Here is a 53,769-nt window from a genome sequence, read left to right as displayed (position 1 = left end):
GCATGGATGCCGCGTAAGAGCCTACATGGATGTACTTGCGGCGTGTCCCGCGATGGTGGGCGGGCAAGGGCCCTGCAGCCAGGCCAAAGATCATCGGCTCTACAAGCGATCTATCTGCATCGTCCAACTACTCAAAGCCAACCAATCTTTCGAGTCGGTGCATCGTCATAGATGCAGTCAAATGCTTACGTCAAGAGCCTGGTTAGTCGAGAGCGCGGTGTCCTCACCGCCCGCGGGACACGCCGTGAATCCGTCCATGGAGGCTCGGTGGCGGCATCCATGCCGCCACACGGTCCCGCAATCGGTGAGGACACCGCACCAGAAAGTTTGCCGGCTGTTTTATTGAAAACCATGCACACCGACATTCTCGACTGGTCCTTGCCCGCCTACCGTCGCGGGACCTTACGCGGCATGGATGCCGCGTAAGAGCCTACATGGATGTACTTGCGGCGTGTCCCGCGATGGTGGGCGGGCAAGGGCCCTGCAGCCAGGCCAAAGATCATCGGCTCTACAAGCGATCTATCTGCATCGTCCAAACGCTCCTAACTTTCCGTGTGTCCCACGATGCTGGGCGGGCAAGGGCCTTGCAGCCAAGCCGAAGATCATCCGCTCTGCAAGTGATCTATCCGCACTCCTTCACCGCTTCAACCGAGATCTCACAGCCCTGCCGCCACAGAGCGGACGGTCACGCCTGTAACTTTTCCCAGGCCGGTTGGTCCGCGCAAACTGCTGCTGCAATCTGCCAGAATCGGCCGTCTTGTCTTGTCTGGATGCCGATCAACAATGACCGCTGCCGCGCCGCTTGCTTCGCCCATCAATTCGCCTGCGCGCGTGCTGTTCGCCAGTTTGATCGGCACCACCATCGAGTTTTTCGATTTCTATATTTACGCCACTGCCGCAGTGCTGGTGTTCCCGACCTTGTTCTTTCCGGCCGGCGATGGCAGCGCCGCGATGCTGCAGTCGCTGGCGACATTTGCCGTCGCATTTGTCGCGCGGCCGGTGGGCTCGGCCGTGTTCGGCCACTTCGGCGATCGGGTCGGGCGCAAGGCCACGTTGGTGGCGGCGCTGCTGACGATGGGCTTGTCCACGGTGGCGATCGGCTTGCTGCCCAGCTACGCGCAGATCGGCGTGTTTGCGCCTGCATTGTTGGCGTTGTGTCGCTTCGGCCAGGGGCTGGGCCTGGGCGGCGAATGGGGCGGGGCGGTCTTGCTTGCCACCGAAAACGCGCCGCCGGGCAAACGCGTGTGGTACGGCATGTTTCCGCAGCTGGGCGCGCCGCTGGGCTTTCTATTGTCCACTGGCACCTTCCTGGGCATGGGCGCAGTGCTCGACGATGCACAGTTCATGCAATGGGGCTGGCGTGTGCCCTTTCTGGCCAGTGCATTACTGGTGCTGACCGGCTTGTGGGTGCGCCTGAGCATCACCGAGACACCCGATTTCCAGAAGACCCTGGACCACAAAACACGCGTACGCCTGCCATTGGGCACGGTGATCACTCAGCACTGGCCGGCCTTGATCATCGGTACGCTGGGTGCGTTCGCCACCTTTGTGCTGTTCTATCTGATGACGGTGTTCGCGCTGGGTTACGGTACCAAGACGCTGGGCTACGACAAGGAGCAGTTTCTGCTGCTGCAGATGGCCGGTATCGTCTTTTTCGCGATCGGCATTCCGCTTTCGGCCAAGTTTGGTGATCGCCATGGTGCACCGCTGGCGATGATGCTGGCCAGCATCGCGATCATTGCGTTCGGGCTGGCATTTGCGCCGCTGTTTCAGGCCAATCATCCGTTGCAGGTGTTGATCTTCCTGGGGTTGGGCTTCTTTTTCATGGGATTGACCTACGGCCCCTGCGGCACGCTGCTGGCCGAGTTGTATCCCACCGAGGTGCGTTACACCGGCGCCTCATTGTCGTTCAATCTGGCCAGCATTCTGGGTGCGGCGCCGGCGCCGTATGTGGCCACGCAACTGGCCGCACGTTATGGCGTGCAGGCGGTCGGGCAGTATTTGGGGGGCGCTGCGGTGCTGAGTCTGTTGGCGTTGATCGCGGCGCGTGCGATGCGGCGCCGTTCCAGCGAAGCACATCCGTTCGTGTAGGAGCGCGCTGGCGCGCGATGAAGCGCTATCGATCATGCTTGATTGCATGCCGGCAGGCGCTTGCTGCGCGGCTCAGCCGGCCTCGATCAGACTGCCAGACGGACCTGATTGCGACCGCCGGCCTTGGCCAGATACAGGTGCTTGTCCGCCTCGTTCAACAGATGATGCAGCGACTGGTCGCCTTCGCTGGCGATGCACACGCCGATGCTGACCGTCATGCTCAGCGTTTCGTCGCCCACGCGCACGCGCAAGGCGCTGATGCGCTCACGCAAGGTTTCGAAATAGTCGCTGGCGTTGGCGACATCCAGCCCCGGCACCAGCAAGCAAAATTCTTCGCCGCCGAAGCGCGCCACCAGATCCTGCGGCCGCGCATGCCCGGAGACCGAGGCGGCCACCGCACGCAATGCCTGGTCGCCGGCTTCGTGGCCCCAGGTGTCGTTGATATGTTTGAAGTGGTCGATATCCACCATGGCCGCAGTCACCGTCTGGTCCTGCGACAGCAAGGCGGGGATTACCCGCTGGCTCTGTTCCAGAAAATAGCGCCGGTTGGGCAGGCCGGTGAGGAAGTCCCGGGTGGCCAGGTCCTGCAGCGTGCCGATCAGTTCCAGCTGGTCCACGTTCTGCGACACGCGGCAGAAGAATTCTTCGCGCGAGAAGGGTTTGCGCAAAAAATCGTTGGCGCCGTTCTTGAGAAAACGCGGGATCAGCGACGAATCGCTGTTGCCGGAAATGCCGATCACTGCAACCTTGTCGCGCGAGCGGATCGCACGCAGCCGGCGGGTGAATTCCACGCCTTCCATGCCGGGCATTTCCTGATCGACGATAGTCAGGCGAATGCCGGGGTCGCGCTCGATCGCCTGCAGGCCAGAGGCACCATCGGCAGCGAGCACCACGCGGTAGCCGTACATCGACAGCAATGCGCCGGCATAGGTACGCGCAGACAAGGAGTCGTCCACCACCAGCGCGGCGATACGCCGATTGCGCTCCAGGCGCTGCACCAGCCAGGCCAGATATTCGATCGCACCTGGCGCATTTTTGAGCACGTAATCGATGATCTGCTGCTGCAGCACGCGCTGGCGCAGATCCTCGTCGTAGACGCCGCTGACCACCACGGTGGGCAGTTTGCGCGAAAGGAAAAATTCCACGACCTTGTCGCGGTCGCCATCCACCAGCACCAGCCCGGTCAGGACCAGGAACCAACCATCTTCTTCGTCGAGTACGCGTGCTGCTTCGGCCAGGGTCGAGACAACCGTCACGGGCAGTTCCACGCGTTGCTCGATGGCTTCGCGCAGCATGCTGGTGAACGTGCGCGAGTTTTCCACCAGCAACACGCGTTGCGGCAAGACTGCGCTTTCACTATTGCGATGTAAGGTGCCTGGGGACATCGGTTAGCCGTGCGGATCGAACCGTCATACCAGCTAACGGCTCTGCTCGCCAAAACTTGAGCGCTTCGTCTCAAAGTGGCGAAGACTAAGAGTGGCTAACAAGACCTAGCGAGCGAGCGCCTGTCAGTGAGTGCAGTGGTTTTGTCGGCCGCATCTTGGCGGATGCAGTCAGAGGTCCAGATCAAACGCTGCGTGGGTCGAGGGCGCGGTGCCCTCACCGCTCGCGGGACACGCCGCAAGTACGTCCATGTAGGCTCGGTGGCGGCATCCATGCCGCCACACGGTCCCGCAATCGGTGAGGACACCGCACCAGAGAGTTTGTCGGTTGCTTTCTTAAAGCTTGTCCATCGCTCGGCTTACATTGAGAAGATGAATCAGGCGTGCCGTTATCTAAGCAACCCACGTAAGGCATTGCTTGCACCATGCACACCGACCATCTTGACTGGTCCTTGCCCGCCCACCGTCGCGGGACCTTACGCGGCATGGATGCCGCGTAAGAGCTTACAAGGACGTACTTGCAGCGTGTCCTGCGATGGGGGGCGGGCAAGGACCCTGCAGCCAAGTCGCAGCTCAGCAGCTCAGCAGCTCTGCAATCGAACAACGTGAAGTAGTTTGGTCAGCCGCTCTTGGGCCCAGATCACCACAGCGCATCGCGTAGCCGGTACCAGCTCATCGCCGCCACCAGCAAGGGAGTACGCATGAGCCGTCCGCCAGGGAAGGGCAGATGCGGGATGCGCTCGAACACGTCCAGACGTTGGCTCTGACCGGTGATGGCCTCGGCGATGACATGACCGGCAAGGCCGGTGGCTGCCACGCCATGGCCGGAGAAACCCTGCGCGAAATACACATTGGCCGCCAGCCGGCCCCAGTGCGGGGCGCGGTTGCGCGAGATGTCCACGTAGCCGCCCCACAGCGTTTCCAGCGGCACGCCGCGCAGCTGCGGGAACACCGTGTGCATGCGCTGCGTCATCAAGCGGTTCAAGCCGGGCGGCGGGCGCGAGGAATAACTGGCGCGGCCGCCGAACAGCAGCCGGTGGTCGGCGCTGAGCCGGTAATAGTCCAGCGCCCAATTGGTATCGGCCACGGCCATGTCGTTGGCGATCAAGGCGCGTGCGCGAGCCTCGCCCAGCGGCGGGGTTGCGCCTACATAGGTGCCCACCGGCATGATGTGGCGCTCCAACGATGCAGAAATGCCGTGTAGCAGGGCGTTTCCGGCAATCACGCCGAAGTCGGCGCTGACGCTGCCCTGGGCGGTGTGCATCACCACGCGGTCGCCGTACTCCTGCCGGGTCACCGCCGAGCCTTCGTAGATGCGCACGCCGGCCGCCAGCGCCGCGCGGGCCAGACCGAGCGCGTAGGCCAGTGGGTGCAGATGGCCGCTGGCCGGGTCGAACATCGCGCCCAGATACAGCGGGCTGTCCAGTACCTGCCGGGTGCGGGCGCGGTCCCACCATTCCAGCGGGTAGTCGTAGCGCTCGGCCATGCGCACGATGCCGTGCTGCAGGGCATGCACCTGGCGCGGTTTCAGAGGCACGTGGGCGTGGCCGTCGCGCCAGTCGCAGGCGATGGCATGACGCTCGATGCGCGCGCGCAGCAGGCGCATGCCGTCGCGTGAGAAGTCGAACAACAGCCGCGCGTCGGCATCGCCGACCAGCGCTTCCAGGGTTTCCTGCTCGCAGCCGTAGCCCACGATGGCCTGGCCGCCGTTGCGCCCGGACGCGCCCCAGCCGATGCGCCTGGCTTCCAGCACGATGACCTTGTAGCCGGCCTCGGCCAGGGCCAGGGCCGCAGTGAGGCCGGTGTAGCCGGCGCCGAGAATGCAGACATCGGCGCGTTCAACGCCTTGCAGGCGCGGCTGCTCCGGCAAGGCGGGCGTGCTGCGCGCGTACCAACTGTCAGGGTAGCCGTTGCCCGGCGTGTCGGTGTCTTGCAGTGATGTGGCCGGGGTGCCCATCACACGGTCCGCAGATACCGGGCGTAATCCAGATCCGGCACCAGCGCCTGGTAGTCGAGCAATTCGCGTTGTTTCTGCTGGCCGAACACATGCTGGAACTGGCTGCCGAACTGCTCGCCGATGAAAGGGCTGGCGCCAAATGCATCGACTGCGCCTTGCCAGGTGCGTGGCTGGAACACCGACTGCGCATAGGCATTGCCGGTGACTGGCGCAGTCGGCTCGGCGGGGTGTTGCAGGCCATCCAGCATGGCGGCGAGCACCGCGGCGGCGGCCAGATACGGATTGGCGTCCGCGCCGGCGATGCGGTGTTCGATCCGGGTATTGCGTGCGTCGCTATGCGGGATGCGCAGCGCCACGGTGCGATTGTTGAAGCCCCAGCTCGCATCCAAGGGCACGAAGGCATTGCTGACGAAGCGTCGATAACTATTGGCGTGCGGTGCGAACACCAGCAGCGAGGCATCCGCATGCCGCTGCAGCCCGGCGATGGCGTGGCGCAGGCTATCTGCCGGCGCATCGGCATGACTGGCAAACACGTTGCGACCGTCGGCATCGAGCACGCTCACGTGCAGATGCAGCCCGTTGCCGGCCTGGCCGGGGAAGGGCTTGGCCATGAAGCTGGCGAGCTTGCTCTGCTGCTGCGCGATCGCCTTGATGGTGCGTTTGAGCAGCAGTGCCTCGTCGCAGGCGGTCACCGCGTCGGCGCGATGTTGCAGGTTGATTTCGAACTGGCCGGGTGCGTATTCGGCCACTGCGGTGTCGGCGGGGATGCCTTGTTGCCGGCAGGCGGCGGTGACCGCGTCGGTGAAGCCGCGCTGGTCGTCCAGGTCCTGCAGCGAATACACCTGGGTGCTGTCGCTGCGCTCACCGGTGACCGGATCGCGCGGGGTCTGCGGACGCCCCTGCGCATCGGCCACCGCGTCGAACAGATAGAACTCCAGTTCCACCGCGATCACCGGGGTCAGGCCGAGCGCGGCAAAGCCACGCAACACACGCTGCAGTACCGCGCGTGGTGCGACCTCGAACACGCTGCCGTCGGGGTTGTGCATCGCCAGCAGCAGCTGCGCCATCGGCTGCGGTGCCCACGGCACCGGGCGCAGCGAGCCTTCGATCGGCCGGCAGATGCGGTCGGCATCGCCGATGGCGTAGCCCAGCCCGGTTTCTTCCACGGTATTGCCGGTGATGTCGGTGGCGATCAGCGACATCGGCAGGCACACGCCATCGCGATAGATCTTGCCCAGCGCCTCGCCTGTCACACGTTTGCCACGCAGTACGCCGTTGGTGTCGGGCAGCAGCAGGTCGACCGATTCGCAGCCATCGATGCGCGCCAGCGTGGCGGCATCGGCAGCAGGCAAGGACGCGGCGAAGTTTTCGGAAGCCATGGGCACCACCTGCGAAGTCGCCGCCCAGCCTAGCAAAGCCTGCGTGAGCAGTCGCAACCGCAGTCGCGTTGCGCTTGGCAATGCGTGCGGCGGCGCGGTAAGTTCGGCTGCATCGCAAGTGCATTGCACCTGACGTTCAACGCTCTACACCGGGATGTCTGCATGGCTGTCGTTCCACTGGTCGGGTTGCCGACCGATCGCATCCAGCAAGGGCCGCATCCGTTTCTGGCCGCTGGCGAAAAATACATTCGCGCGGTGGTGGAGGCGGCGGGCGCGATGCCGGTGTTGCTGCCGAGCCTGCAGCCCACGCTGGAGGCAGGCCTGTGGCTGGACCGGTTGGATGGCCTGTTACTGACCGGTGCGGTGAGCAATGTCGAACCGCATCACTACAGCGACGAGCCCAGTTGGGAAGGCAACCTGCATGATCCCGCACGCGATGCCACCATCCTTGGCCTGATCCCGCAGGCGCTTGCACGTGGCCTGCCGGTGCTGGCGATCTGCCGCGGCCTGCAGGAGGTCAACGTGGCGCTGGGCGGGCGCTTGCATCAACGCGTGCAGGAGGTGCCCGGCCTGGCCGATCATCGCGAAGACCGCAGCGCACCGCTGGACACGCAATACGGCCCGGCGCATCTGGTGCAGCTGCAAGCCGGCGGCTGGTTGGCCGGCATGAGCGAGACCGCGCAGGTGTGGGTGAATTCGTTGCACGGGCAGGGGATTGCGAAGCTCAGCGATGGGCTGGTGGTCGAAGCCACTGCACCGGATGGCCTGATCGAAGCCTTTAGCGGCGCCGGGCCGGGCTTTTTGCTCGCGGTGCAATGGCATCCGGAGTGGCGTGTCACACAGCATCCGTTCTACCGTGCCATCTTTCAGGCCTTCGGCGAGGCCTGTCGTCAATACGCCGCTCAACGCGGTCAGTGAGGTTGCATGTCCATCCGCACACGTTCGCGCACATCCACGCCCAAGCAGCCGGAGAGCGCGCTGCGCCGCTGGCTCAAGGAGCGCAACATCACCGAGGTGGAGTGCCTGGTGCCGGACATCACCGGCAACGCACGCGGCAAGATCATCCCCGCCGACAAGTTCTCGCACGACTACGGCACCCGTCTGCCGGAAGGCATCTTCGCCACCACCGTCACCGGCGATTTCCCGGACGATTATTACGAGCTGACCTCGCCATCGGATTCGGACATGCACCTGCGCCCGGACGCCTCCACCGTGCGCATGGTGCCGTGGGCCGCCGACCCCACCGCGCAGGTCATCCACGACTGCTACACCAAGGATGGGCAGCCGCACGAGCTTGCGCCGCGCAACGTGTTGCGCCGCGTGCTGGACGCCTATGCCGAGGTGAAGCTGCAACCAATGGTGGCGCCGGAGCTGGAATTCTTTCTGGTGCAGAAGAACACCGACCCGGATTTCCCGTTGCTGCCGCCGGCGGGGCGCTCCGGTCGCCCGGAAACCGCGCGGCAGTCGTATTCGATCGATGCGGTCAACGAGTTCGACCCGATCCTGGATCTGATGTACGACTACTGCGATGCGATGGAACTGGACGTGGATACCTTGATCCACGAATCCGGCGCGGCGCAGCTGGAGGTCAACTTCACCCATGCCGACGCGCTGTCGCGTGCCGATCAGGTCTTCATGTTCAAGCGCACCATGCGCGAGGCCGCGTTGCGGCATGGCGTGTACGCCACGTTTCTGGCCAAACCCATGGAGACTGAGCCGGGCAGTGCGATGCATATCCACCAGAGCCTGTTGCATACCGGCACTGGCAAGAATGTGTTCAGCGGCAAGCGCGAAGGCGGTTTCAGCGACACCTTTGCGCATTATCTCGGTGGTCTGCAGAAATACATTCCGATGGCGATGGGGTTGCTGGCGCCCAACGTCAATTCCTACCGGCGATTGATGTTCGGCGAGGTGTCGCCAAGCAATGTGCTGTGGGGGTTCGACAATCGCACCTGCGGGCTACGCGTGCCGATCGACACCCCGCACAACATGCGTGTGGAAAGCCGCTTTGCCGGCTCAGATGCCAATCCGTATCTGGCGATGGCAGCGACCTTGGCGTGCGGGTTATTGGGCATCCGCGAAAAGCTGGAACCTACTGCGCCGATCAGCAGCAACGGCAAGGAGCAGGGATACGATCTGCCGCGCTCGCTGGGTGAGGCCCTGGATGGGTTGGAGGGCTGTGAGGCATTGCAGGAGATGCTGGGTCGGCGGTTCGTGCGCGCCTATATCTCGGTGAAGCGGAAGGAATACGAGACGTTCTTTCGTGTCATCAGTTCGTGGGAGCGGGAGTTTTTGCTGTTGAATGTCTGAGGCGTTCGAGTCGCCTGGTGTGGCGCGCACGATTCCCTTCTCCCATCGGGAGAAGGTGCCCGAAGGGCGGATGAGGGTACGGCGTATAAGGATGCCTGATGCCTCGCGCATTGGACATTGCGCACCGCGCCCCGACCGCGCGTTTTCACTCCCTGTTCGGCATGCGCCACTGAAAGCATCTTGTGCCCGGCCGATCGACCGTAGACTGCACATACCCCGCAGCCGGAGTGCCCATGGATCCGCAAGCACTGAAAACCTTGCAGCAACTCGATGCCGCCCATCACCTGCATCCGTTCAATGACAATGCGGCATTGGCCGACAAGGGCACGCGCATCCTGACGCGCGGGCAGGGCGTGTATGTGTGGGATGCGGACGGCAACAAGTTGCTGGATGCGTTCGGCGGATTGTGGTGCGTGAATGTGGGCTACGGGCGCAAGGAGCTGGCGCAGGCAGCGGCGCGGCAGATGGAGCAGTTGGCGTACTACAACAGCTTCTTTCAGTGCACCACCGAGCCCACCATCCATCTGGCCGCCAAGCTGGCGGAGCTGACGCCGGGCGATTTGAACCATGCGTTCTTCGCCAACTCCGGCTCGGAGTCCAACGACACCATCCTGCGGCTGGTGCGGCACTTCTGGGCGGTTCAGGGGCAGCCGGAAAAACGCATCTTCATCGGCCGCCACGACGGCTACCACGGCACCACCATGGCCGGTGCCAGCCTGGGTGGCATGGAAGGCATGCACAAGCAGGGCGGCTTGCCGATTCCCGATATCCACCACATCGCCCCGCCGTATCACTTCGGCGATGGCGGTGAGATGGATCCCGAAGAATACGGGCTGCTGGCAGCGCGCCGCTTGGAAGAAAAGATTCTGCAGCTCGGCCCCGAGAACGTGGCAGCCTTCATCGGCGAGCCGATCATGGGTGCGATCGGGGTCTACATCCCGCCGCGCAGTTACTGGCCGGAAATCGAGCGCATCTGCCGGCGCTACGACGTGCTGCTGGTCGCCGACGAAGTGATCTGCGGCTTCGGCCGTACCGGTGCCTGGTTCGGTGCGGATTACTTCGGCTTCCAGCCCGATGTGATGACGCTCGCAAAGGGCATCACCTCCGGCTATATCCCGTTGGCGGCAGCAATGTTCAACGATCGCGTGGCCGGTGTGCTCAAGACGCACGGCGGCGAGCTGGCGCATGGCGGCACCTATTCCGGGCATCCGGTGTGTGCGGCGGTGGCGTTGGAGAATGTGCGGCTGTTGCAGGACGAGGGCATTGTGGAGACTGCGCGCACCCGGATTGCGCCGTATCTGGCGCAGCGCTGGGCCGAGCTGGGCGAACATCGCCTGGTGGGCGAGGCACGCATCGCCGGGCTGGTCGGCGCACTGGAACTGGTGCCAGACAAGCGCCAGCGCGGCATGTATTTCCCCGAGCGCGGGCGGGTGGGGGCGCTGTGCCGCGACTTCGCGCTGCGGCGCGGGCTGATCCTGCGCGCCACCTATGACGCCATGCTGCTGTCGCCGCCATTGATCATCACCTGCGAGCAGGTCGATGAGCTGTTCGACAAGGCCTGGGCGGCGCTGGAAGACACCGCGCAGGCGCTGGGCAGATAAGTGGCCCGCATCGCGCGCGCGTCAGCCGGGTGCGGACAACGTGCAGAAGGCGCTATGGTCGAATGCTGCATGCCACCCCGTTCAATGGCCGCGCCCGCCAGGTGCAGCGCGCGGTCGTTTTCGATAGCCGCAGCAAGCCAGGGAAATAAGCTGGGCAAACAGAAACCCGATGCGTAGGCTGGAACCTCGGCCGGCCACATCGCTGGCCTGCCATCACCGCACTGCTTTGGAGATCCACATGACGTTGCGACTGCTCGCCCTGACGCTGTCCACCACCTTGTTGGCTGCCTGCGGCGGCGGCACTGCGCCAGGTAACGCCGACGCACGAGCCAAAGTGCTCAACGTCTACAACTATTCGGACTACATCGCCGAAGACACCATTCCCGCGTTCGAAAAGAGCAGCGGCATCAAGGTCACCTACGACGTGTTCGACAGCGACGAGATGGTGGAAGCCAAACTGCTCGCCGGCGGCAGCGATTACGACGTGGTGGTGCCCACGCTGAGCTTCTTCGGCCGGCAGATCCAGGCCGGGGTGTTCCTGCCGCTGGACAAGAGCAAGATCCCCAACCTGGTCAATCTGGATCCGGACATCATGCGCCGCATCGCCGCGCAGGATCCGGGCAATGCCTTTGGCGTGCCGTACATGATCGGCACCACCGGCATCGGCTACAACGTGGACAAGCTCAAGGCCATCTTCGGCAGCACCGAGGTCGCCAACAGCTGGGATCTGGTATTCAAGCCGGAAAATCTGTCGAAGTTGAAGGACTGCGGCGTCACCATTCTCGACACGCCCTCGGACATGATTCCGATCGCGCTCAATTATCTGGGTCTGGATCCGCACAGCACGGTGCCGGCGGAGATCGAAAAAGCCGCCGCGCTGATCAAGACGATTCGCCCGTATGTGCAGAACTTCCACTCCAGCCAGTACGTGACCTCGCTGGCCAACGGCAACACCTGTCTTGCAGTGGGCTGGTCGGGCGACATCATCCAGGCGCGCGACCGCGCGGTAGAGGCCGGCAACACCGTCAAGGTGGCCTATTCGATCCCGAAGGAAGGCGCGCCGCAGTGGTTCGACATGCTGGCCATTCCCAAGGACGCCAAGCACCCCGACAACGCCTATGCCTTCATCAATTATCTGTTGAAGCCGGAGGTGGCTGCAGCCAACAGCAACTTCATCCACTACGCCAATCCGGTGCGCACTGCCACGCCGCTGGTGGATGCGGCGATCCGCAACGACTCCACCATCTACCCGCCGCCGGAGGTGACCTCCAAGATGTTCACCTATGCGATCAATCCGCCGGAAGTGGACCGGCTGTACACACGGCTGTGGACCGAGATCAAGACTGGTCGATGAGGCGGCGGCGGGGTGAAGGCGCGGCCGCGTAGCCAGGTCTTGATAAAGAACCAATCAGTCCAAGCGGCAGCTGACCAGGCTCGTCACGCAATCTGTACCGGGCGGTTCAAATAATTGTATGGTTGCGCCGCCTTCGCCGGAACCGCTGCTGCGGCACGTCGTTGCGCGCGCCTCGCCCACGACACAGGACGCCTGACTTTGAGCAACCACGATCACCAGTCCAACGACGGCCAGGCTTCGGCCCAGGATGCCCAAGGCAATGCTGCACACAATGAGCAGGAGCCGCCCAAGCCCTCGCCGTTGAAGAACCCCAAGGTGAAGTGGACGCTGATCGTGGTCGGCCTGCTGGTGGTGGTGTTGCTGGCGCTGTGGCTGGCCTACTACCTGATCAAGGGCCGCTACATGCAGAGCACCAATAACGCCTATCTACAGGCCGATTCGGTGGCGGTTGCGCCGCGCGTCAGCGGCTATGTGACCAAGGTGATGGTGGGCGACAACCAGATCGTGGAAGCCGGCCAGCCGCTGCTGCAGATCGACGACCGCACCTACCAGGCCACCCTGCAGCAGGCCGAGGCCGCAATCGCCGCGCGCCAGGCCGATATCGCCGCGGCAACTGCCAACGTGTCCGGCCAGGAGTCGTCGCTGGTGCAGGCGCGTAGCCAGGTGACCTCGGCAGCAGCAAGCCTGAAATTCGCCCAGGCCGAAGTGAAGCGCTTCGCCCCGTTGGCCGCCTCGGGTGCAGATACTCACGAACATCAGGAAAGCCTGCAGCACGAACTGGCCCGCGCACGTGCCCAATACGACGCCGCGCAGGCCCAGGCCAAGGGCGCGCAGAGCCAGATCCTGGCCAGCAACGCACAGCTGGAACAGGCGCAGGCCGGCGTGAAGCAGGCCACCGCCGATGCGGACCAGGCCCGCGTAGCGGTGGAAGACACCCTCCTCACCAGCCGCATCCGTGGCCGGGTCGGCGACAAGACCGTGCAGGTGGGCCAGTTCCTCGGCGCCGGCACCCGCACCATGACCATCGTGCCGCAGCAATCGCTGTACCTGGTCGCCAATTTCAAGGAAACCCAGGTCGGCCTGATGCGTCCGGGCCAGCCGGCCGAGATCGAGGTCGATGCGCTGTCGGGCGTGAAGCTGCACGGCAAGATCGAAAGCCTCTCGCCGGGCACCGGTTCGCAATTCGCATTGCTGCCGCCGGAGAACGCCACCGGCAACTTCACTAAAGTCGTCCAGCGCATTCCGGTACGGATCCGCGTGCTGGCCGGTGACGAGGCGCGCAAGGTGCTGGTGCCCGGCATGTCGGTCGAAGTGACGGTGGATACGCGCTCGGCCAAGGACGCCAAGCAACGGGCCGAGGAGGAATCCGATCGCGTGCAGGCGCAGGAGCGCGCGCGATGAGCGCAGCCGCAGCCACCGGCCCGCGTGCCGGCGGCAGCGCCCAACGCGAGAAGGCCGAACCGGGCGCCTGGCTGGCGGTACTGGCCGGCACCATCGGCTCGTTCATGGCGACGCTGGATATCTCCATCGTCAACGCGGCGCTGCCCACCATCCAGGGCGAGGTCGGCGCCAGCGGTACCGAAGGCACCTGGATTTCCACCGCCTACCTGGTCGCCGAGATCATCATGATCCCGCTCACAGGCTGGTTCGTGCGCACGCTGGGCCTGCGCAACTTCCTGCTGATCTGCGCGGTGATGTTCACCGCGTTCTCGGTGGTATGCGGCTTGTCGACCTCGTTGACGATGATGATCATTGGCCGCGTCGGGCAGGGCCTGGCCGGCGGTGCGTTGATTCCCACCGCGCTGACCATCGTCGCCACGCGCCTGCCGCCCAGTCAGCAGACCATGGGCACCGCCTTGTTCGGCATGACCGTGATCATGGGCCCGGTGATCGGCCCGCTGCTGGGCGGCTGGCTCACCGAAAACGTCAGCTGGCACTACGCGTTCTTCATCAACGTGCCGATCTGCGTTGGTCTGGTGGCCTTGTTGCTGCTCGGGTTGAAGCATGAAAAAGGCGATTGGGCCGGCCTGCTCGATGCCGACTGGTTGGGCATCTACGGCCTCACCGCCGGCCTGGGCGGGCTCACCGTGGTGCTGGAAGAAGGCCAGCGCGAGCGCTGGTTCGAATCCAGCGAGATCAACATGCTGAGCCTGATCTCCCTGAGCGGATTCATCGCCCTGGTGATTACCCAATTTCGCCGACGGCCGCCGGTGATCCACTTGTCGTTGTTGCTGCATCGCAGCTTCGGCGCGGTGTTCGTCATGATCATGGCGGTGGGCATGATCCTGTTCGGGGTCATGTACATGATTCCGCAGTTTCTGGCGGTGATCTCCGGCTACAACACCGAGCAGGCCGGCTACGTGTTGCTGTTGTCGGGCCTGCCGACCGTGCTGCTGATGCCGATGATGCCCAAGCTGCTGGAAGTGGTGGATGTGCGCATTCTGGTGATCGCCGGGCTGATCTGTTTTGCCGCGGCCTGTTTCGTCAATCTGTCGCTGACTGCCGACACCGTAGGCATGCATTTTGTCGCCGGCCAGTTGCTGCAGGGCTGCGGATTGGCGCTGGCGATGATGTCGTTGAATCAGGCCGCGATTTCGTCGGTGCCGCCCGAGCTGGCCGGCGATGCATCGGGCTTGTTCAACGCCGGCCGCAACCTGGGCGGCTCGGTGGGCCTGGCGCTGATCTCCACGTTTCAGGAGCGCCGCATGACCTTCCATACCGAAACCATCGGCAGCGCGATCACTGCCAATGCCTCACGTGCGCAGGATTTTCTCTCTGGCCTGACCGCGCAGATGCAGGGCAGTGCCGGTGCGGAGGGCGCGATCCGCTCGATCGCGCAGCTGGCGCGCCTGGTGCAACAGCAGGCGCTGGTGATGACCTATAGCGATCTGTTCTGGATCTTCGGCGTGATCGTGGTCTGCACGATTCCGTTGGCCTTTTTGCTCAAGCCGTTACCCAAGGGGGCGCACCTTGCAATGCACTGATTCCATGCGCCTGATCCGCATGCCGCTGGCAGCCGCGCTGAGCGCGGTGCTGCTCGGCGGCTGCATGCTCGGCCCCAACTACACCAAGGCGCCGGTCGTGGCCGATGCGGCCATGCAGGCGCCGGCATTGCATCGCGCCAGTGGCGCCGAGGTGGTCGCCGCTGCGCCGTTGAATCACTGGTGGGAGGAGCTGCACGATCCGATGCTCACCCAACTGGTCACCCAGGCGTTGGCCGACAGCCCCAATCTGCGTGTCGCGCAGGCTCGGTTGTTGGCTAACCGCGCACTGGCACGCCAGCGTCGCGCCGAGCGTCTGCCCAAGCTCAATGCCAGCGCGTTGTACGCGTATGCCGAGCCGCCGCAGACCATCGTCGATACGCTCGGCAACTTGCAGAATGGCCAGAACAGCCAGCCGCCGGCCGCAGGCAGCGAAGAGGCGAGCCTGGACAAGACCCAGATCTACAGCGTCGGGTTCGATGCCAGCTGGGAGCTGGATTTGTTCGGCCGCCGCCGTCGCGCCGCCGAAGGTGCGCTGGCACAGGCACAGGCCTCCGAAGCCGAGCTGGCCGATGCGCAGGTGCAGCTGGCTGCCGAAGTCGGGCAGGTCTATCTCAACTACCGCGGGCTGCAGGCGCGCTTGGCCATTGCCGACGCCAACCTCGACAAGATCGGGCAGACGTTGCGGCTGACCCAGCAGCGCCGCGAACAAGGCGCTGCTTCGGATCTGCAGGTCGAGCAGATCGCCACGCAAGTGCAGCAGCAACAGGCGCAACGCCTGCCGCTGGACATGCAATCGCAGGAGGCATTGGACCAGCTGGCGTTGATGGTCGGGCGCGAGCCCGGTGCACTGGATACGCAATTGAGCACAGCGCAGCCCTTGCCGATGTTGCCCACCCAGGTGCGAGTGGACGATGCCGGTGCGTTGATCCGTCGCCGCCCCGACGTGCGCAAGGCCGAACGCGAGCTGGCTGCCTCCAGCGCGCAGATCGGCGAGGCATTGAACGGCTACTTCCCGCAGGTGACCTTGCTGGGCGGGCTGAGCTGGGTGGCCGGCTCGCCCAGCGATTTCAATTCCGACGCCTTGACCACGCTGGCGGTGCCGATGTTGCGCTGGTCGATCTTCGATTTCGGCCGCACCAAGGCCCAGGTGGAGCAGGCGCGTGCCGGCAATGCCGGCCGCGAGGCCGCGTACGAGGGTGCCGTGCTGGGTGCGTTGCAGGACGCCAATTCCGCGTTGGCGCGCTTCGGCTCGGCGCGCAAGCAACTGGTGGTGGCGCGGCAGGCCGAAGCCTCGGCCACGCGCTCGGCCGGGCTGATGCAGCAGCGGCGCGATGCCGGTGCCACCTCGTCGATCGACCTGCTCGACGTGCAACGCCAGCAACTATCCGCGCAGGACGCCGCCGCGCAGGCGCAGGTGCAGTTGCTGGTGAACTACGTGGCCTTGCAGAAAAGCCTGGGCCTGGGATGGAGCGAATCGGCGCAGGAGGCGCGCTGAGCGATTCCTGATGCGGCGGGCGCAAGCGCTGCAGCCGCGTGCGGGTTTTGCCATGATGCGGTGAGTGGTCGCCAGTGCGGTCCTCGCGCCTTCGCAATCGAGAGGTTTCATGGCAGTTCCCGAGCAACTCTCCACCAGCGACACCGCCTATCTGAGTATCAGCGAGGTCCGCAAGGAGTTCGACGGCTTCGTCGCGGTCGACGATGTCAGTCTGCAGATCCGCAAGGGCGAGATCTTTGCGCTGCTGGGCGGCTCGGGCAGCGGCAAGTCCACGTTGCTGCGCTGCCTGGCCGGTTTTGAACGGCCGACCAAGGGGCGCATCGTGCTCGATGGCCAACCCATCGACGCGCTGCCGCCGTACGAGCGCCCGATCAACATGATGTTTCAGTCGTATGCGCTGTTTCCGCACATGAGCGTGGAGCAGAACATCGCATTCGGATTGAAGCAGGAAGCCTTGTCCAGATCCGCCATCGCCGCACGTGTCGGCGAGATGCTGGAGCTGGTGCAGCTCGGCACCCTGGCCAAGCGCAAGCCGCATCAATTATCCGGCGGCCAGCAGCAACGCGTGGCGTTGGCACGCTCGCTGGCCAAGCGGCCCAAGCTGCTGTTGCTGGACGAACCGATGGGCGCGCTGGACAAGAAACTGCGTTCGCAGATGCAGCTGGAACTGGTCAACATCATCGAAACCTCCGGCGTCACCTGCGTCATGGTCACCCACGATCAGGAAGAGGCCATGACCATGGCCACCCGCATCGCGCTGATGGACAAGGGCTGGATCCAGCAGGTCGGCACCCCCGACGAGATCTACGAACAACCGGCCAACCGCTTCGCTGCCGAATTCATCGGCTCGGTCAATCTGATCGACGCGGTCATCGTCGAAGATGAGCCGGATTACGTCGGTTTGAAAACCTCCGCGTTCGACGCCTGCATCCGCATCGGGCATGGCATCACCGGATTTGCGGGGCAGGCGGTGGCGTTTGCGCTGCGTCCCGAAAAACTCGCCATCGGCAAGGACGAACCCGCGCAGACCTGCAACAAGGCGCACGGGGTGATCGAAGACATCGCCTATTTCGGCAGCCATTCGGTCTATCACGTGCGTTTGCCGAGCGGCTTCAAACTGATGGCCCACTTCGCCAACCGCCAGCGTTGGGCCAGCGAAGCGCTGACCTGGGGCGATGCGGTGTGGGTGGGCTGGGGCAATGACGATGGCGTGGTGCTCACCGCATGAGAGCGGCCAGCAAAACTACTGCGCAGCCGCCAGGGGCGCGCGGCCGGTGCTCGGAATCCTCATGTACCACTCGTACACTGCTGTTCCTGCGCGCCGTCCGCGCCCCCCTGGCGACTGCTCGCTACGTTTTGCTAGCCACTCTTAGCCGCGTACTGCCGGGGGCGCGCTGGAGCGTGATTGCCGCACCGTATCTGTGGCTGCTGCTGTTCTTTGCGATTCCGTTCCTGATCGTGCTGAAGATCTCCTTCGCCGAGCACGCCACCGCAATGCCGCCGTACACGCCGCTGTTCGCCGTGGCTGCCGATGGCGCGGTGAGCATCAAGCTGCATCTGGGCAACTATCTGGTCTTGTTGCGCGACAGCCAATACGCGGCGGCGTATGCGAGTTCGATCAAGATCGCAGCGATCTCCACTGCGCTTGCGTTGCTGATCGGCTACCCGATGGCCTACGTGATCGCGCGCCTGCCGCTGGCCACGCGCAACGTGGCGATGATGCTGGTGGTGCTGCCGTCGTGGACCTCGTTCCTGATCCGCGTGTACGCCTGGATCGGCATCCTCGACAGCAACGGATTGCTCAATCAGGCGCTGCTGGCACTGGGCGTGATCCGGCAGCCGTTGCACCTGCTGTACACCCCGATCGCCACCTACATCGGCATCGTCTACTGCTATCTGCCCTTCATGCTGTTGCCGCTGTACGCCAATCTGGTCAAGCACGATCAACGCTTGCTGGAAGCGGCCTACGATCTGGGCGCGCGGCCGTGGCAGGCGTTTGTGCGCATCACCTGGCCGCTGTCGCGCAATGGCATTGTGGCCGGCTGCATGCTGGTGATGATTCCGGCGGTGGGCGAATTCGTGATTCCGGAAATGCTGGGCGGCCCCAACACCTTGATGATCGGCCGCGTGCTGTGGGGCGAGTTCTTCAACAATCGCGACTGGCCGGTGGCCGCTGCGGTGGCCACGGTGATGTTGTTGCTGCTGCTGGTGCCGATCGTGATTTTCCACCGTTATCAACAGCGCGAGCTGGAAGGGCGGCTGACATGATGCGCGCCTCTCGCAGCGCACGCGTGCTGGGCGGCAGCGTGCTCGCGCTGGGTTTCGGCTTTTTGTATCTGCCGATCCTGTTGCTGATGGTTTACTCGTTCAACGCCTCGCGCCTGGCCACCGTGTGGGGTGGTTTTTCCACGCGCTGGTATGGCGAATTGCTGCGCGACCGGCAGTTGCTGGACGCGGCCTGGGTCAGCCTGGAAGTGGCATTCTGGACCGCATGTGCATCGACGGTGCTGGGCACCATGGCCGCGATGGCGATGGTGCGCATGCGGCGCTTTCCCGGCAAAACCTTGTTCGGTGCCTTGATTACCGCGCCCTTGGTGATGCCGGAAGTGATCATCGGCTTGTCGATCCTGCTGTTGCTGGTGTCGATGGGCGGGATGCTCGGTATCGCACCGCGCGGGGCGGTCGCGATCTGGGTGGCGCACGTCACCTTCACCGTCTCGTTCGTCACGGTGGTGATTTCCTCGCGGCTGCAGGAGCTGGACCGTTCGCTGGAAGAAGCCGCGATGGATCTAGGGGCCACGCCGCTGAAAGTGTTCTTCCTGATCACCTTGCCGATCATCGCGCCCGCATTGGCCTCGGGCTGGCTGCTCGCCTTCACGCTATCGCTGGACGATGTGGTGATCGCCAGTTTTCTGGCCGGGCCCAATTCCACCACGCTTCCGATCAAGGTATTCGCCTCGGTGCGGCTGGGCATCAGCCCCAAGATCAATGCGCTCGCGACGGTGATGGTGCTGGCGGTGTCGATCGCCGCGGTGATCGGTTGGTGGCTGTTGGCACGCAGCGAAAAACGCCGACAGCGCGATGCACAGTTGGCTTTGCAATCCGCGCTCTGAGCGCGTGCCGGTAGTGGAGCGGTAGTAGGCAGCGCTTACATCGACGTGGACTGCACCGCTCGAAACTGCGGTGCACGCAGGGTACATGTGGGTGACGGGCGCCTGCCTTGCTGCTGCGCTGTTGTTTCGTTGGCCGCGCTTACTTGGCCGGAGGCGTATAACCGCTATCCCATGGCTGCGGTTTGGTCAAAAAGCACTGGTACTCGGCGCTGATCTCGTAACCCTGCTGCTCGGTTCTGGGCTGTTCGGCGGGCCGATCATCGCGGTTGCTTTTGCCATCGCGCTTATTGTCTTTGCGTTCCTGCTTGCTCGGATAGATCGTGACCATGTTCGGCGAGGAACTGGCGGTCACGAACTGGCGGACGGCAGTGTCCGAGCAGGCCCGCAGTGCCTCCTCCTCGCATGGCTGGGCAGGGTTGGGCAGGTTGTTGGTGCAAGTCACGGTCACGAACCCGTTCGCGCTGGGGCGTGGCCCGCGCATCACGTCCTGGATGAACGCGCAACCAGGCAAGGATGCGCTTACGACGATCGCCAACGCAGTGCAAAAGAACAAACGCATCGAGGTTCTTCCGTGAGTGATCGATTCTGATCAGAGCCGGAATGCTAGAGCATTTCTGGCCCTGTCATGCTATTGCGCAAAGTAAAGTTGGGCCACTGGCGACAGTCTGTTTCGGGCAGGCGCTTCCGGGCGGTCATGTCGGTCGTCGCAAGCGCCATGTGATCGCGCTGCGGCATTCCGTCGGGGTGCCGGCAAACACAGCGTTGCAGCGATTTCAGATGGTTGTGACGCGGCTGCAACTTCCCGGAGACTAGCATGACCGCCCTGCTACAGGAGACCGTCATGTCCTACGACACCGTCAACCCGGCCAATGGCCAGGTCGAGCACACTCAGCAAACCCTGGATGCCGCCGCCATCGAGGCGCGTCTGGCCGCTGCTGCCAAGGCGTTTCCCACCTGGGCGGCGCTGCCGCTGGCCGAGCGGGGCGCCTTGCTGCGCCGCGTCGGTGAAGAGCTGAGCAAACGGCGCGACGATCTGCAGCGCATCATGACTGCCGAGATGGGCAAGCTGCGCCATGAAGCGCTGGCCGAGGTCGACAAGTGCGCGCAGGGTTGCGCGTACTACGCAGATCACGCGGCCGAGTATCTGGCACCGCGTGACATCCCGACCGAAGCGCAATCCAGCTACGTACGTTACGAGCCGTTGGGCTGCGTCTTTGCGGTGATGCCATGGAATTTCCCGTTGTGGCAGGCGTTTCGCTTTCTCGCACCGGGCCTGATGGCCGGCAACGTCGCGTTGCTCAAGCACGCCAGCAATGTGCCGCGTTGCGCCGATGCGATGAAAGAAGTGCTCGATGCTGCCGGCATTCCGCCCGGCGTGTTCGATGTGCTGCATATCGACAACGACCAGGCGGCTGACGTGTTGCGTGACGATCGCATCGCCGCAGTGACGCTCACCGGCAGCGAGCGTGCGGGCCGGTCGCTGGCCGCAAACGCGGGCGACCAGTTGAAGAAGTGCGTGATGGAACTCGGCGGCAGCGATGCCTTCGTGGTGCTGGAAGACGCCGATCTGGGGCACACCGTCACGTCTGCCGTGCAGTCGCGTTTCGACAACAGCGGGCAGACCTGCATCGCCGCCAAGCGCTTCATCGTGGTGGACGCGATCGCCGATCAGTTCATCGAACGCTTTGTCGCTGCCGCGTCCAAGCGTGTGCTCGGCGACCCGCAGCAGGAAACTACCACGCTCGCGCCGATGGCACGCGCCGACCTGCGCGACGAGTTGCACAAGCAGGTGCAGGCCAGCGTGGAGAAGGGCGCAAAGGTGCTGCTCGGTGGCGAGCCTGTGGCTGGCTCGCATGCAGGCTATCCCGCCACCATTCTCGACCGTGTTGCCCCGGGCATGCCGGCTTACGAGGAAGAGTTGTTCGGCCCGGTCGCTTCGGTGATCCGCGTGGCCGACGAAGCAGAAGCGGTGCGTGTGGCCAACGACACCACCTTCGGTCTGGGCGGCAGCGTGTGGACGGCAGATGCCAAACGCGGCGAGCGCGTGGCGCAGCAGTTGCAATGCGGTGCGGCGTTCGTCAATTCGGTGGTCAAGAGTGATGTGCGTTTGCCATTCGGTGGGATCAAGCGCTCCGGTTTCGGGCGCGAGCTGGCCGAGCATGGCATTCATGAGTTCATGAACATCAAGACGATTTATGTAGCTTGATTGCTGGGATTGGTGAGTCGGGGTTGGGGATTCGCACAATCAGGATTTGTACAAGCGATGCACTTCCCTTCTCCCGTCGGGAGAAGGTGCCCGAAGGGCGGATGAGGGTACGGGTTGCACGCGATAGTTGATGCTTGCTCAACGAAGCAAACGGGGAAGCAGGGGCTTGAGGCAAAGCCAAGGCCAAAGCTTCCGCGCCTTGCGGCGCGGGTTACTTTTGTTTCGGCAAAAGTAACCAAAACCATGTCGCCCGACGCGATCCGGTGCGATGGAGCCGCACCGGTGCCCTGCGCTCCTCGCCACGCGCGGCACGGCGCCCAAACTCGCTACGCTCAGACAGGGCGCCTCTTCGGCCACGCGTGGCTGCGGTGCTCGGCTCGCTCTAGGGCGAGGGGAAGCCAACAGCCAACAGCCAACAGCTAGAAGCCGACAGCTGGAAGCGAAAGAGCAAATACTTAGACGCTATGGCGCAAGGCATAAAACACCAGCTAAAAACCAGCGGTCAACGATGCGACTCTAACCAATCCCGAATCCCAACTCCCCAATCCCGGCCGCAAAGCGGCCTCACAGCCACCGCGCGCGCTTGAACAGGCGATACAGCACCAGACACGAGCCCACTACACCGGCCACCAGCAGCGGATACGCGTAGCGTTGGTCCAACTCGGGCATGTGAGTGAAATTCATGCCGTACCAACTGGTGATCAGGGTAGGGGCGGCCAGCAATGCGGCCCATGCGCCTAAGCGTTTGACGGTCTCGCCCTGGGCCAGGGTCACCATCGACAGGTTCACACTCAGCGCGGTACCCAGCATTTCGCGCAAGGTGTCGATGGCGTCGTTGATGCGCACGGCGTGGTCGAGCACGTCGCGCAGGTAGATGCCGACTTCTTCGTGGATCAGCGAGCCGGGGTTGCGCTTCAGGTGCGAGAGCACGTCCTGCAGCGGCGCCACCACCAGCCGCATCTTGTTGAGTTCGCGCTTGAGTTCGTACAGGCGCACCACGGTTTCGCGCTTGTAGTTATCGGCAAAGATGTCTTTTTCCAGGCCTTCCAGCGTGTCGCGGAACTCATCCATGATCGGCAGATAGTTGTCGACCACAAAGTCGAGCACGCCGTACAGACAGAACGAGGCGCCCATGCGCAGCATCGCCGGTTCGCGTTCGACCCGGTGCCGCACCGGCGTATACGACAGCGAGGCACCATGCCGAACGGTCAACAAGAAGCGTGTGCCGAGAAACGCGTGCGTCTCGCCATAGCGGATGCGCTCGTTGACCAACTGGGCAGTATTGACCACCACGAACAACGAGTTGCCGTAGCTCTCGGCCTTGGGCCGTTGGTGCGCCTTGAGCGCATCTTCGATGGCCAGATCGTGCAGGCCGAACTCGTCCTGCAGCTTGTGCAGCACCGATTCCTGCGGCTCGTACAGACCGACCCAGACAAAGCCATCCGGGCGCTGCAGCACGTCGCTGATCTGCTCCAGGCTGATGTCGTGGCGTTCGGCATCGCCGTCGTAATAGGCGCAGGTGATGACGCAGGACGGGTTGTCCGGATGGCGGCCGTGATGGTTCATGGGCGCATCCTGGATCAGCGCGTGCGGATGGACAAGTCACGCCGCCGCAAGGCGATCGCGAGCGCTGCGTGGATCGGCAACAGCAGCAGTACCCATTGCAGGTTGTCCTGCGCCTGGAACGACAACCAATGAATCAGCAGGGCCACCAATGCGGCGGCGGCAACCACCCAGCGCAGCACGTCGAACCAGCGTCCGGGCCGGCGCCCGCGCAGCACTGCGATGCCGCCGATCAGCAACAGCGCGCACAGCGGGTTGACCAGCAACAGGTTGCGGTTGGCCCAGGCCGATTGATGCGCGGTGAAGCCCCAGAGATACACCAGCAGCCCGCCGCCGATCGCGCACAGCAGCCAGTACGGCAGCGCAAGTGCGGCCAACAGCCGCTGCCTGCGACCGAGTGCCAGTACGCCGGCAGCGACGATCAGACCCGTCAGCAGCCACGGCCACCAGTGTCGTTGCTGTTCGTCCGGCTCCGGTGCAATGCGATGCGGCAGCAACACCTGGGTCGATTGAACCAAGGGCCGCCCCGCGCTGTTGTGCACTTGGGTCAGGCTATCGGCCAGGCGCATCGGTACGAAGGCTTCTTCCCAGCGCGACAACGGGCGATCTGCGTACGGCCCCAGGCCCAGGTCGAAGCCCAGCCACATCCACGGGGCAGGGGAGGCTAGGCGCACCGCTTCGCTGCGGAAGGTGTTGCCGCGCGAACGACCGGCCAGCTGCGATTTCAGCGCACCGCCCATTGCACGGTCCAGCGTGTCGCGAACCATCGTGGCGCAGTTGGCCACGAAATAATCGTAGTGATAGCGCGCGTTCTCGGGCTGGCTGCGCACGGCCAGCCCGTCGGCCAGTGCGCGCGCCTGTTCGGGCGGCAGATCCAGCCACTGGATGCTGACCCCGCGGCCGACGTTACGGTACTGCGACAGGTCTTCCTCCAGCGGCAACGCCACCAGGTAATACATCATCTCGCCGCGGGTAAAACGCGGAATAAAGTCCGGCTCGCTCGGGTCGAAAAAGCCGAAGTTGTACGAGGTGGCCTGCTGTGTGACCGGGTCGACCACCACGATGGCATCGTGACCGAACCGCTCGAAGAACACTTCGCCGGGCTGCATGGTGACCACGCCAACGCGCGGTGCCGGCGCGGTCGTTTCGACGGGCGCCTGAGCGACTGCCACCGGTGCGACCAGCAACGCCAACAACGCCAGGATGCAGAACGCAGCCCATCGCCGAACGCTGCCGCGGCTCAACGCTGCAGCGGGAATGCCATGCGAGGGGTTCAAGCGTCGTCCTGCGGGTCGGGCGGCAATATGGTGACGTGGAAGGCGTGCACGCGCCGCGCATCGGCCTTGGCCACGCGGAACGCAAAGCGCCCCAGGGTCAGCTCTTCACCGGTTTCCGGAAGATGGCCGATCGCATCGGTGACCAGGCCACCGACGGTGTCGTACTCGTCATCGGGGAAGTCGGCACCAAAGCGTTCGTTGAAATCTTCGATCGGCGTCAGTGCATCGACCACGTAGCGGCCGTCGGCCTGGATCGCGATCAGCGAATTCTCTTCTTCGGCATCGTCGTGCTCGTCGTCGATCTGGCCGACGATTTGCTCCAGCACGTCTTCGATGGTGACCAGCCCGGCGACGCCGCCGTACTCGTCCACCACGATCGCCATGTGGTTGCGCGACAGGCGGAATTCCTTGAGCAGCACGTTGAGCTTCTTCGACTCCGGGATCAGCACCGCCGGGCGCAGCAGCTCGCGCACGTTGCCAGGGCCGTTGTCGGCGACCACGCCGCGCAGCAGGTCCTTGGCGAGCAGGATGCCGAGCACTTCGTCCTTGTTCTCGCCGTGCACCGGGAAGCGCGAATGGCCGGATTCGACCACCTGCTGCATCAGGTCCAGAAAGCGCGCCTCTACGGGGAGCGAGACCATTTGCGAGCGCGAAATCATCACGTCGCCCACGGTGAGCTCGGACACGGAGATCGCGCCTTCCATCATGCGTAAGGTGTCTGCGGCGATGAGACCGTCTTGCTCGGCGGTCCGCAGCAGCGCGACCAGTTCGTCGCGGGTGTGGGGTTCGCCAGAGAAGGCAGCGCTCAGGCGCTCGAGCCAGCTACGGCGTTTTTCGGGTGTTTCTTGGGATTGGCTACTGTCGTCTTCGGACATCGTGACGGGGGACGGCACCCGGCAAACCAGGCGATAGCGGTCAGTCTAACAGGAAGCCGCTAAGGCGCTGTGGACAGGGCGCAGGGGTGCCCGCTGTCAGGGCAGATCCAGGCTGTAACCGCAGCCGACCACGGTCTTGCCGGGGTGCGATTTCACGTTGGAGACGCTGAGCACCACCGATTCGATCATCGCCTCGCCGGTCTTGGGATTGGTGGTGTCTTCGCTGACCAGCTCGCGGCCGTACATGATCTTGTCGGCGTTATCCACACCCAGTTCCAGGTTCAACTGCTTGGCCAGAGGGCGCGGGTCGGGCAGGTCCAGCAACGCCATGATGCTGGCGCCGGAAAACGCGATGTGGGTGGTGCTGTGGCCGAACACGGTGATCGGCGTGTTGAGCGTGTATTCGGTCATGAACAGGTTGGCCTGCTCCAGCGGCGTCCAGCCCAGCGCGACCGCCTTGAGCGGGTCGGCCAGTACCGGCGCCAACGCGTTGAAGTCGCCGATACGTTGGCGGCATTCGATCAAGGCCGGCAGATCGGGCCGCACCGGCGCGGCCTGGGCCCAGGCGGTGGAGGAGGTCAGCAACAGCAAAGCAGCTGCGACGCCGGCACGCATCAAAGTTCCCCCGCGTACGGGTCGTCGATGCCGAGATCAGCCAGGATCTCGCGTTCGAGTTGTTCCATCGCATCGGCTTCCTTGTCGTCTTCGTGGTCCCAGCCGAGCAGGTGCAAGGTGCCATGCACGGTCAGATGCGCGTAATGCGAGGCCAGCGATTTGCCTTGTTCGGCCGCCTCGCGCGCCACTACCGGCGCGCAGATCACCAGATCGCCCAGCAGCGGCATCTTGACGCCCTTGGGCAGGCCTTCGGGCAACTCGGCCGGGAAGCTCAGCACATTGGTGGCGTAATCCTTGCCGCGGTAATGATGGTTGAGCGAGCAGCCTTCCTTTTCATCGACAATGCGCACCGCCAGATCGGCCTCGCGGATGCGTCCCTTCAGCGCGGCAGCCACCCACTTGCGAAAACTCACCGCCGAGGGCAAACCTGCGCGCGGCAGCGCGTAACTGACAGCGACGTCGAGACGGACAGGTCCAAGGGTCATGGCGAGAGTTTCCTGGGCAAGAGGGATTCAGCGGGAGCAGGTGATCGGCGACTTCATTGCGAGCCCACCGGCAATGCCGTCACTCGCATGAGCGAGCGGGCCACGGCTGCAGCCACGATTGTAATCCCGGACATTCACGGTTGAAACGACGCCGGATTGTCGCGGTCTGCGGCCCCCGCGAACGACCTGCCTGCCGGCACAGGGCCGGCACGGTGCTGCATCACTCCGTCTGGGTCTGGCCTTTGGCAGCGTCCTGCTGATCGCGGCGTTCATAGGCAGTGACAATGCGCTGCACCAGCGGGTGGCGCACCACGTCGCGTGCTTCGAAAAAGGTGAAGCTGGCGCCGTCCACATCGCGCAGCACTTCCACTGCATCGCGCAGGCCGGATTTGACGTGTTTGGGCAGGTCGACCTGGGTCAGGTCGCCGGTGATCACTGCGGTGGAGCCGAAGCCCAGGCGGGTCAGGAACATCTTCATCTGCTCGATGGTGGTGTTCTGCGCTTCGTCGAGAATCACGTAGGCATCGTTGAGCGTGCGGCCGCGCATATAGGCCAGCGGCGCGATCTCGATGACGTTGCGCTCCAGCAGCTTGACCACTTTTTCCACGCCCAGCATTTCATACAGCGCGTCGTATAGCGGGCGCAGATACGGGTCTACCTTCTGGCTCAGATCGCCGGGCAGAAAGCCCAGTTTTTCGCCGGCTTCCACTGCCGGGCGCACCAGGATCAAGCGCTGCACGCGCGATTCGTTCAAGGCTTCCACGGCGCAGGCGACCGCCAGGAAGGTCTTACCGGTACCGGCCGGGCCGATGCCGAAGTTGATGTCGTGGGTGGCGATCGCATGCAGATACTTGGCCTGATTGGCGCCGCGTCCACGCACGGTGCCGCGCTTGACCTTGATCGCCACGTCCTGGGCTTCGTTGGAACGCTCGACCACGTGTTCGACGTTGGCATCGTTCAGGCGCAAATGGATCGCGTGGTTGTCGAAAAGGGTGGAGGCGGCCTCGTCGTACAACGCGATCAGCAGCGTCTGCGCGGCGGTGATGGCCGGCTCCGGGCCGGTGACACGGAAGATGTTGCCGCGGTTGGCAATCTCCACGCCGAGCTTGAGTTCGATCTGGCGCAAGTGCGCGTCGAACGGGCCGGCCAGATTGGCCAGGCGCTCGGTGTCGTCGGGTTCCAGGGTGAAGTCGCGGTGTGCAGGTGAATTCATGGTCGGCTCGGACAGCGCATGCATGCGGCGTCGGTAGGGCGGGACGAAAAGGGTAGCGCGCAGCGTGTGATCCCACCAACACGCCCGGCGGCACGGCGGCGTGACCATGCGCGTGCCCGCCTGCGCGTTCGAGTTCTCCACAAGCGCTGTGGAGTCACGCATCCACAACCTGTGGATAGAATTGGTGACGCTTACTGGCGTAAGGCCCGGCAGGGTGGTGGTGAAAAAATCGCCAGTGCGCACGCGCTTGTCCACAACCGATGTGGATCGAATTCGCTAAAGCCTGTGGGTAAGTGTGGCTAGGCCTTGCGTAGCAAGGCGTTGTGGATGGGTGGCGAATTTTTCGCCACCAGTACGCGCAGCGAGCGATGCGACGGATCATGTCGATGCTTGTCGTTGTCTGCGACTGCAAAGAGACAGCTCAGGTGAGCCGCATGAGCGTGGCTGGCGCAGGTTGTATGGATCGCCGGCAGCGCGTGCTGCACACAATGCCTTCAACATGGCGCCGAGCAATCCGGCGCCTGCGCTGTATCAGCGTGCGCTTTCATCCAGATGGATGCGACCACGCAGCGAATTGCTCATCGCCTCGGTGATCAGCACATCGACGAATTGCCCGATCAGGCGCGCATTGCCGGGGAAATTCACCGGGCGCATGTTCTCGCTCTTGCCGGTCAATTCGTTGGGATCGCGCCGCGAGGGGCCTTCCACCAGCACGCGCTGCACGCTGCCCACCATGGATTGCGAAATATTGGTGGCATGCGCATTGATCTGCGCCTGCAAGCGTGCCAGGCGCGCCTGTTTGACGGCGTCGGGCGTGTCGTCCTGCAGATCCGAGGCAGGCGTTCCAGGACGACGCGAATAGATGAAGGAAAAGCTCTGGTCGAAGCCGACGTCCTCGATCAACTTCATGGTCTTTTCGAAGTCCGCTTCGGTTTCGCCGGGAAAGCCGACGATGAAATCCGAGCTGATCGAAATATCCGGGCGCATCGCGCGCAACTTGCGGATCTTGGATTTGAATTCCAGCGCGGTGTAGCCGCGCTTCATCGCCGACAGAATCCGGTCGCTGCCGGCCTGCACCGGCAAGTGCAGATAGTTGGCCAGCTGCGGCACGTCGCGATACGCATCCACCAGCGAATCGGAAAATTCCAAGGGATGCGAGGTGGTGAAACGGATGCGACCGATGCCGTCGATCTGCGCGATGGTGCGAATCAGCAAGCCCAGATCCGCGTACTGCGCAGCGTCTCCCGCATCGGCGCCATACGCACCGCGATACGCGTTGACGTTCTGGCCGAGCAGATTGATCTCGCGCACGCCTTGCGCGGCCAGTTGCGCCACTTCCACCAGCACGTCTTCAAACGGCCGGCTGACTTCTTCGCCGCGGGTATAGGGCACCACGCAGAACGAGCAGTATTTGGAGCAGCCTTCCATGATCGACACGAAGGCTGAAGGGCCATCGGCACGCGGCTCGGGAAGGCGATCGAACTTCTCGATTTCCGGGAAGCTGATGTCCACCTGCGACTTGCCCGATTCGCGCCGCGCGCGGATCAGCTCGGGCAGGCGGTGCAGCGTCTGCGGGCCGAACACCAGATCCACATACGGCGCGCGCTTGACGATGGCTTCGCCTTCCTGCGAGGCCACGCAGCCGCCAACACCGATGATCACCGGGGTGCCGCCGGCCTTGTGCCTGCTCTCCTTGAGCAGGCGCCAGCGGCCCAGCTGGCTGAACACCTTTTCCTGCGCCTTCTCGCGGATGGAGCACGTATTGACCAGCACCACGTCGGCGTCTTCGGGATTGTCGGTCAGCTCCAGGCCTTCGGAGGCGGCGAGTACGTCGGCCATCTTGGCCGAGTCGTACTCGTTCATCTGGCACCCGTGGGTCTTGATGTACAGCTTGCCGCGCACCACGGCGGGCGCTGCCGGGCGGGCCACGGGCAGCGGCAACAGGGCGGGTGCGTCCACGGCGGTGGCCGCAGAAAGATCGGAAACGGATGTCCCGGGCATGGCGCTTATTCCAGGCGGGTAGAAGATAGCCGCGTAGTTTACCCGCTTGCGCCGGCTGCGTCCGGATGCTCAGGGCCTGGCGTTGATCGCCTCGGCGCGGCCGAATGCCGGCCGGTCGGCCATGCGCGCGATGTAAGCGCGGGTGGGTGCGGGCGGGTCGACCAGGCCGAAATCGACCATCCAGCCAAGTGCGCCGCCCCACAGCACATCGGCCGCGCTGCAACGATCGCCCAGGAGATAGTCGCCCTTGGCCAGCTGCGCATCGACCACCTGCAGCACCGTGTCGCAGTCGGCGTACGGCGAGATCGCGCGCGGCGGGGCGTCGCGTTTCATCGCGCGGTCGATGATCGCCGGCTCGAACGCCGAACCGTAGAAGGCCAGCCAGCGCAGATAGGCGCCGCGATCGGCATCGCCCGGCGCCGGCGACAGGCCGGCTTCCGGATACAGCTCGGCCAGGTACTGATAGATCGCGCCCTGTTCGGTGACCACGCTGTCGCCGTGCCGGATCGCCGGAATCTTGCCCATCGGGTTGATCGCCAGGTACTCGGGTGCGAGCTGCTCGCCTTTTTCCAGATCGACAATGTGCAGGCTGTAGCTGGCGCCGAGCTCTTCCAGCAGCACCAGCACGCCGCGCGAACGCGAGCGGGGATTATGGAACAGGGTGATATGGCGGTCGTCGGGCATCGCGGATTCCTTGTTTGAGAGATGGAGCGTCCAAGCCGCAGGCATTGATGCAGCAAGCGGCAGTGACGCAATCCTACGCAGCTATTGCGGACACTTTCTGTCCGCAATACGGTGGCGCCATGGCTTCTACCGCTGCCCGTCTGTTGCGTCTGCTTTCCTTGCTGCAAGGCGGTCGGAGTTGGTCCGGCGTTGCCCTGGCCGAGCGCTTGGAGATCCATCCGCGCAGCGTGCGGCGTGATATCGAACGCCTGCGCGAGCTCGGCTACCCGGTGCATGCCGCGCCTGGAGCCGGCGGCGGCTACCAGTTGGGGCAGGGCGCCGCCGCCTTGCCACTGTTGTTCGAAGAAGACGAAGCGCTGACGGTGGCGATCGCCTTGCGCGCGGCTGCCCCGACGATCCGCGACATGGATGCGGCAGCGGCACGGGTGCTAGCCAAGCTCGATCCGCTGCTGCCGCGACGCAGTGGCCAGCGCGCCAGCGCCGCGCATGCGGCCATGGCCAGTCTGCCGATCATGGACGCCAGCGCGTTGGTGGACGCGGCACTGCTGGCGCAACTGGCCAGTGCCTGCCGCGACCGCATCACCTTGCGGCTGGACTATCGCCGCCACTCTGGCGCGCCGATCACCCGCTGCGTCGAGCCGGCGTTGCTGGTGAATTACGGGCGGCGCTGGTACTTGCTGGTCTGGGACTGCGAGCGCCAGGACTGGCGCACCCTGCGTGCCGACCGTATCGATCAGGCCGTCGCGACCGGCGCGCAGTTCGCCGCCCGCGCGCTGCCGGAAGAACCGCTGCAGTTGTTGCGCAAGGCGATCGGCGAGTCGCCATTCCCATGCCGGGCGCGGGTACGCCTGCAAGGCACGCTGGACGCACTCGCCGCCTGCATTCCGCCCTGGCTGGGTGCGCTGGAAGCCGACGGGCCAGAACATTGCTGGCTTGGTTTGGGCGCCCCGAGCATGCCGGCCCTGGCGGCCAATCTGCTGCTGCTCGAACTGCCGTTCGAGGCGATCTCTCCTGCCGATGTGCGTGAACCGCTGACCCAGGCCCTGAACGCGTTGCGCGCGCAACTAGACCAGCCACCCCGGTAACGCCGGCCGACACTTGGCAAGCCCAGGGCAAGCTGGGACACTCCGCCACATGAAGGGGATGTCAAGAGTGCTGGGGCTGTTACTTGTCACGTTGTCGGCGGCGCCGGCCAGCGCCGGCACCTTGTACAAGTGCGTCAGCGGCGACGGCATCACCAGTTATTTGAGCAAGCGCCAGAGCGGCGCCGCCTGCAGCGTCATCAGCAGTTACACCCCGGATCGATCTACCCGCCGCACACCGCCGTCTTCGGTGCACGCGACGCCGGGCTCGATTGCCGCCCCTGCGCGCAGCATCGCCAATATCGACAGCGGCGCGCCGGCCACGATCATCAGCCAGCCGGTCAGCCAACCGCCGCGTCGTACTGCCGAGGTCGCTTCAGCGGTGGTGCCGCGCGCGCTGCCGGCGTCGGAGACGTCCATCGTGCAGACGCCTGCCGCCGCAACGGCGGTCAATCCGCGTCGGGTGGTCAGCGGGCAGGTCTATTCCTATATGAAGGATGGCGTGCGCCACTACACCAGCGCACGCCCGCGTCAGGTCGCCAGCATCGAAGGCCTGCGCACCATCCACTACAGCTTCATCGAGACCTGCTACGCCTGCGGCGCCAAGCCTGGCGTCAACTTCGGTGCGATCCGGCTCAACACCAATGCCTACCAGGAGGAAATCACCGCGGCGGCACGTGAGTTCGGGGTCGAAGAAGCGATCGTGCGCGCGATCATCCACGCCGAGTCGGCCTACAACCCGCTGGCGCTCAGCCGTGCCGGCGCGCAAGGGTTGATGCAGCTGATGCCCGGAACCGCGCGCCGCTTCGGCGTCAGCGATGCCTATGATGCATCGCAAAATATTCGCGGCGGCGTGCAGTATCTGTCCTGGTTGTTGAAACGCTTCAACGGCGATCTCACGCTTGCCGCTGCCGGCTACAACGCGGGCGAGGGCGCGGTGGATCGATACGGCGGCGTGCCGCCTTACAGCGAGACCCAGCGCTATGTGCAACGCGTCGGCCTGCTGGCCGGTCGCTATCGCGGGCAGAGCACGGCAGCCAACTGAGCTGCGTGCGTTATCGACACGCATCTGCATGCAGCGTTTGCACAGCGCAGCTCCGACTGCGTACATTGCATTGTCTGTGCATTAAGCGTTCCGCTACACTGCGGTCGATTCATCGCGGCTGGACCCCCCGCCAGCCGTTGGCAGCCTCACGCTACCTAATCAAGATCGGAGAGCCGGATGGCCAACGATGGGGTTAACGCACCTGCTGATCTCGGGCGTCGTCGGTTTTTGACCGCGACAACCTCCGTGGTCGGTGCGGTCGGAGCAGGATTTGTTGCAGTTCCGTTCGTGAAGTCGTGGAATCCCAGTGCACGCGCCAAGTTGGCCGGCGCACCGGTGACTGCCGACATCAGCGCCTTGCAGGAAGGGCAACGGCTGGTTCTGGAGTGGCGCGGTCAGCCGATCTGGATCGTCAAGCGCTCCAAGGCGATGCTCGACGCACTGCCCTCGCTGGACGACCGGCTCAAGGACCCCAAGTCCGAGAACAAGGACCAGCAGCCGGACTACGTGCTGAAGAATCCCGAGTACCGCTCGATCAAGTCCGATATCTCGGTATTGGTGGGCCTGTGCACGCATCTGGGGTGTTCGCCCGAGATGGTCGCCGAGATCCGGCCAGAGCCCTACGACCCGCAATGGAAGGGCGGCTACTTCTGCCCCTGCCATAAATCGCGCTTCGACATGTCCGGCCGCGTCTTCGACGGCGTGCCGGCACCGATCAACCTGCTGGTGCCCCCACACCACTACGTGGACGACAACACGCTGGTCATCGGCGTCGATCCGGATGGCGCCGGTACGTCGGCCAAAAGCACGGGGGCTGCCTGATGAGCAATATTCTTGTCCGTGCCGCGAACGGCGTGTTCGAGTGGGTCAACGAGCGCGCGCCCGGCCTGATGCCGGTCTATCGCAAGCATGTCAGCGAGTACTACGCGCCGAAGAACTTCAACATCTGGTACTACTTCGGCTCGCTGGCGATGGTGGTGCTGGTCAACCAGATCGTCACCGGCATCTTCCTGACGATGCACTACAAGACCAGCGCTGCCGATGCGTTCGCTTCGATCGAATACATCATGCGCGACGTGGAGTGGGGCTGGCTGATCCGCTATATGCACAGCACAGGTGCCTCGCTGTTCTTCATCGTGGTGTATCTGCACATGTTCCGCGGGCTGATGTACGGCAGTTACCAGAAGCCACGCGAGCTGGTGTGGATCCTCGGCATGCTGATCTATCTGGTGCTGATGGCCGAAGCCTTCATGGGCTACGTGCTGCCCTGGGGGCAGATGTCGTTCTGGGGCGCGAAGGTGATCATTTCCTTGTTCGGCGCCATTCCGGTGATCGGCAATGGCTTGACCGAATGGATCATGGGCGACTATCTGCCCGGCGATGCCACGCTCAACCGCTTCTTTGCGTTGCATGTGATCGCCTTGCCGTTGGTGCTGTTGTTGCTGATCGTGCTGCACCTGGGCGCGCTGCATGAAGTGGGTTCCAACAATCCCGATGGCGTCGACATCAAGAAAGGTCCCAAGGGCAATCGCTGGGATGCGCACAAGCCGGCGGATGGTATTCCGTTCCACCCGTATTACACGGTCAAGGATCTGGTCGGTGTCGGTTTCCTGCTGCTGATCGCGGCCTTCATCATTTTCTTCGCGCCGGCCTTCGGCGGTCTGTTCCTGGAGCACGACAACTTCACCGAGGCCAACCGGCTGGTGACGCCGGAACACATCAAGCCGGTGTGGTACTACACGCCGTATTACGCGATGTTGCGGGTGGTGCCCAACAAGCTCGGTGGCGTGGTGGTGATGTTCTCGGCGATCGCGATCCTGTTTCTGGTGCCGTGGCTGGATCGCGCCAAGGTGCGTTCGATCCGCTACCGCGGCTGGATCTCCAAGGTTGCGCTCGGCGTGCTGGTGGTGTGCTTCGTGTGGCTGGGCGTGATCGGTTCCGGGCCGGGTACCGACGCACACGAAACCTATGTCGGGCGCGTGCTGACCTTCCTGTATTTCGCTTTCTTCATCACCATGCCGGTGTGGACGCGGATAGATAAGACCAAACCGGTGCCGGAGCGGGTGACCACGCATGACTAAGCACATTGTGAAGTCATGGAAGTCACGCGTGGTCGCGCTGCTATGCGGCTTGATGGTTGCAGGCGGTGCGATGGCGGCCGAAGGCGGCGCAGTACAGCAGGCCGGAAACGATCTGAGCGATCGTGCCTCGCTGCAACGTGGGGCGCAGTTGTTCATGAACTATTGTTCGGGCTGCCATTCGCTGAAATACCTGCGCTATTCGCGCATGGCCAGCGATCTGGGCTTGAGCGAAGCGGAGGTCATGGCCAATCTCAACTTCACCGGCGCCAAGATCGGCGAGCACATCGAAGGCACCATGCCGCACGATGCAGCGACCAAATGGTTCGGCAAGGCGCCGCCGGATCTGACCCTGATCGCCCGCGTGCGCGGCACCGACTGGGTCTATACCTACCTCAAGTCGTTCTATCTGGATCAGACACGTCCATTGGGCTGGAACAACCAGTTGTTCCCGAACGCGTCCATGCCCAATCCGCTGTGGGAACTGCAAGGCCTGCAGCAGGCGCAGTACGGGCCGCCGGACAAGGCCACCGGCGACAAGCCGGTGCAGGCGCTCAAGCTCGGTCAACCTGGACGACAGACGCCAGTCGAGTTCGATCAGACCGTGCGCGATATCTCCAACTTCCTGGAATACGCGGGCGAGCCGGCGGCGCTGAAGCGGCAAAGCATGGGCGTGTGGGTGATCCTGTTCCTGGCCCTGCTGACCTTCATCGCCTATCTGCTCAAGAAGGAATATTGGAAGGACGTGCATTGATTAGGCTGTAAATCCGGCGGCGGCCGCGCACTGCCGCAGCTGCCCGAAAGCAGGTAACACAACCTGGTAATCGCCAAGCGTATGTGGACGCTGTGGAGGAACCGGAGTGTACGAGTGGTACATGCGATTCCGAGCACGGGCCGCGCCTGTTGGATGTCGCGCAGTCATTTTTGTTAGCCGCTCTTGGCACTATCTCGATACTCCCAGGTCGTGTTGGTCGGTTGGTCGGAGGGCGCGATGTCCTCACCGCTCGCGGGACACGCCGCAAGTACGTCCATGTAGGCTCGGTGGCGGCATCCATGCCGCCACACGGTCCCGCAATCGGCGAGGACACCGCACCAGACAGTTTGCTGACTGTTTTATTGAAAAAGCTATGCACACCGATCAACTCGACTGGTCCTTGCCCGCCCACCGTCGCGGGACCTTACGCGGCATGGATGCCGCGTAAGAGCCTACATGGATGTACTTGCGGCGTGTCCCGCGATGGTGGGCTGGCAAGGGCCCTGCAGCAAACCCGCAGATCAGCCGCAAACCAACGTGCCGATGACGCTACAAGGGCGTACTTGGGGCGTTTCCCGCGATGGTGGGTGGGCGAGGGCCCTGCAGCAAATCCGCAGATCAGCCGCGAACCAACATGCCGATGACGCCACAAAGGGCGTACTTGCGGCGTGTCCCGCGATGGTGGGCGGGCAAGGGCCCTGCAGCAAATCCGCAGATCACCCGCGTACCCACTTGCCAAAGACGCGTAATCGCCCGGCGCGCCGGACATTCGACACGCCAACATGGCTTGTTCGTGTTTTGAGGCCTTATCACCCTTGGCTTTTGCGTGACGTGATTGCACACTCGAAGGACCGTGGTGACGGTCGGCGTTGGGCCGGCTGCGCCGATGCGGCCGGCGGATTCCGGTCGTCGGAGAGCCTTGAATGGCGACGAGTGTGCGTATGCGAAATACCTTGACTTTGTTTTCGTCCAACGACGACGTGTTGTGCCACCGGGTCCGCTTGGTCCTGGCGGCGAAAGGGGTGACCTACGACCTGGTGCCGGTCGACCCACAAAATCCTCCCGAAGATCTGATCGATCTCAATCCCTATCACTCGGTTCCCACCCTGGTCGAACGCGACCTGGTGCTGTACGCCGCATCGGTGGTCAGCGAGTACCTGGACGAGCGCTATCCGCATCCGCCGCTGATGCCGGTCGACCCGCTGTCGCGCGCGCGCCTGCGTCTGGCGATGCTGCGGATCGAGCACGACTGGGTGCCGCAGGTGCAGGCCATCCAGCTCGGCAACAAGACCCAGGCCGAAGCCGGCCGCAAGCGCCTGAAGGAACTGCTCACCGCATCGGTGCCGTTGTTCAAGGCCAGCAAATTCTTCCTCAATCCGGAAATGAGTCTGGCCGATTGCGCCATGGCGCCGATCATCTGGCGACTGGACGCATTGGAGATCGGGCTGCCCAAGGACGGCAAGGCGATCGAGGACTACGGCAACCGGATCTTCCGCAATCCCGGCTTTATCCGCAGCCTGACCGATCAGGAACGCAAACTGCGCGACATGCCGGGCTGATGCGAGGGCTGTATGCCAACAGACCGACGTCCGATCGCAGCGCCGCCGCTGCGGGTCGTGTGCGGGTAAAATGACGCCATGAGCGAAGATTTCCCCCGCATGACCAGCCATCGCCCGTACCTGTTGCGGGCCTTGGTCGAATGGATCAACGACAATGGCATGACGCCGCACGTTCTGGTGGACGCAGGATTGCCTGGCGTGCAGGTGCCTGCCAGTGCCGTCAAGGATGGTCGCGTCGTATTGAACATCGCCGAACGCGCCGTGGTCGGGCTGCAGGTCGACAACGAAAGCGTGCGCTTTACTGCACGCTTTGGCGGCGTCAGCTATCCGGTGATGGTGCCGATGGCCGCCGTGCTGGCGGTGTACGCACGCGAGACCGGGCAGGGCATGGCCTTGCCGGACGACATCCCGGGCACCAGCACCGAGCCACCGGATCCCGGTGCACCGCCGCCACCGAGCCCGCCTACGCCGGACGAGCCGCCAAGCGCCGGCAAGCGCCCGCATTTGCGTGTGGTCAAGTAAGTGGACGGCCGGACGCGCATTGCGTGTCCGGCGTTCGATGTGTGGCAGGCGCTCGGTTACTGATGCGCACTGTGCGCATGAGGCAGCGATGAACAGACGTGCTGCTGGACAGGCGTGCTGCAATCGACGCATCGGTGCTGTCGATGCGTGATCAGCGCAGCGCAGACTTCGGTGGCGCATGCTCAAGCGCAAACGATGCAGTCGGATGCGCGCAACCCAGTCAAACCACACTCAATTCAAGCGCTGATGGTCCGGGCTCAGCGGCGTCACCGTGGCCACTTGCGGGCCGGTGAAGGCGATCAGCTGATCGCCGCGCAGCACCAGACGGCCACTGTGGCGGTCGACGCCGTCGTGCGAATACTCGAAACGAAACGTCCGCTCGAAGCCCAGCCAACCATTGGGTTTGCGGCAAATACGGATATTGGTGGAATGCACGCTCTGGTCCAGCCACTGCACATCGGCGGCGCGGCAGGCGTTGCGGCCGAGGATATCGGCGCGTTCGGCAGCGGCACGCGACGAGTTCCAGAACGCGTACAGCGCGGCGCCGGCAATCATGAAGAGAATAAGGCTGGGCATGGGCGCCAATGTGCCACGGCATGTGCCTGATCGACAATCGTCGTGCCGGGCCGCAGCGTTGCGTTGGCCGGTAGCAGGACATCCGGCATCGCCCAGTCTCCGACGATCACGCAGCTAGCGTCCTCGTTGCACCGGCAATGGCAGCGTCCTCGCTGTCCCAGCATTGGCTGAGCACACGTCGCGAACGTGCATCGGCTTTACGCGAGCGGCGCGCATAGGCCTATATGTACCCGCGTATGTACCCGCGATACGTCGATTGCGAGCGCTGAACACGCTCGTCTGAACGCTAGGCAGCAGCATCGATCACCGCACTAAACGATTTACCGCCTTCGCGGTGGCCGGCTTGCGTCGGCGACCGCGCACCCCCATCCAGTGCACTCCCCCCCGAGTTGAATCCGCGCACCGCTCGCCCTAACGTGGCGCGACGGTCGCGGTATCGCCTATGCATCCTGTCCTGCAGCAGTTCCATCCTGTCGTGGCCGCATGGTTCGCGCAGACCTTTGCTGCGCCCACGCCGGCGCAGATTGCCGCGTGGCCGGCGATCCAGGCCGGGCGGCACACGCTGGTGGCTGCGCCGACCGGTTCGGGCAAGACGCTGACCGCGTTCTTCGCCGCCATCGACGCGCTGATCCGCGATGGTCTGGCCAACGGCGGCGCATTGCCGGACGAAACCCGCGTGGTCTACGTGTCGCCGCTGAAGGCGCTATCCAACGACATCCATCTCAATCTGGACGCGCCGCTGCAAGGCATCCGCGCAGCCTTGCGCGCAGACGGTTTGCCGGATGTGGCAGTGCGCACGGCGGTACGTACCGGCGACACACCGCAGCGTGAGCGGGCCAAACTGCGGCGCGTGCCGCCGCATATTCTGGTAACCACGCCGGAGTCCTTGTATGTGCTGCTGGGCTCGGCCTCCGGGCGTAACGCGCTGCGCCACGTGCGCACCGTCATCGTCGATGAAATCCATGCGGTGGCGGCGGACAAACGCGGTAGCCATCTGAGCCTGACGCTGGAGCGTCTGCAACGATTGGCCGAGCGCCCGATCACCCGCATCGGGCTGTCTGCCACGCAAAAGCCGATTGAAACTGTCGCGCAATTTCTGGTCGGTGTCGGCGACGCCGGGCAACCTCCACCGCAGTGCGACATCGTGGATATCGGCTACACCCGCACGCGCGATCTCTCACTGGCCTTGCCGCCGACGCCGCTGAGCGTGGTGATGTCCAACGACCAGTGGCTGCAGGTATACGCCGAGGTAGCCGCGCTGGCGCAGCAACACCGCACCACGCTGGTGTTCGTCAATACCCGGCGTATGGCCGAGCGGGCCGCGCGGCATCTGGGTGATCTGCTCGGCAAACAGCGCGTGGCCGCACATCACGGCAGCCTGTCGCGCGAGACGCGCCTGCTGGCCGAGCAGCGCCTCAAGGCTGGCGAATTGACCGTATTGGTGGCCACCGCATCGCTGGAACTCGGGCTGGATATCGGCGATGTCGATCTGGTCTGCCAGCTCGGCTCGCCGCGTTCGATCGCCACGTTCCTGCAACGTGCCGGACGCGCCGGGCATGCGGTCGGTGGCACGCCGAAGGCGCGGCTGTTTCCGCAGACCCGCGACGAGTTGGTCGAATGCGCCGCGCTGCTCGATAGCGTGCGCCGCGGCGAGCTGGACGCGCTACGGATTCCGCTCGCGCCGATCGATGTGCTTGCACAACAAATCGTGGCCGAGGCCGCCTGCGAGGACTGGGACGAAGACGCGCTGTTCGCGCTGGTGCGCCGCGCGTGGCCATTCGCTCAGCTGAGCCGGGAGACGTTCGATCGCGTGGTGGGCATGCTGTGCGATGGCTTCAGTACCCGGCTGGGGCCGCGTGCGGGTTATCTGCATCGTGATGCGGTGCACCGCCGCCTGCATGCACGCCGTGGTGCGCGCATGACCGCGCTGACCTCCGGCGGCACCATTCCTGAAACCGGCGATTACAGCGTGGTGCTGGAGCCGCAGGCGGAAAAGATCGGTACGGTGAACGAGGATTTCGCGGTCGAAAGCCTGACCGGCGATGTGTTTCAGCTCGGCAATGCCAGCTACCGCATCCTGCGTGTGGATGCGGGCCGCGTGCGGGTGGAAGATGCCAAGGGCGCGCCGCCGAACATTCCGTTCTGGCTGGGCGAGGCGCCGGGCCGCAGCGATGAATTGTCGGCGGCGGTGTCGCGGTTGCGTGGCGAAGTTGCGGTGCGGCTGGACAGCGCGCCGTTAGAAGGCATGCTAATCGACAGCACGCCACGCGCCTCCGCGCCACATCAAGCCGCCTGTGATTGGCTCTGCAGCGAGTTGGGCCTGGCCGCCGAAGCCGCGCGCCAACTGGTGGACTATCTCGCGCACGCCTGCGCGGCGCTGGGCACCATGCCGACCCAGCAATGTCTGGTGATGGAGCGCTTCTTCGATGCAAGCGGCGGCACCCAGCTGGTGATCCACTCGCCGTATGGCAGCCGCATCAATCGCGCTTGGGGGCTGGCGTTGCGCAAGCGCTTCTGCCGCACCTTCAATTTCGAATTGCAGGCGGCGGCAACTGAAGATGCGATCGTGCTGTCGCTGTCCACCAGTCATAGTTTTGCACTGGAGGAGGTGGCCCGTTATCTGCACTCGTCATCGGCCGAGCATGTGCTGATCCAGGCGGTGCTGGATGCGCCGCTGTTCGGCGTGCGCTGGCGCTGGAATGCGACCAATGCGATGGCGTTGCCGCGCTTCACTGGCGGCAACAAGGTGGCGCCGCAGTTGCAGCGGATGAAGTCCGAAGATCTGCTGGCGAGCGTGTTCCCCGATCAGGTGGCCTGCGCGGAGAATTTGGCCGGCGAACGCCAGGTGCCGGACCATCCCTTGGTGACGCAGACGCTGCAGGATTGCCTGCATCAGGCCATGGACAGCGAAGGCTGGTTGCAGGTGCTGCGTGGGCTGGAATCCGGTGCAATCACGGTGGTGGCGCGCGATCTGGCCGCGCCATCGCCGCTGGCGGCGGAAGCCTTGAACGCGCGTCCGTACGCGTTTCTGGACGACGCGCCACTGGAAGAGCGCCGCACCCAGGCGGTGCAAAACCGCCGCTACACGCCGCAGACCAGCGACGATCTGGGCCGGCTCGATCCCGATGCCATCGCCTCGGTGCGCGAGGAAGCCTGGCCGCAGCCACGCGATGCCGAAGAAATGCACGAAGCGCTGGTTGGGCTTGGCGTATTGCCCGTGGACGAAGCCGCCGATGCGCAATGGCAGGCCTGGTTGGCTGCGCTGGCTGCCGATGGGCGCGCCAGCTGTATCGCGTTGAACGGTGCGCCCGCGCTATGGATCAGCGCCGAGCGCATCGACTGGTTCACGCCGCTGTATCCAGATGCGTCCCCACAACCGCCGTTGCAGGCACCGGTCGATTGCCGTGTCGCCGAGTGGGAACGCGACTGGGCTGTGCGCGAACTGCTGCGCGGGCGCCTGTCTGCGATCGGCCCGGCGCAGGTGCCGGCATTGGCGGGTGCACTGCATTTGCCGCAGGCCGAGATCGTGCTCGCGCTGGCGGCATTGCAGCGCGAGGGCTATGTCATGGCCGGCCAGTTCAGTGCGCAGGCGCAGTCGGAAGAATGGTGCGAACGCCATCTGTTGGCGCGCATCCATCGCTACACCCTGGGGCGCTTGCGCCGCGAGATCGAACCGGTGTCGCAACGCGATTATGCGCGCTTTCTGTTCGAGTGGCAGCACCTCGACAGCGCCAGTCGTGTGGCCGGGCCGGATGCATTGGCCGGTGTTGTCGGGCAGCTGGAAGGCTTCGAAGCGCCCGCGCTGCTGTGGGAGAGCGAGCTGCTACCTGCGCGGGTACGCGACTATCAACCGGCGTGGCTGGACGAGTTGTGCACGGCCGGGCGCACCGTGTGGGCACGGCTGCGTCCCGGCGGTGGCCGCAGCGGCGCCGCGTTGCGCGCAACACCCATTGTGTTGCTGCCGCGTCGCGAAGCGCAGCGCTGGAGCAGCCTGGCACGCGGTGTCGATGACGCACCCCTGGGCTCGCGCGCGCAGCGCGTGGCCAAGGTGTTGCAGCAGCAAGGTGCGTTGTTCTTCGATGAGATCGCCGATGCCGCCCGCTTGATGAGCACCGAGCTGGAAGATGCGTTGAGCGAGCTGGTGATGCGTGGCCGCGCGCATTGCGACAGTTATGCCGGGCTGCGTGCGCTGCTGGTGCCTGCATCGAAGCGACCGAGCGCGTTGTCGCGCCACCGTCGCCGCGCCAGTGCGCTGGGTATTCGCGATGCCGGTCGCTGGGCGCCGGTGCGCACGTTGCCGGAATTGCCGTTGGCCGAAGCCGGCGAGCGGCATCAGGAGACCCTCGAACACGTCGCGCGCACGCTGCTGCGTCGTTATGGCGTGGTGTGTTGGCGGCTGCTCGAACGTGAGGCCGCATGGTTGCCGCCGTGGCGCGAATTGCTGCGCATGTATCAACGGCTGGAAGCGCGCGGCGAGATCCGGGGTGGTCGCTTTATCGCGGGCCTGTCTGGCGAACAATTCGCGTTGCCGGACGCGATTGCCGCGTTGCGCCGGGTGCGTGCACAGCCGCTGCAAGGGCAGTGGGTGTGCGTGAGTGCAAGCGACCCCAGCAATCTGCTCGGCAGTCTTCTGCCGGGCGAGCGCATCGCGCGCGTGCCGGGCAATCGCATCGCTTATCTCGATGGCCTGCCGGTGGCGGTGTGGGCGGCAGATCGCTTCCAGCCGCTGCAGGAACTCACCGCTGAGCAAGCCGAACAGGCACTGCGCTTGCTGCAACGTGGCCCGGGCGCTGCCGAGCAGACGCCGATGGAGCAATGGCTGGCTCAGTCGCCTGGCAGCACCGCGCGCGCGCCGGTCACGCGCGGAAGCGGGCGCGACAGATAGCGGCTATCGGGGACCACCCAGCGCCACGGCGCATCCATCGCCTTGCGGATGCCGATGCGCGGCGTCGTCAGCGGAATCGGTGGCGGCAGGCCATCGTCTTCGATCCATAGCCGCGCGCTTGCGCTGGTCAGATCCAGCCCGTTATCGGCAGCCGTCACGCCGAATGCCTGGGCCAGGCGACCGGGGCCGGTGGTCAAGGTCTTGAGCGGAGCAGCGTTACGTACAGCCCGCATGGAGGCGATCCCGGCCAGCGGCTCGAGCGCGCGAATCAGCACCGCATGACCAGGCGCGCCGCCGCACACCGCGTTGATCGCCCAATGCATGCCGTAGATGAAATACACATACAGATGCCCGGGCGCACCGAACATCACCTGCGTGCGTGGAGTCATGCCGCGGAACGAATGCGCTGCCGGATCTTCGCTGCCGCAATACGCCTCGACCTCGGTAATGCGCCCGCGTCGTCCGTCCGCACTGACCAACACCTTGTTGAGCAATTGCGGTGCAACGCTGCGTGCGTCGTGATCGTAAAACGTGCGCGGGAGTGGCCGAGGCGACATGCATGCAGCCTAGCGGCGCGGCCGTGATGTCGCTGCGGAAATGTCCCCGCAGGACTGTCCCGGACAACGCGCGAATCGCGGGTAGGATTTTTCCGAATGCGGGCTGCTGCGAGCGCATGACCGGTCACAAAAGCGCACATCCAACTGCCTGAATAGGCATTGCGGTAATGCCCGCATCTCAAGCGCGTTTTGCTGGCGCCGATAGCCATTAACGAACGGTTTAGAAACGCCGCGTCGTCGTGATCGCTACCTCGCAGCACGCCATCGCTTGTCCTTGCAGCGCTTGTCGCGCGCACCATCCTCAAGAGAACTTTCCAATGTTAGGCAACTTCAGAATCGGAACCAGGCTGATCGTGGCGTTCCTGATCGTCTCGGCGATCGGCGCATGCATCGGCTGGGTGGGCTATTCCAACTCCGGTCGTATCAGTGACCTGTCGAGCTCGCTGTACGAGCGCGAATTGCTGGGCTTGTCGAACGTGAAAGAGGCCAATATCAACCTCATTTATGCAGGCCGCGCACGTGCCAATCTGTTGTTGGCCAGCAGCGCCGAAGAACGCCAGTCGCATGTGCAGAGCATCGACAAGTACACCGCCAGGGTGGTCGATCACATCACCCGTGCGCGTGGCAGTTTCGAAACCGAAGAGGGCAAGACCAAGCTGGCGCAGTTCGATCGCGCCTGGCAAAAGTATCTGGACGAGCGCGGCCGCTTTATCGAAGTCGCCAACCGCGAGGCCTTGCGCGAAACCAATCCGGAATTGGCGGCGCTGTCGCGTGCCGTGCGCGCCAGTTCGGATGAAGTCGATAACCTGATGACCGATCTGAGCAGCCTGCGCGAGCGCAGCGCGGCATCGGCCAATGCGGAAACCGGTGCTATCCATGCACGCGCTTCCAAACTGCTGATCGCCATCATCTGCGGCGGCGTGCTGCTCGGTGCCATTCTCGGTGTGGTGATCAGCCGCAGCGTCACTGGCCCGATCCGCCGTGCAGTGGCGGTTGCCAATGGACTGTCGGAAGGCGATCTGAGCATGCGCATCGACGTTCAGGGCCGCGATGAAACCGCGCAGTTGCTCGAAGCCATGCGCACCATGGTGCAGAAGCTCTCGCAGGTGGTCGGCGAGGTCAATACCAGCGCCGAGACCCTGGCCAGTGCATCGGAAGAAGTCAGTGCCACTGCGCAGAGCCTGTCGCAGGCCGCCAGCGAACAGGCGGCCGGTGTGGAAGAAACCAGCGCATCGCTGGAACAGATGACCGCATCGATCAGCCAGAACACCGAGAACGCGCGCATCACCGATGGCATGGCCACCCAGGCCGCGAAAGAAACCATCGAAGGTGGCGAAGCAGTGGTCGCCACCACCCAGGCGATGAAGCAGATCGCGCAAAAGATCGGCATCATCGACGACATCGCCTATCAGACCAATCTGCTCGCGCTCAACGCGGCGATCGAAGCGGCGCGTGCCGGCGAACATGGCAAGGGCTTTGCCGTGGTCGCCGCCGAGGTGCGCAAGCTGGCCGAACGCAGCCAGGTGGCCGCGCAGGAGATCGGCGAAGTGGCAAGTTCCAGCGTGGAATTGGCCGATCGCGCAGGGCGTTTGCTGGACACCATCGTGCCCAGCATTAAACGCACCTCGGATCTGGTGCAGGAGATTTCCGCCGCCTCCGAAGAGCAATCCTCCGGCGTCAGTCAGATCAACTCGGCGGTGGTGCAGCTCAGTCAGACCACCCAGCAGAATGCCAGCGCGTCCGAAGAACTGGCCGCCACTGCCGAAGAGATGAGCGCGCAGGCCGAACAACTGCAGCAGAGCATGGCGTTCTTCCGCCTGGGCGGGCAGGCGCCTGCGAGCACGCCGCCCAAGCGTGGCAAGGCGGTAGCCGCACGTCCGGCACGCGCCGCAGCTGCACGTGGTTGGCGCAGCACTGCAGCGCCGGCCTACGCCATGTCCGAGGGCCCGGACGAAGGCCAGTTCGCCCGCTTCTGAGAGACCGATCGATGACTGCACAGACCCCCAATGTGATGCCTGGCGACGCCGATGCGGCGGCCCAGTACCTGACCTTTCAACTGGCCGGCGAAACCTTCGCCATCAGCATTCTCGGCATTCGCGAAATCATTCAGTACCGCGCCCCCACGCCGGTGCCGTCGATGCCGGCCTGCGTGCGCGGGGTGATCAATCTGCGCGGTGCGGTGGTGCCGGTGGTGGACCTGCAAGCGCGGCTGGGGCGTGCCGACAGCGCCATCGGCAAACGCAGCTGCATCGTGATCCTGGCTACCGAGCAGGCACAGGGACCGCAGGTGATCGGAGTGTTGGTCGATGCGGTCAACGCGGTGATCGAACTGGCCGATCAGGACATCGAAGCCGCGCCCGCGTTCGGTACGCATATCCGCCGCGATCTGCTACGCGGCATGGGCAAGGTCGGCGAGCGCTTTGTGGTGTTGCTGGAGATGGAGCAGGTGCTGCATGTCGAGGAGATTGCCGGCACTGCCGATGCACTGGCCGCCTGAGCTGCAGCCTCGCCAGACGCCTGAACCAGGCATCTGGCGAGCGCTACCAATCAATCCTGCAGATACCAACCAGCGAAGCGATGCACGCGGTTGCGCCCGCTGCGTACCGCGAACTGCAATGCATGCCGCGCGCGCGCCAGCAAGGCGTTGGTGTCGTGCAAATCGCAGGCAGGTGCATCCACCAGCCCGATGCTGACCGTCAACGGAGCATTCGGCCAGGTGGCCGTTTCGATTGCCGCGCGGATCCGTTCGGCGGTTTCCACAGCGACCTGCGCCGACGTCGACGGCAATGCCACACACAGCTGATCCGAATTCAATCGGGCCACACTTGCGGTGGGCGGCAGCTGCGCTTCGATCATTCTTGCGGCCTTGACCAGTGTTGCATCCGCCGCAGCCGCGCCGGCCTGCAATTTCTGCCGTTTGAAGCCATCCAGATCGATCAGCAGAAAGCCGAGCGATGGCTCAGCCGAAGCACTCGGCGCGTCTGCAAGCGCGTGCACTGCGCGCTCCAGACCGGCGCGATTCCACAAGCCGGTGAGCTCGTCGCGCAGCGCGTCCAGCTCGACCAGCTTGGCTGCGTGGCGCAACTCGATGGTAGTGACCACTTGCCGCGCCAGCGCCTTCAGCGCGTCGCGTTCGGCCACCGACAGGCGCCGCGGCGTGCGGTCCAGCACGCACAGCGTCCCCAGCGCGATACCGTCGGAGGTCAGCAGTGGGGCCCCCGCATAAAAGCGGATCTGCGGTTCGCCGGTGACCAGTGCATTGTCGACAAAACGCGCGTCCAGATGGGCGTCGCCGACTTCCATCACCTGATCGGGTTCGAGAATGGCATGCGCGCAGAACGACAGATCGCGTGGCGTCTCGCGCGGCTGCATGCCGATCCTGGATTTGAACCACTGGCGTTGCGTGTCTATCAGCGAAATCAGCGCCATTGGCGTCCGGCACACTGCCGCAGCGATCGCAGTGAATTCATCGTAGCTGGGTTCGGGCGCGGTATCCAGGATCTGGTAAACGTGCAGTGCGGCCAGGCGATCGTCTTCATTGGCCGGCATGCGCGCGCCGAAGGTCGCATTGATGCCACCGGGCAATAGTGTCGCGTGGATCAGGCTCAACGCGGGCGCGTCGGGATTCTGCATGCAAAGGACCACCGGAACAGGGCGCCGTCAGGCGATGAAAGACAAGGTGCGAGCACGGCGATGGCCGGTACAACCGAGCCATCGCCTGACTGTTGGAACTAGCGCGCCAGCCACTCTAGCGGCGAGCGCGTGCCTAGATCTTGCCACAGGAGCCACTGCGCGGACGCATCGAGCCATTTTAGAGCGGCTAACAAACGTAGCGAGCGGTCGTTAGGTGGCTGCGGGCGGCGCGCAGGAACCGGAGTGTACGAGTGGTACATGCCGATTCGGAGCACCGACCTCGCGCACCTGGCGGCCGCGCAGTAGTTTTGCCAGCCGCTTTAGTCCTGGCTGACTGCGTGCGGACATCGCAGTGGCATCACTCGCCCTGACCGGCGTTGCCGTGCGGACGGCGGTTGTTTTCTTTGTCTATCTGCAAGTCCTTCTGGCCCGGGCGCTGCTTGGCCGCCTCATCGTGCTGACGGTCCTGCTGGCTTTCGGCAGCGCCATGCTGATTCTCTGTGACGTTGTCGGGCTGTTTCTGCTCAGTGCTCATGGCGTGCGTGTCCAGGGTGAATGAAGAAACGGACGTTAGCGCGCGCGGTGTGATCCTGGCGGCATGGTTCCGTTGTCACGGCTGCGCACGCTCAACCCCAGGTCGGCGCCGAGTGAGTAACCCGAATGCCGCCAGCCCGCGACAAACAAAAAATCCCCGGCAACCAGTGGTTGCCGGGGATTTTTTGAAAATCAATGGTGGAGCGGAAGGGGATCGAACCCTCGACCTTCGCGATGCGAACGCGACGCTCTCCCAGCTGAGCTACCGCCCCACGTGCTTTTGATTCTAACCATATGCCGCGCGGTTCGCCAAGGGCTGGCTTGCGGTGTCGGACCGCACCGTCAAAGATGCGATCTGGGGTCAATGATGCGCTGCAATCACTCGCCGATCAGCGGGAACTTGAGGTCCGGGTTCTTGGCCTTCCATTCCTTGTACGACACCGAGCCTTCCCATGCAGCGAACGCCTTGGGGGTGCGGCCGCGACCGGACCAGGTTTCGCCGGTGTGTGGCAGTTCGTACTTCGGCTTGACTTCGCTACGGCCGCTCTTGACCACTTCCTTGCGTGCGGTGCCGGTACCCAGGTAGCCGGCGATATCGTTGCGCTGCTTGGTGTTGAAGTGGCCGGCGAACTGTTCGAGCAGCGAGACGATGGTGGCATGCGCAGACGATGCTTCGCTTGCGCGCTCGGTCTTCTCCTGTTCTTCCAGCTTCTGCAGTTCCTCCAGCAGCTTGGCTTTGGCTTGTGCGATGGAATCCAGTTTCGAAGTGGTATTGCTCACAGAGGTATAGCCTCGGAATAAAAAAGTAGTGGAGACGCCGCCCAGAGGGCGCGCGTCATTATGGCATGCGGCCTGTGGGCGGCCGTTAGCTGCGCGGGTGCCTGCTCAGGGTGTGAAACCCCTGTCGCCAGGCCTGTGCGGTCGCTTTTTGCAGTACCGCCACAGGTGCCGTCCAGGGTCTGCCCGTGCAGCCAACCCGGCCGTCACCATACCGCGAGCGATACCTTACTGCGATCACCGCGCAGTAGCGTCATCCAGCAGCGGCAGCACTTGCGCCTCCAGCACCTCGCGGCGCCATTGGCCCAGCGGGGCAGGCCAGCTGTGTTGTTCGATCAGGCTCTCCAGGTGCCGGCGCGAGGCCAGGATGCCGTCCGGCAGGCCCAGTTCGCGGCTGCGCTGCGCCACCGCGTCCTGCAGGCGCTTGAGTACCGCCTTGTTGCCGTCGGTGGCGGCCTGCGCCAGCGGCGCATGGTCCTCGTCCGGCAGCGGTGTGTTGAGCGCGTCCCACACTGCGGCGGCGAGTTTGCGCGGGGCCTTGGGGAATTTGTCGAACTGGCGCAGCAGTGCATCCAGATCGTCGGGCGGAAAACGTGCCAGCTGGCTGGCCAGTTCGTTGTCCAGGATCCAGCTGCGTGGGCGGTCGCTCTGACGCGCCTGCAGATCGCGCCAGCGCAGCAGCCGCAGCAGCCGACGCTGCGCGGCAGGTTCCAAAAATTGCGCGGTGCGCAGGCTCACATGCGGCCAACGCTCGCCATCGTCGTGCTCCACCGTGGCGAGCAGGCGCTCGGCATCTTCGGCCAGCCAGCCCAGGCGGTCCTGCTCGGTCAGACGGCGGCTGAGTTCGTCATGGATCGCAAACAGATAGCGCACATCGTCGGCGGCGTATTCGAGCTGTGCGGGCGAGAGCGGGCGGCGCATCCAGTCCGAGCGCGTCTCGCCCTTGGTCAGCAAGGTGCCGGTCACTTCCTGCACCAGCTTCTGATAGCCCATGCCACCGCCCACGCCGGCCAGCGCGGCAGCGATCTGGGTATCGAACAACGGCCGCGGCAACACTCCGCAGGCGCATTTGAAGGTGACCAGATCTTCGCTGGCGCTATGCATCACCTTGACGATATCGGTGGCGGTCAACCATTCCCCAAGCGCCGCGTTCATGCCCGGAATCAGCGGGTCGATCAGCAGGATCTCCTCGCCGATGGCCATCTGCACCAGCGCCAGTTGCGGCCAGTAGGTGCGTTCGCGAATGAATTCGGTGTCCAGGCCAATGCGGGACGGACGCGCTGCGTGCAGGCGTTGCGTCAGCTCGGAGGGGTGGGTGATCCAATGGGGCACGTGATTTCCGTCGACAGCGAGGGTTTGCGCAGGACGCGCAGAATAGCCTAACGTCGCGATCGCCTGTCGTGCGGCAGAGCACTGGAAGGAGCAGGTGGTGGGTGAGTGTGGTAACCGGATGGCAGCGTGGGGACTGGTCGCGTTAAGCCTGTGCGCCTGTTCGCGTGCACCCACGCCAGCGCCTGCCGCTGCGCCACAACCTGCAGCCGCGGCTGCGGTGCCGAGCAAGCCGAATGTTTCGATCAGTGGCGAAGAATCCGCCGAGACCGTGGCGCAATGGCAACCGCCGGCAGTGGACCTGGGCGACGAACCTTTGGCGCAGGCGCGCAAGCGCGCCGACCAGGCCTTGCAGGAAGATCGGCTGTTTCGCAGTGCCGACGATGCGATCCCGTTGTATCTGGCGATCCAGCAACGTGCCGACGGCAAGGATGCGGCCAGCCGTCGCGGGCTGGAGCAGGCGCGGCGCCGGCTGATCGAGCGCGGCGAGGACTTGATCGAACAGACCGAGCGCCAGGACGATGCGCTCGAACAGGCGCGTGAGCTTGCCATCGTGGCCCTGGCGCTGGCGCCGCAGGATCCCAAGGTGCGCGCGCTGCAAAGTGCGGTTGAAACCGCGCAGCGCGTGCTCGGCTTCAACCGTGCCGGCGAAGAAGATCTGCGCGGTGGGCGGCTGGGCGAAGACGGCAATGGCGCGCTGGTGAATTTTCGCGATGCGGCCCGGCTGGACCCCGACAACCCACGCACGCGGCAGGGACTTGCGGCCGTGGAAAGCGGCTTGCTGGCACGAGCCGAGCAGGCTGCCGAGGCAGGCGATTTCATCGCTGCGCGTTACTGGTTGCAGATGGCCGGGCAGGTGCGCGAGCGCGCGCCGACCATTGCCGATGCACGGGCACGCGTGGAGCGCATGCGCCACGCACAGATCGCCGCCTTGCACGATGCCGGCCTGCACGATCTGAACTCGCCGCGGGGGCTCAAGCCGGCCGGCGAGAAATTGGCCGAAGTGTTGCGCATCGCCGACCCGGGCGACCCGGTGGCCGGCGATCTGCGCCGTCGTCTCGAATTGGCCACCCATTACGGCAGTTTTCGCCCCGGGCAGGTGTTCACCGATGGGCTCAAAGTGGGCGGGCGCGGGCCGCAGATGATCGTGGTGCCGCATGGCGCGTTTCAGATGGGTGCAGGCGACGCCGAGCCGGGGGCGTCCGACAACGAGCGCCCCGCGCATTACGTGCGCTTCGCTCGGGGCTTTGCGCTGTCGATCACCGAAGTGACCGTCGCCGAGTTTCGTCAATTCATCGAGGCGACCGGCGCACGCCCGCGTGCCACCCGACGCGGTCACTCGGTGGTGTACGACGAGCGCAGCGGCAACTTCATCCGCCGCAGCGGGGTGGATTGGCAATCCGACTACAACGGCGCGCAGGCCGCACCCAACAGCCCGGTGATGCACGTCAGCATCCGCGACGCCGAAGCCTATGCGAGCTGGTTATCGGAACAGACCGGCCGCCATTACCACGTGCCCAGCGAGGCCGAGTTCGAATACGCGGTGCGCGCCGGCACCACCGGGCGTTATCCGTGGGGCAATGCCGGCTCGCCGCCGCTGGATGCGGGTAATTTCACCGGCGGCAACGATGTCTCGCGCAGTGGCCGGCACTGGAACAACGGCTTTGTCGGCTATGGCGACGGTTTCTGGGGGCCGGCGCCGGTGGGCAGCTTTCGCGCCAACGCCTGGGGCCTGCACGACATGGGCGGCAATCTGAGCGAGTGGGTGGCCGACTGCTGGCATGCCAGCTACCGGCGCGCGCCGGCCGACGGTGCGGCGTGGTTCAACCCCGGTTGCCGGCAGCGCATGATCCGCGGCGGCAGCTGGGCCAATTCTCCGCAGCAGACGCGCGCGGCCTGGCGGCAGTCGCAGGACTCCGATAGCACCAGCGCGCGCATCGGCTTCCGCGTGGCGCGCGGTATCTAGGGCGGCGGTCCGGGCGGCATGCCTGTCGCCGCCAAGGATGTGATCGCAGCAGCGCAGATCGACGTTCTTGGCGCCAGTCGGGGTGCGATTGCGGCGCGCCGGTTGCAGCTTCCCGGTGAGCGCCGGTCCGGTGTTGTTTACCGCTGACCACGGGTCACCCGGTGTGCAGGCTTAACCCCAGCGAACAGCCCCCGAACCGCTCCGGAACCCACGGGCGTTCGCTGCGGTCTGCAGTGCCAGCACTTCTGAAGGATGGCGGCGATGAGCTGGGGAATCCGTTTGTTTCGTTGGCTGATCGCAGTGCTGCTGATCGGTGGCAGCGGCTACGCGGTAGCGCGGCATCTGCAGGATGGAAACACTGCCGGGCATTACGGCTCGGTCGAAGTGGTGCGCCCCGAGGGCATGCCCAAGGCGATGGTGGTGCTGTTGCCCGACAGCGGCCATCCCCAGGACGGCCAGCGGCTTGCCGAGATGCTGAGCAACGACGGCGCGTTGGTCGCGGTGATCGATACCGCCAGCTACCGCGAACGTGTGCGGTCTCACCGCGCCGCCTGCAGCTCGCTGGCCGACGATGCCGAGCGGCTGGGCAAGAAGTTGCTGCGCGCCGAGCACGTGGATGCGTTCCTGCCGCCGGTGCTGGTGGGGCAGGGCGATGGTGCGGTGCTGGCACGCCAGGCGCTGGCCTCGGCCGCGCCGGACGTGCTGGGTGGCGCGGTTGTCGCCGACGGCGGCACCAGCGATGTCGGCCTTGCCTGCGCACGCGATGTGCCCGATGCGAATCAGGGCTTCCTCGATGATCTGGTCGACGACGCCAACCCGATGCAGATTGCCGCCGCCACCCTTGGCCATTTTCAGGCAGCGCAGGCACAAGGGGTGGGCGATCTGCCGTTGGTGGAACTGCATGCGCCCGGCAGTGACCGCCTGGTGGTGATGCTGTCCGGCGATGGTGGCTGGCGCGAGCTGGACAAAGGCATCGCCGCGCAGTTGCAGCAACAGGGCGTGTCGGTGGTGGGCTGGAACAGCCTGCGCTACTTCTGGGGCAGCCGCACGCCGCAGCAGGTCGGGGCGGATCTGGATCGAGTGATCGCAACGTATCGGCAGCGCTGGCATATCCAACACGTCGCCTTGGTGGGCTATTCGTTCGGTGCCGACGTGTTGCCGTTCGCCTATCCGGAGCTGTCGCCGCAGCAGCGTGCCTCGGTGCAATTCGTCAGCTTGCTCGGCCTTGGCCATCAGGCCGATTTCAAGGTGCGCGTCGGCGGCTGGCTGGGGTGGCACAACGATGCCGAACGCGATGTGGAACCGGCGATTCAGTCGCTGGACGCGCATCGCCTGCAATGCATCTACGGCGATCAGGAAAAGGACACGCTGTGCCCTGAGTTACGCGCACGCGGTGTCGAGGTGGTTGCGCGCCCGGGTGGCCATCACTTCGATCATGATCCTGCGGTGCTGGCCGGAGTGTTGCTGCAAGGCTGGCAGCATGCGGCGCAGACGCCCACGCCCAGCCGTGGTTGAGCGGCGACGCGACCAATAGCACACGAGCGAGTTGCCAGGTGCGATGCCCTCACCGCTTGCGGGACCCTTGGCGGCAGGGATTCTTCCAAAGATTCTTCATGGACTGATTCACGGCGTGTCCCGCGCGCGGTGAGGGCTTTGCGCGCTCGACGCACTGAACTTTTGAACCAAGCATTTGATGCATCTCGACGATGCTACGACGCGAAGTCTCGTTTGTCCTGGAGTGATCGAACACCGTGGATACATCGGGTGTAGAGCGGCTGATCTGCGGCTTGGCTGCAGGGCCCTTGCCCGCCCACCGTCGCGGGACACGCCGCAAGTACGTCCATGTAGGCTCTTACGCGGCATCCATGCCGCGTAAGGTCCCGCGAC

Annotated in this window: 42 protein-coding genes, 1 tRNA gene and 2 other RNA genes; 26 read left to right on the top strand and 19 right to left on the bottom strand. The window is 64.5% G+C overall.

All coding sequences use genetic code 11. The features are described from left to right. The first annotated feature begins 783 nt into the window (after positions 1–783). Positions 784–2,091, top strand: coding sequence for an MFS transporter (locus ABS769_RS14015; RefSeq protein ID WP_268214837.1), 1,308 nt, complete (start codon positions 784–786; stop codon positions 2,089–2,091). 86 nt (positions 2,092–2,177) lie between these two features. On the opposite strand, the gene ABS769_RS14010 is transcribed toward ABS769_RS14015, so the two are convergent. The 3 genes from ABS769_RS14010 to ABS769_RS14000 form a co-directional block, all read right to left on the bottom strand. Continuing rightward, positions 2,178–3,476 carry a diguanylate cyclase gene (locus ABS769_RS14010; protein WP_229010118.1) on the bottom strand — a complete coding sequence of 433 codons (1,299 nt, stop codon included), beginning with the start codon at positions 3,474–3,476 and terminating at the stop codon, positions 2,178–2,180. 637 nt (positions 3,477–4,113) lie between these two features. Beyond that, positions 4,114–5,430 carry an NAD(P)/FAD-dependent oxidoreductase gene (locus ABS769_RS14005; protein WP_317060368.1) on the bottom strand — a complete coding sequence of 439 codons (1,317 nt, stop codon included), beginning with the start codon at positions 5,428–5,430 and terminating at the stop codon, positions 4,114–4,116. Continuing rightward, a complete protein-coding gene (locus ABS769_RS14000) occupies positions 5,430–6,809 on the bottom strand; it encodes a glutamine synthetase family protein (protein ID WP_317060369.1) in 1,380 nt (459 codons plus the stop codon). The genes ABS769_RS14005 and ABS769_RS14000 overlap by 1 nt, the downstream gene beginning before the upstream one ends. 162 nt (positions 6,810–6,971) lie before the next feature. On the opposite strand from ABS769_RS14000, the gene ABS769_RS13995 reads away from it, so the two are divergent. From ABS769_RS13995 to ABS769_RS13945, 11 genes are all read left to right on the top strand, one after another. Continuing rightward, entirely contained in the window at positions 6,972–7,727 is a 756-nt protein-coding gene (locus ABS769_RS13995; RefSeq protein WP_317060370.1) for a gamma-glutamyl-gamma-aminobutyrate hydrolase family protein, read from the top strand. Positions 7,728–7,733: 6 nt separating this feature from the next. Next, a complete protein-coding gene (locus ABS769_RS13990; RefSeq protein WP_317060372.1) occupies positions 7,734–9,119 on the top strand; it encodes a glutamine synthetase family protein in 1,386 nt (461 codons plus the stop codon). A 233-nt stretch (positions 9,120–9,352) separates the two neighbouring features. Beyond that, positions 9,353–10,720, top strand: coding sequence for an aspartate aminotransferase family protein (locus ABS769_RS13985; protein WP_317060373.1), 1,368 nt, complete (start codon positions 9,353–9,355; stop codon positions 10,718–10,720). Positions 10,721–10,958: 238 nt separating this feature from the next. Beyond that, positions 10,959–12,074, top strand: coding sequence for a polyamine ABC transporter substrate-binding protein (locus ABS769_RS13980; RefSeq protein ID WP_317060374.1), 1,116 nt, complete (start codon positions 10,959–10,961; stop codon positions 12,072–12,074). Between the two features lie 198 nt (positions 12,075–12,272). Then, on the top strand, positions 12,273–13,475 hold the full coding sequence (locus tag ABS769_RS13975) for an HlyD family secretion protein (protein WP_168957336.1): 1,203 nt from the start codon (positions 12,273–12,275) through the stop codon (positions 13,473–13,475). Next, positions 13,472–15,058: an MDR family MFS transporter gene (locus ABS769_RS13970; protein WP_317060375.1), complete on the top strand. Its 1,587-nt coding sequence runs from the start codon at positions 13,472–13,474 to the stop codon at positions 15,056–15,058. The genes ABS769_RS13975 and ABS769_RS13970 overlap by 4 nt, the downstream gene beginning before the upstream one ends. A 4-nt stretch (positions 15,059–15,062) precedes the next feature. Next, positions 15,063–16,553 carry an efflux transporter outer membrane subunit gene (locus ABS769_RS13965; RefSeq protein WP_317060377.1) on the top strand — a complete coding sequence of 497 codons (1,491 nt, stop codon included), beginning with the start codon at positions 15,063–15,065 and terminating at the stop codon, positions 16,551–16,553. A 109-nt stretch (positions 16,554–16,662) separates the two neighbouring features. Next, the gene (locus ABS769_RS13960; RefSeq protein WP_317060378.1) at positions 16,663–17,781 is read left to right on the top strand and encodes an ABC transporter ATP-binding protein; all 1,119 of its coding nucleotides are present in this window, start codon (positions 16,663–16,665) and stop codon (positions 17,779–17,781) included. A gap of 61 nt (positions 17,782–17,842) precedes the next feature. Next, positions 17,843–17,918, top strand: a non-coding RNA gene (locus ABS769_RS13955) — sX9 sRNA. Next, a complete protein-coding gene (locus ABS769_RS13950; protein ID WP_317060379.1) occupies positions 17,910–18,821 on the top strand; it encodes an ABC transporter permease subunit in 912 nt (303 codons plus the stop codon). Before ABS769_RS13955 ends, ABS769_RS13950 begins: the two co-directional genes overlap by 9 nt. Further along, the gene (locus tag ABS769_RS13945; RefSeq protein WP_317060381.1) at positions 18,818–19,666 is read left to right on the top strand and encodes an ABC transporter permease subunit; all 849 of its coding nucleotides are present in this window, start codon (positions 18,818–18,820) and stop codon (positions 19,664–19,666) included. The genes ABS769_RS13950 and ABS769_RS13945 overlap by 4 nt, the downstream gene beginning before the upstream one ends. A gap of 139 nt (positions 19,667–19,805) precedes the next feature. Here the strand turns inward: ABS769_RS13945 and ABS769_RS13940 are convergent, their stop codons facing one another. Beyond that, on the bottom strand, positions 19,806–20,225 hold the full coding sequence (locus ABS769_RS13940; RefSeq protein ID WP_317060382.1) for a hypothetical protein: 420 nt from the start codon (positions 20,223–20,225) through the stop codon (positions 19,806–19,808). Between the two features lie 255 nt (positions 20,226–20,480). On the opposite strand from ABS769_RS13940, the gene ABS769_RS13935 reads away from it, so the two are divergent. After that, positions 20,481–21,872, top strand: a complete 1,392-nt coding sequence (locus ABS769_RS13935) for an NAD-dependent succinate-semialdehyde dehydrogenase (RefSeq protein ID WP_317060383.1) — start codon at positions 20,481–20,483, stop codon at positions 21,870–21,872. Positions 21,873–22,436: 564 nt separating this feature from the next. Here the strand turns inward: ABS769_RS13935 and ABS769_RS13930 are convergent. From ABS769_RS13930 to ABS769_RS13895, 8 genes are all read right to left on the bottom strand, one after another. After that, positions 22,437–23,438, bottom strand: a complete 1,002-nt coding sequence (locus tag ABS769_RS13930; RefSeq protein WP_317060384.1) for a magnesium and cobalt transport protein CorA — start codon at positions 23,436–23,438, stop codon at positions 22,437–22,439. Positions 23,439–23,452: 14 nt separating this feature from the next. Then, complete coding sequence (locus tag ABS769_RS13925; RefSeq protein ID WP_317060385.1) at positions 23,453–24,712, bottom strand: DUF4105 domain-containing protein; 1,260 nt, start codon at positions 24,710–24,712, stop codon at positions 23,453–23,455. After that, positions 24,709–25,587, bottom strand: a complete 879-nt coding sequence (locus tag ABS769_RS13920) for an HlyC/CorC family transporter (protein WP_104550075.1) — start codon at positions 25,585–25,587, stop codon at positions 24,709–24,711. The genes ABS769_RS13925 and ABS769_RS13920 overlap by 4 nt, the downstream gene beginning before the upstream one ends. Before the next feature lie 96 nt (positions 25,588–25,683). After that, positions 25,684–26,202: a hypothetical protein gene (locus ABS769_RS13915; RefSeq protein WP_317060386.1), complete on the bottom strand. Its 519-nt coding sequence runs from the start codon at positions 26,200–26,202 to the stop codon at positions 25,684–25,686. Then, complete coding sequence (gene ybeY / locus ABS769_RS13910) at positions 26,202–26,687, bottom strand: rRNA maturation RNase YbeY (RefSeq protein WP_317060387.1); 486 nt, start codon at positions 26,685–26,687, stop codon at positions 26,202–26,204. The genes ABS769_RS13915 and ybeY overlap by 1 nt, the downstream gene beginning before the upstream one ends. Positions 26,688–26,907: 220 nt before the next feature. Then, positions 26,908–27,900 carry a PhoH family protein gene (locus tag ABS769_RS13905; RefSeq protein ID WP_317060388.1) on the bottom strand — a complete coding sequence of 331 codons (993 nt, stop codon included), beginning with the start codon at positions 27,898–27,900 and terminating at the stop codon, positions 26,908–26,910. A gap of 531 nt (positions 27,901–28,431) precedes the next feature. Then, positions 28,432–29,901 (bottom strand): tRNA (N6-isopentenyl adenosine(37)-C2)-methylthiotransferase MiaB, encoded by a 1,470-nt coding sequence (gene miaB / locus ABS769_RS13900; protein WP_317060389.1) that lies wholly within the window; start codon positions 29,899–29,901, stop codon positions 28,432–28,434. A gap of 69 nt (positions 29,902–29,970) precedes the next feature. Further along, positions 29,971–30,585 carry a glutathione S-transferase family protein gene (locus tag ABS769_RS13895; protein ID WP_317060391.1) on the bottom strand — a complete coding sequence of 205 codons (615 nt, stop codon included), beginning with the start codon at positions 30,583–30,585 and terminating at the stop codon, positions 29,971–29,973. A 119-nt stretch (positions 30,586–30,704) separates the two neighbouring features. Between ABS769_RS13895 and ABS769_RS13890 the strand changes: the two genes are divergently transcribed. The 7 genes from ABS769_RS13890 to ABS769_RS13860 all read left to right on the top strand — a co-directional run bounded on the left by ABS769_RS13890 (position 30,705) and on the right by ABS769_RS13860 (position 37,625). Further along, positions 30,705–31,670 (top strand): helix-turn-helix transcriptional regulator, encoded by a 966-nt coding sequence (locus ABS769_RS13890; protein ID WP_317060392.1) that lies wholly within the window; start codon positions 30,705–30,707, stop codon positions 31,668–31,670. A 49-nt stretch (positions 31,671–31,719) separates the two neighbouring features. Next, positions 31,720–32,712, top strand: a complete 993-nt coding sequence (locus ABS769_RS13885; RefSeq protein ID WP_317060393.1) for a lytic transglycosylase domain-containing protein — start codon at positions 31,720–31,722, stop codon at positions 32,710–32,712. A gap of 177 nt (positions 32,713–32,889) precedes the next feature. Then, a complete protein-coding gene (gene petA / locus ABS769_RS13880) occupies positions 32,890–33,534 on the top strand; it encodes a ubiquinol-cytochrome c reductase iron-sulfur subunit (RefSeq protein WP_043907856.1) in 645 nt (214 codons plus the stop codon). Continuing rightward, the gene (locus ABS769_RS13875) at positions 33,534–34,793 is read left to right on the top strand and encodes a cytochrome b (RefSeq protein ID WP_317060394.1); all 1,260 of its coding nucleotides are present in this window, start codon (positions 33,534–33,536) and stop codon (positions 34,791–34,793) included. The genes petA and ABS769_RS13875 overlap by 1 nt, the downstream gene beginning before the upstream one ends. Beyond that, a complete protein-coding gene (locus ABS769_RS13870) occupies positions 34,786–35,544 on the top strand; it encodes a cytochrome c1 (RefSeq protein WP_317060395.1) in 759 nt (252 codons plus the stop codon). Before ABS769_RS13875 ends, ABS769_RS13870 begins: the two co-directional genes overlap by 8 nt. 923 nt (positions 35,545–36,467) lie before the next feature. Then, positions 36,468–37,103: a glutathione S-transferase N-terminal domain-containing protein gene (locus ABS769_RS13865; RefSeq protein ID WP_006453247.1), complete on the top strand. Its 636-nt coding sequence runs from the start codon at positions 36,468–36,470 to the stop codon at positions 37,101–37,103. Positions 37,104–37,181: 78 nt separating this feature from the next. Beyond that, positions 37,182–37,625 (top strand): ClpXP protease specificity-enhancing factor, encoded by a 444-nt coding sequence (locus tag ABS769_RS13860; protein WP_168957348.1) that lies wholly within the window; start codon positions 37,182–37,184, stop codon positions 37,623–37,625. Between the two features lie 231 nt (positions 37,626–37,856). Here ABS769_RS13860 and ABS769_RS13855 read toward each other — a convergent pair whose 3' ends face one another. Further along, a complete protein-coding gene (locus ABS769_RS13855; protein WP_074057315.1) occupies positions 37,857–38,201 on the bottom strand; it encodes a DUF3301 domain-containing protein in 345 nt (114 codons plus the stop codon). 442 nt (positions 38,202–38,643) lie between these two features. On the opposite strand from ABS769_RS13855, the gene ABS769_RS13850 reads away from it, so the two are divergent. Beyond that, positions 38,644–43,086 (top strand): DEAD/DEAH box helicase, encoded by a 4,443-nt coding sequence (locus ABS769_RS13850; protein WP_317060398.1) that lies wholly within the window; start codon positions 38,644–38,646, stop codon positions 43,084–43,086. On the opposite strand, the gene ABS769_RS13845 is transcribed toward ABS769_RS13850, so the two are convergent. Further along, positions 43,026–43,643 (bottom strand): DNA-3-methyladenine glycosylase, encoded by a 618-nt coding sequence (locus ABS769_RS13845; RefSeq protein WP_317060400.1) that lies wholly within the window; start codon positions 43,641–43,643, stop codon positions 43,026–43,028. The genes ABS769_RS13850 and ABS769_RS13845 overlap by 61 nt on opposite strands. A 317-nt stretch (positions 43,644–43,960) precedes the next feature. Here ABS769_RS13845 and ABS769_RS13840 point away from each other — a divergent pair, with 317 nt between their 5' ends. Both ABS769_RS13840 and ABS769_RS13835 read left to right on the top strand, forming a co-directional pair. After that, a complete protein-coding gene (locus ABS769_RS13840) occupies positions 43,961–45,619 on the top strand; it encodes a methyl-accepting chemotaxis protein (protein WP_317060401.1) in 1,659 nt (552 codons plus the stop codon). 11 nt (positions 45,620–45,630) lie between these two features. Continuing rightward, entirely contained in the window at positions 45,631–46,140 is a 510-nt protein-coding gene (locus ABS769_RS13835; RefSeq protein ID WP_317060403.1) for a chemotaxis protein CheW, read from the top strand. Between the two features lie 50 nt (positions 46,141–46,190). Here ABS769_RS13835 and ABS769_RS13830 read toward each other — a convergent pair whose 3' ends face one another. Both ABS769_RS13830 and ABS769_RS13825 read right to left on the bottom strand, forming a co-directional pair. Beyond that, positions 46,191–47,276 (bottom strand): sensor domain-containing diguanylate cyclase, encoded by a 1,086-nt coding sequence (locus ABS769_RS13830; protein ID WP_317060404.1) that lies wholly within the window; start codon positions 47,274–47,276, stop codon positions 46,191–46,193. Positions 47,277–47,461: 185 nt separating this feature from the next. Further along, a non-coding RNA gene (locus ABS769_RS13825) (sX9 sRNA) lies at positions 47,462–47,536 on the bottom strand. Between the two features lie 92 nt (positions 47,537–47,628). On the opposite strand from ABS769_RS13825, the gene ABS769_RS13820 reads away from it, so the two are divergent. Continuing rightward, entirely contained in the window at positions 47,629–47,835 is a 207-nt protein-coding gene (locus ABS769_RS13820; RefSeq protein WP_317060411.1) for a hypothetical protein, read from the top strand. Between the two features lie 171 nt (positions 47,836–48,006). On the opposite strand, the gene ABS769_RS13815 is transcribed toward ABS769_RS13820, so the two are convergent. The 3 genes from ABS769_RS13815 to rnd form a co-directional block, all read right to left on the bottom strand. After that, positions 48,007–48,082: transfer RNA gene (locus tag ABS769_RS13815), tRNA-Ala, on the bottom strand. Between the two features lie 106 nt (positions 48,083–48,188). Continuing rightward, positions 48,189–48,590, bottom strand: a complete 402-nt coding sequence (locus tag ABS769_RS13810) for an H-NS family nucleoid-associated regulatory protein (RefSeq protein ID WP_023904240.1) — start codon at positions 48,588–48,590, stop codon at positions 48,189–48,191. 234 nt (positions 48,591–48,824) lie between these two features. After that, positions 48,825–49,919, bottom strand: a complete 1,095-nt coding sequence (gene rnd / locus ABS769_RS13805) for a ribonuclease D (RefSeq protein WP_023904239.1) — start codon at positions 49,917–49,919, stop codon at positions 48,825–48,827. Between the two features lie 118 nt (positions 49,920–50,037). Here rnd and ABS769_RS13800 point away from each other — a divergent pair, with 118 nt between their 5' ends. Next, positions 50,038–51,882, top strand: a complete 1,845-nt coding sequence (locus tag ABS769_RS13800; protein WP_180334220.1) for a formylglycine-generating enzyme family protein — start codon at positions 50,038–50,040, stop codon at positions 51,880–51,882. Between the two features lie 261 nt (positions 51,883–52,143). Then, a complete protein-coding gene (locus ABS769_RS13795; RefSeq protein ID WP_317060408.1) occupies positions 52,144–53,397 on the top strand; it encodes a virulence factor family protein in 1,254 nt (417 codons plus the stop codon). Positions 53,398–53,769 lie beyond the last annotated feature (372 nt).

Source organism: Xanthomonas hortorum (assembly GCF_040279205.1).
Taxonomy (GTDB): Bacteria; Pseudomonadota; Gammaproteobacteria; order Xanthomonadales; family Xanthomonadaceae; genus Xanthomonas; species Xanthomonas hortorum_F.
Note: the sequence above shows the minus strand (reverse complement) of the source record. Positions and strands in the feature narration are given on the sequence as shown.

Excerpts from the sequence above, each read along its gene's own strand:
- ABS769_RS14015 (WP_268214837.1), top strand. The coding sequence starts at position 784 with ATGACCGCTGCCGCGCCGCTTGCTTCGCCCATCAATTCGCCTGCGCGC.
- ABS769_RS14010 (WP_229010118.1), bottom strand. The coding sequence starts at position 3,476 with ATGTCCCCAGGCACCTTACATCGCAATAGTGAAAGCGCAGTCTTGCCG.
- ABS769_RS14005 (WP_317060368.1), bottom strand. The coding sequence starts at position 5,430 with ATGGGCACCCCGGCCACATCACTGCAAGACACCGACACGCCGGGCAAC.
- ABS769_RS14000 (WP_317060369.1), bottom strand. The coding sequence starts at position 6,809 with ATGGCTTCCGAAAACTTCGCCGCGTCCTTGCCTGCTGCCGATGCCGCC.
- ABS769_RS13995 (WP_317060370.1), top strand. The coding sequence starts at position 6,972 with ATGGCTGTCGTTCCACTGGTCGGGTTGCCGACCGATCGCATCCAGCAA.
- ABS769_RS13990 (WP_317060372.1), top strand. The coding sequence starts at position 7,734 with ATGTCCATCCGCACACGTTCGCGCACATCCACGCCCAAGCAGCCGGAG.
- ABS769_RS13985 (WP_317060373.1), top strand. The coding sequence starts at position 9,353 with ATGGATCCGCAAGCACTGAAAACCTTGCAGCAACTCGATGCCGCCCAT.
- ABS769_RS13980 (WP_317060374.1), top strand. The coding sequence starts at position 10,959 with ATGACGTTGCGACTGCTCGCCCTGACGCTGTCCACCACCTTGTTGGCT.
- ABS769_RS13970 (WP_317060375.1), top strand. The coding sequence starts at position 13,472 with ATGAGCGCAGCCGCAGCCACCGGCCCGCGTGCCGGCGGCAGCGCCCAA.
- ABS769_RS13965 (WP_317060377.1), top strand. The coding sequence starts at position 15,063 with ATGCGCCTGATCCGCATGCCGCTGGCAGCCGCGCTGAGCGCGGTGCTG.
- ABS769_RS13960 (WP_317060378.1), top strand. The coding sequence starts at position 16,663 with ATGGCAGTTCCCGAGCAACTCTCCACCAGCGACACCGCCTATCTGAGT.
- ABS769_RS13945 (WP_317060381.1), top strand. The coding sequence starts at position 18,818 with ATGATGCGCGCCTCTCGCAGCGCACGCGTGCTGGGCGGCAGCGTGCTC.
- ABS769_RS13940 (WP_317060382.1), bottom strand. The coding sequence starts at position 20,225 with ATGCGTTTGTTCTTTTGCACTGCGTTGGCGATCGTCGTAAGCGCATCC.
- ABS769_RS13935 (WP_317060383.1), top strand. The coding sequence starts at position 20,481 with ATGACCGCCCTGCTACAGGAGACCGTCATGTCCTACGACACCGTCAAC.
- ABS769_RS13930 (WP_317060384.1), bottom strand. The coding sequence starts at position 23,438 with ATGAACCATCACGGCCGCCATCCGGACAACCCGTCCTGCGTCATCACC.
- ABS769_RS13920 (WP_104550075.1), bottom strand. The coding sequence starts at position 25,587 with ATGTCCGAAGACGACAGTAGCCAATCCCAAGAAACACCCGAAAAACGC.
- ABS769_RS13915 (WP_317060386.1), bottom strand. The coding sequence starts at position 26,202 with ATGCGTGCCGGCGTCGCAGCTGCTTTGCTGTTGCTGACCTCCTCCACC.
- ybeY (WP_317060387.1), bottom strand. The coding sequence starts at position 26,687 with ATGACCCTTGGACCTGTCCGTCTCGACGTCGCTGTCAGTTACGCGCTG.
- ABS769_RS13905 (WP_317060388.1), bottom strand. The coding sequence starts at position 27,900 with ATGAATTCACCTGCACACCGCGACTTCACCCTGGAACCCGACGACACC.
- miaB (WP_317060389.1), bottom strand. The coding sequence starts at position 29,901 with ATGCCCGGGACATCCGTTTCCGATCTTTCTGCGGCCACCGCCGTGGAC.
- ABS769_RS13895 (WP_317060391.1), bottom strand. The coding sequence starts at position 30,585 with ATGCCCGACGACCGCCATATCACCCTGTTCCATAATCCCCGCTCGCGT.
- ABS769_RS13890 (WP_317060392.1), top strand. The coding sequence starts at position 30,705 with ATGGCTTCTACCGCTGCCCGTCTGTTGCGTCTGCTTTCCTTGCTGCAA.
- ABS769_RS13885 (WP_317060393.1), top strand. The coding sequence starts at position 31,720 with ATGAAGGGGATGTCAAGAGTGCTGGGGCTGTTACTTGTCACGTTGTCG.
- petA (WP_043907856.1), top strand. The coding sequence starts at position 32,890 with ATGGCCAACGATGGGGTTAACGCACCTGCTGATCTCGGGCGTCGTCGG.
- ABS769_RS13875 (WP_317060394.1), top strand. The coding sequence starts at position 33,534 with ATGAGCAATATTCTTGTCCGTGCCGCGAACGGCGTGTTCGAGTGGGTC.
- ABS769_RS13870 (WP_317060395.1), top strand. The coding sequence starts at position 34,786 with ATGACTAAGCACATTGTGAAGTCATGGAAGTCACGCGTGGTCGCGCTG.
- ABS769_RS13865 (WP_006453247.1), top strand. The coding sequence starts at position 36,468 with ATGGCGACGAGTGTGCGTATGCGAAATACCTTGACTTTGTTTTCGTCC.
- ABS769_RS13860 (WP_168957348.1), top strand. The coding sequence starts at position 37,182 with ATGAGCGAAGATTTCCCCCGCATGACCAGCCATCGCCCGTACCTGTTG.
- ABS769_RS13855 (WP_074057315.1), bottom strand. The coding sequence starts at position 38,201 with ATGCCCAGCCTTATTCTCTTCATGATTGCCGGCGCCGCGCTGTACGCG.
- ABS769_RS13850 (WP_317060398.1), top strand. The coding sequence starts at position 38,644 with ATGCATCCTGTCCTGCAGCAGTTCCATCCTGTCGTGGCCGCATGGTTC.
- ABS769_RS13845 (WP_317060400.1), bottom strand. The coding sequence starts at position 43,643 with ATGTCGCCTCGGCCACTCCCGCGCACGTTTTACGATCACGACGCACGC.
- ABS769_RS13840 (WP_317060401.1), top strand. The coding sequence starts at position 43,961 with ATGTTAGGCAACTTCAGAATCGGAACCAGGCTGATCGTGGCGTTCCTG.
- ABS769_RS13835 (WP_317060403.1), top strand. The coding sequence starts at position 45,631 with ATGACTGCACAGACCCCCAATGTGATGCCTGGCGACGCCGATGCGGCG.
- ABS769_RS13830 (WP_317060404.1), bottom strand. The coding sequence starts at position 47,276 with ATGCAGAATCCCGACGCGCCCGCGTTGAGCCTGATCCACGCGACACTA.
- ABS769_RS13800 (WP_180334220.1), top strand. The coding sequence starts at position 50,038 with ATGGCAGCGTGGGGACTGGTCGCGTTAAGCCTGTGCGCCTGTTCGCGT.
- ABS769_RS13795 (WP_317060408.1), top strand. The coding sequence starts at position 52,144 with ATGAGCTGGGGAATCCGTTTGTTTCGTTGGCTGATCGCAGTGCTGCTG.